Source organism: Oceanobacillus arenosus, from assembly GCF_003369575.1.
GTDB classification, from domain to species: domain Bacteria; phylum Bacillota; class Bacilli; order Bacillales; family Amphibacillaceae; genus Oceanobacillus; species Oceanobacillus arenosus.
The window spans coordinates 125,829-183,499 of the sequence record NZ_PIOC01000014.1; the positions used below are offsets into that span (position 1 = coordinate 125,829).

A 57,671-nucleotide genomic window follows, 5' to 3' on the forward strand; every position below is an offset into this window, starting at 1 on the left:
ATATTCAATAATAAACCATTACTTTTAAATATAAAAACAGATCATCACAATTTGTAATGATCTGTTTAGTCTTTAGTATAGTATTAAGGATCCATATTTATTTTCATATCAAGCAGTATTTTTTTCTCTAGCCGTGATACTTGTACTTGGGAAATTCCTAGTCTTTCTGCGACTTCCGTTTGTGTTTGGTCCTTGTAATAGCGTAAGTAGATGATTAATCGCTCGCGATCATTTAAGCTTTTAATTGCTTCTTCTAAATTAAATTTGTCAAACCATTTCGTATCTTGATCGGCTATTTGATCCAATAATGTTATTGGATCTCCGTCATTTTCAAATACCGTTTCATGTATCGAATGCGGGGTTTTCGCTGCCTCTTGTGCAAGCACAACATCCTCTGGGGTGATTTCCAGAACTTCGGCAATTTCATTAATCGTCGGTGATCTTCCTAACTGCTTCGTCATTTCATCTTTTTTTCTACGGATTTTATTGCCAATTTCCTTTAATGATCGGCTAACTTTCACACTACCATCATCTCTAATAAAACGTTGGATTTCACCAATAATCATAGGCACGGCATACGTGGAAAAGCGAACATCATAAGAAAGATCGAATTTATCAATCGATTTTATCAGACCGATACTGCCAATCTGAAATAAATCATCCGGATCATAACCGCGATTAATAAAGCGCTGCACAACAGACCAAACCAATCGAATATTATTTTCAACTAATATATCTCTAGCCAGCTTGTCCCCATGCTGACTCTTGTAAATATAATCCTTCACCTGTTCGTCCGATAGGGTTGCTTTACGCTTATTGTTTTTTACATTTACATCCATTGGCGCTGTCCCTAATTATAAACCGTTTTACTGTTAATGAGTTGCTTTGTCATGTTTACAGTCGTACCCTTATCGGCTGAGGAAGTAACTACAACCGAGTCCATAAAATTTTCGATAATCGTAAAGCCCATACCAGATCTTTCCAAATCGGGTTTTGAAGTATACAAAGGCTCTCTGGCCCTATCGATATCCAGAATTCCGACGCCATTGTCTTTGACAGTCAGTTCAATTTCATCGTCTTGGATTGCACATGAAATGTAAATTTTATGGTGGTTTTCATTGTTATAGCCATGAATGATTGCGTTTGTAACCACCTCAGACACGACTGTTTTTATTTCCGTTAATTCATCCATTGTTGGATCTAGTTGGGAAATGAAGGCTGCTACCGTAACTCTTGCAAATGCTTCATTTTCACTTATACTAGAAAACTCTATACTCATTTCATTTTTCATGAGGCCACCCCCAATGTCTCTAAAGCAAAAGCTTCATTCTCTTCTAGACGTACAATTTTAAAGAGTCCAGACATTTCAAACAAACGTTTGATTGAAGGTGAGATAGAGCATACAACCATCTCTCCGCCAAGCTGTAATACTTCTTTATATCGACCTAAAATAACGCCCAATCCAGAACTATCCATGAAGGTTACATTTTCTAGATTTAAGATGACATGCTTAATTGAATTCGAATAAATCATATCCTTCCAGCTATTTCTTAAATGCTCTGCTTCATGATGATCTAGCTCCCCGGCGAGCCTAACAATTAATACATCTTCTTTAACATCAAACATTGAATGAAGTCCCATTACTATTCCTCCTCGCATTTAGACTCTATATACTTTTTCTCGACTAGATGGGTTAATTCCTGCTCCATGACAAAAGAAGAAGCATTTCGACGATATTCTCGTTATTTAATTAGATTTCACGATTGCTTGTATCGACCTTTTTAATAACGTAAGATAGGAAGCTCTTCCAATATTTTCATCCACCGTTAATGGGGATTCTAGAATGGTTTTCTCACCATCCTTGACAACTAACTTGCCAACTTGATCACCGATGCTAATTGGTAGGCTGATCTTTTTATTGAGTACAATTTCTGATTTTATATTTTCAACCGATTCCCCTTTTGGATGTAAGGTACTTATTGATTCTGATGTGACAACCTTAATCGTCCTTTTGTCTGCTTTTAATAATTTTAAATCCGTAATTTTTTCATTTTTACTAAATAGTTTATTTGTTTCAAAGCTATTAAACGCATAGTCAAGCATACTTGATACCGTTGCATTTCTTTCCTTTGGTGTTTTTGCCCCCATAACAACAGCGATCACGCGCATGCCGTCTTTTTCTGCTGTCGCTGTCAAACAATACATCGCCTCACGTGTGAATCCCGTTTTTAAACCATCCACACCAGGATAAAAACGCACCAGTTTATTTGTATTTACTAACCAAAATTCATTATCTTTCCCTTTTCGTAAATAATCTTCGTAAATAGAGGTATAATTTGTGATTGTTTCATATTTCAATAACTCTTTTGCCATGATTGCCATATCATAAGCAGTACTATAATGATCAGCAGCAGGCAATCCCGTTGTATTTTGGAACTTCGTATTTTCTAGTTTTAGTTCCTTTGCCTTATCATTCATTTTCTTTACGAATGCTTCTTCACTTCCTGCAATTCTTTCCGCCATAGCTACACTCGCATCATTACCAGATGCAATTGCAATTCCCTTTAGTAGATCATCTACCGACATCTCTTCTCCTGCTTCAAGAAAAATTTGCGAACCGCCCATAGAGGCTGCATGCTCACTAACACGTACCATTTCATCAAGCTTTAAATTTCCTTTTTCAAGAGACTCCATGATTAATAATAATGTCATTACTTTCGTCATACTTGCTGGTGGTAGCTTTTCATGTGCATTCTTGTCATAGAGCATTTTTCCTGTATCTCTTTCAATTAAGATGGCAGACTTTGTATTCGGTGCTAGATTCAATCCATCCATTGTATTATCTGTAGGTTTTTCCTCTGCTAAAGCTGCAATAGATGGAAAAATAGCATTGATTGAAAATAGTATTGTTACAATTAATATGTACTTTTTCATAGTTTTACCTCCAACAATCGATATAACATTAGGATTGCCAGAAGTGTGCAAACTTATACTTTCAATCTGGATAGGAAAGCAAAAAGCACATCCAATATTTAGTTATAAACTAAAATTTGAATGTGCTCACTATTATTCGGTTATCGTATCATAGATAAGTGTAGGCACTGTAACCGATTTTGTAGATATAGTAATACTGTCATATAATTTGGCCTTGATTTGTTCCAGGTCCTCATTATTCGCATGGATCGTAAGCAATGATTCCCCTTCAGAAACTTTATCACCAATTTTCTTATGAAGAACTAAACCAACAGCAAGATCTATCATGGAGTCTTTCGTCGCACGTCCTGCACCTAGTTGCATTGCTGCTGTACCGAGTTCATTGGCGAACATAGCTTCAACAGTTCCTGTCGATTTTGCAGGCAATTCTACTTTATATGCTGCTTCAGGTAATAACGTTGGGTCATCAACAACAGATGAATCCCCACCCTGTGCTTTAAGGAAAACTTTAAATTGTTCAAGTGCTTTTCCATTTTCCAGATTTTCCATTAATTTCGCTCTTGCATCATCTACATCTGTTGCCATACCAGCTAATACGACCATTTGGCTGCCTAATGTGAGACAAAGCTCTGTTAAATCCCTTGGACCTTTTCCACGCAATGTTTCAATTGCTTCTTTAACTTCAAGTGCATTGCCTATTGCAAACCCGAGTGGTTGATTCATATCGGAAATGATTGCAACTGTTTTACGGCCAACCTGATTCCCAATTGATACCATTGCTTTCGCCAATTCCTTGGAATCCTCAAGCACTTTCATAAATGCGCCCTCACCCGTTTTAACATCGAGAACAATTGCATCTGCACCAGCAGCAATCTTCTTACTCATAATTGAACTCGCAATAAGTGGAATAGAGTTCACAGTGGCTGTTACATCCCTTAAACTATACAGTTTTTTATCAGCGGGTGTCAGATTCCCTGATTGTCCGATTACGGCGACTTTATTCTCATTTACTAATCGAACAAATGCATCATTTGTTATTTCAACATGGAATCCAGGTACAGATTCTAATTTATCAATCGTTCCCCCAGTGTGGCCGAGCCCTTTTCCACTCATCTTCGCCACTGGTACACCGAGAGATGCAACTAATGGTGCTAGGACTAATGTTGTCGTATCTCCGACGCCTCCAGTAGAATGTTTATCGACCTTTACTCCATCAATTGCTGATAAATCGATTTGATCTCCAGACTCTACCATTGCTTTCGTTAAATCTGCGCGTTCCTTTGCAGTCATTCCTTGAAAAAATATCGCCATTAACAGGGCACTTACTTGATAATCCGGGATTTCTTCTGCGGTATACCCATTAATAAAAAATTGAATTTCCTCATTCGTTAATTCTTTGCCATCACGCTTTTTTTCAATAATGTCATACATTCTCATATATATCACCAACCTCGAAATTATTGTGGTAGTGTGTCGATCACTTTCTTAATAAATTGCAGGAAGTTTTCTCTTACCTTATTTGTTGTATCCATTACTTCTGCATGTGTTAATGGCTGATCCAATATACCTGCTGCCATATTGGAAATACATGAAATTCCTAAGACACGGATTTTCGCATGGTTTGCCACGATTACTTCTGGAACAGTAGACATACCAACCGCATCTCCACCTAGTGTTCTTAACATCCTTATCTCTGCTGGTGTTTCATATGCTGGTCCAGTATTTCCCACATAGATTCCCTTTTGAATATTGATATTAAGCTCCATCGCACATTGTTCGGCATGCTCAATATATTCTTGATCATAGCATCTAGACATATCAGGGAAGCGATCACCTAGTTGATCATCATTTTTTCCAATTAGTGGATTCGTGCCCATATTGTTTAGATGATCCGTTATTATCATTAAATCCCCAGGACTGAAGTTCGTGTTAATTCCCCCTGCAGCATTGGTAACGATAAGCGATTCAATCCCTAATTGTTTCATTACGCGTACAGGAAAGGTTACTTGTTCCATCGAATATCCTTCATAATAATGAAATCTTCCCTGCATGGCGATCACTTGTTTTCCTTCTAATGAACCGATCACCAATTGCCCTTTGTGTCCGGCTACTGTTGACTCAGGAAAATGGGGAACATCTTTATATTCAATGATAACTGGGTTCTCAATCTGATCGGCTAGCACCCCTAAACCAGAACCCAAAATTAACCCAATCGTTGGTTTAATCGTATATTTATTTTCAATGTAATTACTTGCCTCTTTAATTGTAGCTTGGTTCATATTCCATTCTCCCCTATTTAATATCGGATAAAAAGCTTGTTCCATATGCTGGCATTCTCACTTCGAAATTATCTGCAATTGTTGCACCAATGTCTGCAAATGTTTCTCTGATCGGTAATTCCTTACCTCTCGTAATTTGTTTATGATGAACGATTAATGGTACAAATTCACGTGTATGGTCTGTACCATGATGAACAGGATCATTCCCATGGTCTGCAGTGATAATTAATAAATCCTCTTCTTGCAGTAGTGGAAATACTTCAGCAAGTCGCGCATCAAATTCTTCTAATGCCTTGCCGTACCCTTCTGGATCGCGGCGATGACCATAATTCGCATCAAAGTCAACCAAATTTAAAAAGCTGATTCCTGTAAAATTCTGTTTTAGTGTCTCTACAAGCTTTGTCATACCATCATCATTGTCGATGGTTCTTCTTGCTTCAGTAATTCCTTCACCATCAAAAATATCTGAGATTTTTCCTAGGGCTATGACATCAAATTGATTATCCTTTAATTCATTCATTACGGTACGATTAAATGGCTTAAGTGCATAATCATGACGGTTCGATGTCCGTTCAAATGCACCCGGTTTTCCAATAAATGGCCGGGCAATGACTCGTCCTACTTTATATTTTTCATCCAACGTTAATTCTCTAGCAATTTCACAGATTCGATATTGTTCCTCAATTGGGATAATTTCCTCGTGTGCAGCAATTTGTAGGACAGGGTCTGCCGATGTGTAAACAATCAATGCTCCTGTATTCATATGCTCTTCACCAAGCTCTTCGATAATTGCTGTTCCAGATGCAGGTGTATTACCAATTATTTTCCGTCCTGTTTTCTCTTCCAATTCTAGAATCAACTCAGGTGGAAAGCCATTTGGAAAGGTTTGGAAGGCTTCTTGAATATTTAATCCCATAATTTCCCAATGCCCTGTCATCGTATCTTTCCCATTTGAAGCTTCCTGCATTTTTGTATAATGCGCCTTTGGAGTTTCCGCTGTGTCAATACCTTTAATCTTTTTTATATTGCTTAGGCCGAGTATACCCATATTAGGCATATGTAGTCCATTCATTCTTTCCGCAATATGCCCTAATGTATCTGCACCAAGATCATTGAATTTTGCGGCATCTGGTGCCTCGCCAATTCCTACAGAGTCCATTACAATTACAAATATACGTTTAAATTTTGCCATTTTAAAAACCTCCTACCAATATGTTCCCATAAATGCATAAATCTATGTTTAGAATTCCTAATTCTTACGCACGGGGATGAAATGCTTTATACATATCTTTTAATCTAGCTTTTGATACATGGGTATAGATTTGTGTTGTTGAAATATCAACATGTCCGAGTAATTCTTGGACAACTCTTAAATCCGCGCCGTTTTCTAATAAATGGGTTGCAAAGGAATGGCGTAATGTATGCGGTGTAATTGTCTTCTCAATCCCAGCATCTTTTGTAACCTTTTTAAGTATTTTCCAAAATCCTTGACGGGATAATGGTCGTCCATGTTGATTCACAAATAAAATTGTTTCCTTTTTCTGCTTCAGAATCTGATCCCTGGCATGCTGCAAATAATGTTCTACCGCTTTAATTGCGACATCACCTATTGGCACAATTCTCTCCTTTGAACCTTTTCCAAAACATTGAACAAATCCCATTGATAGGTGTAAATCACTTACTTTTAAGGTAATCATCTCAGATACACGCAATCCAGTTGCATAAAGTAATTCTAACATTGCCTTGTTGCGAATTCCTAATAATGACTGATCATGTACCGCTAATAATGACTCCACTTCCTCCAGTGATAGGACATCTGGAAGACTTCTTTCCTTTTTCGGTGTTTCTATATGTAAACTTGCATCTTGCATTACAAGCTGTTCACGAATTAAAAATTGGTGAAAGGACCGAATAGAGGATACATGTCGAGAAATGGTAGCAGTTGACTTTCCATTATCCTTCAGCATATAGAGATAGCCAATAATATCATTTCTCGCTACAGAATTCCACTCTGATTTCCCGCTTACTTTCTCAACATAATGCATATAATCATCTAAATCTCGTTTGTAAGAGATAAGCGTATTATCAGACAAGCCCCTTTCTATTTGTAAAAAATGAAAATAATCCTCTTTAGCATCGTTTAACATTTCTTCTACTCTCCCAATCGAAAAAATAAGTCCAATCGATCAATTAAAGTCTGTTCCGAATTAAAGACCTTTACAGATGGTCCTTCTGGCGGATCATATCGATGATGGTTATCATATTCCGCAGATAGCATCCGTAGGCCAAAGAAAAACAAACTTGTACAAGCAATAAAGAGTATAAACACTTTGATTGTATCCCATATTAATCGTTTCATCTGGCAAATCTCTCCTTGTAAAATAGTATTCTATTTAAAGATATGCCAAAAAAGATAAACAATATACATCCGGATTCCTGAATATTCTCCTACCACTTAATTTACCGATGTAAATTTTCTAAAATCAAAAAGCCTCTTCCTCACTGGAAAAAGCCATCGTTATTTAACCTATTGCGTTGTTTTTACAGCTGCTAATTGACATTGCTTACAAATTCCGTGAAAGGTAAGGCGATGATCCTGTACCTGAAAACCCCATTCACTTTGGACAATTTTTTCTACATCTTCTAGTAAATCATTTACAATTTCTTCAACAGAACCACATTCAATACATACTAAATGATGATGAAAATGCTTTGCCCCTTCTTTTCGAAGGTCATAGCGAGAAACTCCATCACCAAAGTTTATTTTGTCAACAATTTTTAATTCAGAAAGTAGCTCTAGTGTCCGATATACCGTAGCTAAACCAATTTCTGGAGATTTTTCTTTTACGAGTAAATACACATCCTCAGCGCTTAGATGATCTTCCTCACGCTCTAACAAAACACGTAATGTTGCTTCCCTTTGTGGGGTTAGTTTATAGCTCTCCGAATGGAGCTGTTTTTTTATGCGCTCTATCCGATGTTCCATAGTAGGTCGCCTCCTCATATCCTTCTTTATTATATGCACCTATGAAACACGTGTCAAAAGATAAATATATTCAATTTGTATTTATAATAATTATAATATAAGTTTCATTATTAGTAAAATGATTTGATTAAAGTCTCCATTGCCGCATTAGAAATAAACGCTTCAACTAGCGCTGCAACAAATGAGGCAAGGGTAAGCAATGTAAAGATGACCATATAACGGCTAAATGGCTGAAATATCGTTTGCGAGTTCCTACGTGAGAATAATTTGTTAAGTAGCGTCAATGAGAAAATCATCGACAATGTTCCAGCAATAATGTAAATTGGGATAATCAATATATTTTGTGGTGCAATCGACAATGCTGCGAGCAATAGTCCTTTAAAGCCTAGCTGATTAACAATGAAACCCACCGAAAAGCCAATAACAAGTCCCTTTATATACAATAGAATCCAAACAATTGGCAGACCTACTACAGATAAACCTAAAATAAATAATAACGATAAATATTTAATATGGTAGAAGAAGCTTTGCTTTAAGACCGTTGTGTGATCAACCGACTGTTCATTGATAATTTGTCCAAAAAACCGTTCCAAATAAAAAAACAAATCCTGTTTTTGGACAAAATTCATGCTATTAACAATGATCGCCCCAAATATAATACCAGTTAAAAATAAAATTGTCATAAAAAGATAAATAATGGCATTGTCCCTAACATGATTTAATATTAATGTTCGATTATTATTCATCGGAATCCCCCATTCAAGAAATAACACTCTAATTAAAACTATGAAGAATTCCGGGTAATAATACTAAAAATCTATTTTTATTTGTTAGAAAATGAAACAATTACGAGATAGAGCCGTATTTTCCGCCACCGCCAGCATTTATTATTAACTTTCCTTCTCTCATATCAATAATAGAGCGCGCTAGTTTTTCGGAAACAACATCCACTAATTGCTCATAAGTTGCATGATGAATCACATTCATTTCGGTATCAAATCGCTCTAGTAATTTTCCAAATGTCTTCGGACCTAATTTAGGTAAATATTCAAGTGGAACTTGATATAAGTAGGCTGGTCGCTCCCCTACTTTATTATCGGTATCCTTTAATTCTTGAATTCGATCGAACACACCTTTAATTATTTTTGTTGATCCACAATTTGGACACTCCGTTGCATTTAAATCAACTTTTTCCAAGCAGTTATTGCAAACGGTTTGGTGATATTTTCCGAGCAGAGGGTTCATGCCATAATTTTGTTTCACACCTCGACCATTTACGCCATGAAGGGCTAAATTAAACTCCTTAAATGAGGGTTCCTCCATATCAATTTCTTGGTACTCTCTCGCAATTTTTGCTAAGGAATGCGCGTCAGAATTCGTGACGTAGGTATAGTTATGGAGTTCACTTATCTGATCAGCCATCGAAGTGTCAGAGCTTAATCCAAGTTCTACACCATCAATTAAATCGGCATCAAACACCTCATTGAGTGAACGCGTGACCCCTCTACCATAAAGACTTTTAAATGGTGTAAATATATGTGCTGGGATGAAGATACCATCTAACTCTTTTACCTTATATTGGAGCTCTTTTGCATTTCCATAATAGCGTTGCGAGCTTAGTGTAATATTTTTCATTTTGGTTGTTAGCCACTCTGAAAAATATGAAATATTTGCGAGTGTTGGAAAATAGCAGAGAACATGGATTGGTCCCTTACAATTCTCGTCATATATTTCGATTTCTGACCCGAGTAATAATGTTACTTTCTCAAAGCGAATACCGCCATCATTCAATTCGAATGCTTTCTTTTGGTCAATTAACTGTTTTATTTCTTGCTGCACTGCTGGTGCATGGCAATCAATGACACCGATTAAGTCGATTCCTTTATTCCGACTTGACTCAATTAGGGCATTCGTTAAGGTTAGGTTTTTTGAGGCGGTAATTTTTACTGGATTATTATACATATCACGACCAATATGAATATGCATATCAGCAAAATATGAGTTCAAACAATTACCTTCTTTCTAGTGCATGTAGGTAAAGAATTGCATAATTTGTTTTTGCATCTTGAATGCGCCCATCTTCGACATATTGCTTTGCTTCATCCAATGTTAATTCAATGATTTCCACAAACTCATCTTCATCACCAGCGACTGGTGTTGCTAATTTATCAATCGTATCCGTGATATAAATCGTAATAAGCTCATCTGCGAATCCTGGTGATGTATAGAAAGATGTTACAAGGGATAAATCATTTGTAGTATACCCTGTTTCCTCTTCTAATTCTCTAATTGCTGCTGATTTTGGCTCTTCTCCCGCTTCCAGTTTACCAGCTGGGATCTCAACGAGCGATTTTTCTAATGGCTTGCGATATTGTTCAACAAAGACGATTTTATTGTCTTTCGTAATCGGTATAACTGCAACTGCTCCAGGGTGTTTAATAATTTCACGTGTAGATGTTTCACCATTCGGTAAGCGGACATCATCTACCTGCAATTGAATAATCTTTCCTGTGAAAATTTTTTCAGTTTTAATTGTTTTTTCTTCAAATTTTTTCATATGTATTACCTCCACTTACTTAAAATTAGTATCAAGTATGCTTTGAGCTGGTATAAATGCATTTAACATGCCTTCAGGACTTGATAGTTTAAAGGTTCCATTTTTATAATCCAATTTCATTGATTTAGCGAAGAAAACGGATTGCTGTTCCAAAATAAAAGTTTGAATGCTACTGTTTTCTACAGTTTGATAATATGGCTTTTTTTCATCGATCAATCGAAAAGTTGGCAAGCCGTTTACTCCACAACCGCAATCAATCGTATCATACCAGAGTAATAAAGCACGATGATTATTTATATTCAGTTCCTTAATTGTCGCTTCTGCCTCTTTAGTTATGGTCAATTCCATCGAAGTACCCCCTAATTGAAACTATTTCTCCTTTATTATACACTTTTAGAACCAATAGCTACACTAATTGACATTTAGCAGTTGAATATGTATTTTTATTAATTTACCATAGTAGCTCAATACTTCAATCTGTTTTTAACTGCTTCATATAAAGATGTATGTTTATGACCAAGACGATTAAATGCAACTATTATCGGGCAATATTGTATTAGATTGATAGAAATTCCGCTTCATTTGCTATAATAGATAAAAGCTGTTTACTTCGAGAGGGTTGCTTTTCAAGAAATAGTCTAAATAAATGAAGCAAGTATGTATTGTTGGAGGATGAATAATGGAGTTAACATTTCTTGGCACAGGTGCTGGTCTCCCTTCGAAGGAAAGGAATGTATCGGCAATTGCCCTATCATTATTACAAGAAATTAATCATATATGGTTATTTGATTGCGGGGAAGCAACACAGCATCAAATACTGAGAACAACGATTAAACCGAGAAAAATAAATAAAATTTTTATTACACACTTACATGGTGACCATATCTTTGGACTACCAGGATTACTAAGTAGTCGCTCATTTCAAGGTGGCGATGAGTTACTCACAGTTTATGGTCCAAGTGGGATTAAAGAATATATTGAAACGAGTTTACGTCTCAGCTGTTCACATTTATCCTATCCCCTTTCGATCGTAGAAATAGATGAAGGATTAATAATCGACGAAGAAAAATTTCAAGTGTACGCAAAAAAACTAGATCATGTTATCCCGAGCTATGGATTTCGTATTATCGAAAAAGATAAGATTGGTGAGCTGCTTGTTCAAAGTTTAATCGATATTGGCGTCATGCCGGGACCAATTTATCAGCAAATCAAAGAAAATAATGTCGTTCAAACCGAGGATGGTAAAGTTCTTTATCAGAAAGATTTTATTGGACCTTCTAAAAAAGGTAGAATCATTAGTATCCTAGGTGACACACGTTACCAGGAAGGACATCGGGAATTTATTGAGAATTCAAATCTTCTCGTTCATGAAGCAACATTTGAACAGGATAAGGCAAATTTAGCAACCGATTATTATCATTCTACAACGACTCAGGCAGCAACAATTGCGAAGATAGGCAATGTTGATCAGCTTGTTTTAACCCATATATCATCACGGTATCAAGATGAAGATACAACGCGGTTACTTGATGAAGCATGTGAAGTTTTTCCAAATACTAGCATCGCTACTGACTTTTACCAGCTATCTGTCGAACTCAAAGCATAGAGGAGAGATTTCATTGGATCAGATTAAAGAGACATTTACGAATCAGCAAGCATATTTCTTGAATGGAAATACGGTTGATTATGAATTTCGTAAAAAGCAATTAGAAACATTAAAGCAAATGTTGAAAGATAATGAAACGAAGATATATTTATCATTAAAAATGGATTTAAATAAATCAAAGCATGAAGCATTTACAACAGAATTAGGCTTTCTTTATACAGAAATTGATTTTGCAATTAAGAATCTGCGTTATTGGATGGCACCTGATAAAGTACCATCCCCTTTAACACATAAAGGCTCCAAGAGTTACATTATGAAAGAACCATATGGTGTAACTCTTGTTATCTCTCCATGGAATTATCCATTGCAGCTCGCGCTTGCTCCAGTGATTGGTGCAATTGCTGCTGGTAATTGCGTCATCTTAAAACCTTCAGAGCTAGCAAAATCAACATCTTATTTACTGGCAGAAATGGTAAAGTCTTATTTTGATGGCTCCTTCTTTACCGTAATTGAAGGTGGAAAAGAAACAACAACAGAATTATTAACGTATCCATTTGACTATATTTTCTTCACCGGAAGTAAAAATGTTGGTAAAGTCATTATGCGGGCCGCAAGTGAGCATTTGACACCAGTAACATTAGAATTAGGTGGAAAAAGCCCGGCAATTGTTGATCAGGACGCAAACATTAATTTAGCTGCAAAACGGATTGTATGGGGCAAATTTACAAACGCTGGTCAAACCTGTGTAGCCCCTGATTACGTTATTGTCCACGAAAAAGTGAAGTTCAGATTATTAAAAGCGATGATTAAGCAAATCAAAGCGTTATATGGTAAGGACCCATTAAAAAATAAGGACTATACGCGAATTATTAATGTTCAGCATTTTGAGAGGTTGGAACAGTTTTTAAATGAAGAGAAGATTGTACATGGCGGAAACGTCGACAAAGAAGAATTATTGATTGAACCAACCATTCTAGATAAAGTATCGTGGAATGATGACGTAATGAAGGATGAAATCTTCGGACCAATCTTACCTATACTAATGTTTACGAGTTTAGATGATGCCCTTTTCAAAATTAAAAGCGGCGATAAACCATTAGCACTGTATTACTTTGGTGAAGACGATAAGACGCAGCAACAGGTCGTTGAATATTTATCATTTGGTGGCGGATCGATAAATGATAGCCTATATCATTTAGCAAATCCACATCTGCCATTTGGTGGTGTTGGTGCTAGTGGAATGGGATCCTATCATGGCAAGTTTAGTTTCGACACCTTCTCCCATCATAAAAGCATCTTAAAGCAAACAACGAAATTCGATATGCCTTTCCGATATCCTGGTGGCAAGATAAGCGAATCAATCGCTCAACAATTAATGAAGTAAAGAGAAACTTCATTAATTGGGGGTCTTACAGCCAGTAAAATCGGGATAAATCTTAAAAGCTTACACAAATAATGATTATTGTGTAAGCTTTTATTTTCTAAAATCATCTAAGAAATCTTTTTGAAAGCTCGTTCTTGGTTGCATCGTAGCTTTATCGTCTGCTGATTTCCATTGTTTAAATGGATTTTCTCCATATTTTTCTGTTAAATTCTCAATCGTACGATATAACTTCTCTTTACTTGCAACCTTTTCATAGGTAAATAAATCCAATTGTTGGCCAATATTACGTTTTTCTTCTACATCCTGAACGGTTATACCAAGTAAACGCACAGGCTCCCCATCCCAATGCTTCTGAAATAATTCATCTGCGATTTGATAGATATCTTCTTTCTTATCAATATAGGCTTGTAGTTTTCTGCTGCGGGTAATCGTATTTCGATTATGGTAACGAATCATAATTTGGATACTTTTTCCTGATGCATCCTTTCGACCCATTCTCCGCTCCACATTTTCGGCTAACAATTTCAATAGACGCTGAATAACGTTTACATCTGTTGTATCTTCTGCCATTGTCTGCGAACTACCAATACTTTTGAAATCATAGATCGCTTCTGGGTCAACCGGCCTTGTGTCAATGCCGTTTGCTCGATTCCGTAATCGTTCCCCATTTATTCCTAATAGCTGTTTTAACTGATAGGAATCCTTTTTAGCAAGATCGCCAATCGTATGGATATCGATTGTATGTAACCTCTCTGCAGTCTTTTCTCCGACCCCATACATTTCTTCTACCTTTAATGGCCAAAGGGTTGTTGGTAATTCTCTTTTCCTTAAAACCGTAATCCCTAGTGGCTTCTTCATATCCGAAGCCATTTTTGCTAGAAATTTATTTGGAGCAATGCCAATACTGCAAGGGATGTCAAGTTCATTTAATATCCGTTGTTGCAGGTTAACTGCAAGGTCAATTGGTGTACCATCCATATTGCTTCCCGTTACATCCATATAGCCTTCATCAATCGATACTGGCTGTACATATGGCGTAATTTCAGAAAGTATTTTAAAAATAGCGCTCGATGCCTCTCGATACCGGTCAAAATTAGGGCGCATGACAATTAATTCCGGACAAAGCTTTCTCGCCTGCCAGATTGTCATCGTCGTCTTAACTCCCTTTGCCCTTGCCTCGTAGCTACTCGTCACGATTATCCCTTTGCGTTCCTCGGGATTACCAGCAATTGCTAACGGCTTTCCTTTAAGCTTAGGATTATATGCCATTTCTACCGATGCATAGAAACAATTCATATCAATATGGAAAATAACTCGACCCTTTTTTGAATTGGGCTTTAGCTGGGCCATATTCAATCATCCTTTTGTAATAATAGGCTGTTTACTGGCTATTGCCTTTTCAATTAATAGTAGATATAAAGTGCGGACTAGTGATGATTATGATTTCAGAACTGGACAGTAGTTGCTATTCGTACACTAGTCTCCAATATTTGGATACAATCGACGTCGATAGTTAGTGGTTTTATCATTCTTTTGTTGCTAGATTCTGCACTATCCCCAGCGGAAGAAATACCCGAAGACTCCAGCTCCCCTAAGGTGCGCGAAGGGTATTTCTGGAGCGGTGGTCTAGAAAGCAAAATATCATCCTAAGTTAGTCCGTACTTTATATAAGTTGTAAATAATAATAGTTGATGCAATATGAGTTTAAATACATGAATACTATATTCTTTCGCACCTGCTAATGAATAGCCCCTCTTCGCTAGTTAGCTTGAGGGGCCCAATTTAACATTTGTTTAGTTGCCTGCTACTTCTGAAATAATCGCAACAACTAGTTCCGTTACTTTAACAAGATCAGCAATCGCAATTCTTTCATTTGTTGTATGAATCTCTTCATAGCCTACAGCTAAGTTGACAGTAGGTATTCCGAATCCAGCAATGACGTTTGCATCACTGCCACCACCACTTTTAAGCAGCTTGCTCTCTCTTCCAATAGCCTTCGCAGCGTTTCTAGCTACTTCAACGACTTGATCCCCTGCTTTTTGACTAAAGCCAGGATACATCACTTGAATATCAACGATTGCTTCACCGCCTAGTGATTTAGCAGTTGTTTCGAATGCTTCCTTCATTTTCGCAACCTGTGCTTCCATCTTCTCCGGTACAAGTGATCTTGCTTCTGCTAATATTTCGACATGATCCGCAACGATGTTGGTCTGTTTTCCGCCTTCAAATCGGCCAATATTTGCTGTTGTTTCTTCATCGATCCGACCGAGGGGCATCTTCGAAATTGCTTTTGCAGCAAGCGTAATTGCGGATACACCCTTTTCCGGTGCTAAACCAGCATGTGCTGTTTTTCCTTTAATAATCGTATGGACCTTTGCTTGCGTTGGCGCAGCAACAACAATATCACCGACTTCTCCATCACTGTCAAGTGCATAACCGTATTTTGCATGGATCAATGATCGATCTAAAGCCTTAGCACCGACAAGCCCTGATTCTTCACCTGCAGTGATAATGAATTGAATGTCACCATGTGCCAGATTATTTTCCTTGATTATTCTTAAAGATTCAAAAATGGCTGCTAGCCCTGCTTTATCATCTGCACCAAGAATCGTTGTTCCATCTGAGACGATTACTCCATCTTTAATTGATGGCTTGATATTTTGTCCAGGTACAACTGTATCCATATGTGATGTGAAATAAATAGGCTCAACACCTTCTTTATTTCCTTTAAGGGTGCAAATTAAATTATTGGCACCGTGGCCAGTTACTTTCTTGCTGTCATCCTCAATTACTTCGATACCTAATTCGGAAAATTTCTTTTTCAATACCTCTGCAATTTCTGCTTCGTTTGTGGTTTCCGAATTAATCTTTACCAATTCGAAAAATTCTTCTACTAGTCTTTCTTGATTTACTGTTGTCATTATGTAAAACCTCCTACATATATAGAGTACTACATTTTTCTTAAATATTACAACATGAGATGTGGGGATGATATTATTCTAAGGGAGCTCCCCGAAGTTTGCTAATTTCCATGCATTTTCAAAAGTGCAAATTCATAATGTGAATAATACTTGTCCATTGCCTCCTTTCGCGTTAAAATGAAAGTTAGCAATGCAGAGAAGAGGAGGACTTTTTTTGGCTACAAAACAAAACACGCAACAATTACCTAGAAAGAAATCAAAACGTGAAAAAAGACAAAAATTAGTCGTATACATTATGATTATCGCCATGTTAATATCTACTATAACCGCTGGATTAGCATATTTTATTAACTTTTAATAATGAGGAAAAGACTGGGAATGTTCCAGTCTTTTATTATTCTTGGGATTCTTGTCTTTTTCTTTCGTAGCGCTTGACTAATTTTATATCTGTTTTTTTGTATTTCTGTTTAATTTTCAAATAATCTTCAACCTCATGTAATAATTGAAATAAATTTGATCGCACTTCAAATGCTTCCCTAGTAGTTGGTAATTTTTCTAGGTTAAATGATGCTCTTAATTCCTTTAACTCATTCAAGAATATAATTGCCGTATTTTCTGGATAGACATTCTTTGAGAGTCGTTCAAAATAATCGGCAATTCTCTCTGACAATGCATCTGCCCTTTCTAATTGTGATGCTAAAGGAAGCATCGCCTTTAAATGTTCTAACTGCCTGTAGCGCATTCGAAAATAATCACGGTATGGGTGCTTGTTTCGTATAAAATGATTTTCTATGTCCCTTTCAACTAGATTATTTGCTTTATTCAACATTTCTTCACTTTCAATAATTTCTTTTCCGTCCCACACTTCCTCATTGTTTCGAATGTATCGTGATATTTGGAAGAGAATCTCTTGAAATTTATCCTCAAGCTCTTTTTGTTTGTCTTCGAGGATTTTATCCAAACTTGGCATATACAAATTTAATAATAATGCCGTACCAATCCCAATAATAATGAGAAGAAACTGTTGCATTAAAAAGGAGGTTGGATTACTTGAAGCACTATATAGGTTCAGGATGATAACGGAGCTAGTTGCAATACCCGATGTAATATGTAAGAATACCGTAGTTGGAATAAAAGCAATCAGCATCATTCCTAAAGCAATTGGATTGTGTCCAAATAATTCAAAGAAAATAAACGAATAAATACTAGCAATAGCACATGCTAAAAAACGATCCCATGCGGTAACAAAGGAGCGCTTCCTAGAAGATTGTATACATAAAATCGTCAATATACCTGCGGACACAAAGTTTGTTAAACCTAATAATTGAGCAATCGATACTGCTATTGGTGTCCCTACTGCAGTTTTTATCGTTCGATAGCCAATTTTCACTATAATGTCTCCTCGCAAATATCTTCCTAGTTTATGAAAGAAAGACTGACCCGCAATAGAAGAGCCAGTCTTATGTTTATTGATAGTAGAAAAATCAATATAAAAGCTTCGTTTACTTAAACTTCTTCACAATATTCGTCAAATAAATGCTGTAATTTACCAGTGACATCAACAGCACTATGTCCTTCAATATCATGACGTTCGATCATTTTCACAATTTTACCGTCTTTTAATAAGGCAAAAGAAGGTGATGAAGGTGCATATCCTTCGAAATATTCCCGTGCTCTTTCAGTTGCTTCACGATCTTGACCTGCAAATACAGTTACTAAATGGTCTGGTCGTTTGTCAAAGTGAATAGAATTTGCTGCCGCTGGGCGCGCAATACCACCCGCACAGCCACAAGTTGAATTCACCATTACTAATGTTGTTCCTTCACGTGACAATGCTGCATCAACATCTTCTGGAGCCTTTAATTCCTCATACCCTGCTTCCACTATATCTTTACGTGCTGCATCAACAACATCATTCATAAATAAATTAAAATCCATTTAGATCCGTCCCTCCAAGGTTCGTATTTTAATACTAATATAAGATTAACAAGATAAATCAATATTTTCAAATTATATTACTCAGCTGGCTCATTCTAATTAGTAAATATTTGTTGTCGCTTCATTCATATTTTCAAGAATTTCTTTCACTCGAGCCAAAAATCTTCCGCATATTAAGCCATCGAGGATTCGATGATCTAATGATAACGATAAATTCACCATATCTCTAGCAGCAAACATATCTTTAATAATAACGGGTCGTTTCACAATCGACTCTACCTGTAAAATAGCTGCTTGTGGATAATTAATGACCCCCATTGAATGAATCGATCCGAATGATCCAGTATTATTTACTGTAAATGTTCCATCTTTCATGTCATCGGCTTTAAGCGTTCCCGTTCTTGCCTTATTTGCAAGCACATAAATATCTTTGGCAATCCCTTTAATACTCTTTTCATCCGCATTTTTAATAACAGGAACAAATAGCTCCTGATTATTCGCAACTGCAATCGAGAGATTAATATCTTTCTTTTGAATGATTTTATGTCCTGCCCATTGACTATTTAGTTGCGGGTATTCCTTTAGCCCTTGGGCAACCGCTTTTACAAAGAAGGCAAAGAAAGTTAAATTAAATCCTTCTTGTTGTTTAAACGAAGCTTTAAGCTTGTTTCGATACGTTACCAAGTCAGTTACATCTACTTCAACTGTCATCCACGCATGCGGAATCTCTTGTGTCGATCTTACCATATTTTGCGCGATCACTTTACGAACACCTTGAACTGGAATTTCAATATCTCCTTGATGTAGGTCAGGTGCCACGGTATTGGTTTGCAATTCATGCTTTACTGGTTCTTCCAAAACCGGTTGAGAAGGAATCGTTTCTGCAGAACTTTCGTTAAGTATTTTCTCGATATCTTTCCGAGTAATTCTACCGCCTTTTCCAGTGCCAGTAACTGTCAATAAATCGAGATCATTTTCCTGTGCCAATCGTAAAACAGCAGGTGAATACCTTTTCTTCATCGATTGGTCAACGCTAGCCGTCTCTTTCACTGGCTCTATTTTTTCATTATTTGCTGTAATTGCAGGTGAGTCCGCAACCGTTCCATCTTCTGTTTCAATGTAGCACATCAACTCACCGACTGCGATTGTATCGCCTTCTGCTGCTACTAATTGTTGAATGGTTCCTGTAAAAGAGGAAGGAACCTCTGCATTTACTTTATCTGTCAACACTTCAGCAATCGGATCGTATTTTTTTACCTTATCACCGACTTCGACAAGCCAGGTACTAATCGTACCTTCTGTCACACTTTCACCCAATTGCGGCATTGTAATCTTTTCCTTCGCCATCCTACACCCCTCCTTCATTAGAATTCTGCTAACTCACGCATTGCTTTTTCTACTTTATCTGGATTAACCATGAAGAATTTCTCCATTGGTGGCGAATATGGCATTGCTGGAACATCTGGACCAGCTAATCTCATTATTGGCGCATCCAGATCAAATAGACAATTTTCCGCGATGATTGCTGCAACTTCACCGATAATACTACCTTCTTTATTGTCCTCTGTAATCAATAATACTTTTCCAGTTTTCTTCGCGGCAGCAATAATTGCTTCTTTGTCTAATGGATAGACCGTCCTTAGATCAACAATATGTGCATCGATTCCTTCTTCCGCAAGCTTTTCAGCAGCTTGAAGCGCAAAATGGATACAGAGACCATATGTGATGATGGTAATATCTGTTCCTTCGCGTTTTATATCTGCTTTACCGATTGGCAGCACATAGTCTTCTTCTGGCACATCTGCTTTTAATAATCGGTATGCGCGCTTATGTTCAAAAAATAATACTGGGTCGTTATCACGAATCGCTGCTTTAAGTAAACCCTTCGCATCATACGGTGTTGAAGGCATTACGATTTTCAATCCAGGTTGGTTAGCAAAGATGGATTCTAGTGATTGTGAATGGTATAGGGCACCATGGACGCCACCACCATATGGAGCTCGGATGGTAATCGGCACATTCCAATCATTATTTGAGCGATAGCGAATTTTCGCTGCTTCAGAAATGATTTGATTTACCGCCGGCAAAATAAAGTCCGCGAACTGCATTTCTGCAACTGGACGCATTCCATACATTGCTGCACCAATTCCGACGCCAGCAATCGCTGATTCTGCAAGAGGAGTGTCTAACACACGTTCCGCACCAAACTCCTCATATAGACCATCAGTTGCCCGGAATACACCACCTTTGACCCCTACATCTTCACCTAATATAAATACTTTTTCATCTCGAATCATTTCTTCTCTTAGAGCAGTTGTAATTGCTTGAATGTAGGACATTACTGTCATAAACATATCCCCCTTACATTTCTTCGTATACGTGTTTTAATGCATCTTCCGGTGCTGCATATGGAGCATTCTCAGCGTAATCAGTTGCTTCGTTGACAATGCTATCTATTTCGCGATTAAATTCTTGTTCTATTTCATTGGTCAACACGTCGAGTTCCCGCAAATAGTTTGCAAATGTAATAATCGAGTCCTTCTTCTTTGCTTCCTCAACTTCTTCCTTTTCACGATATGTGCGATCATCATCATCACTAGAATGGGCCGTAAATCGATCGGTTATTGCTTCGATTAAAGATGGACCCTCCCCATTTAATGCACGTTCCCTGGCTTGTTTGATTGCAGCATATACTGCTAATGGGTCAGTGCCATCAATGGTTTCCCCGAACATTCCGTAGCTTTTTGCCCGAATGGATACATTCTCACTTGCAATCTGTTTTTCAAATGGAACGGATATGGCATATTTATTATTCTCAACCATCGTGATTACTGGCAATTTATGCACGCCAGCAAAGTTTAAGCCTTCATGAAAATCACCTTGGTTTGATGATCCTTCCCCTAATGTTACAAATGAAACAAAATCCTGCTTTTCCATTTTCCCAGCTAAGGCAACACCAACCGCATGCGGTATTTGCGTTGTAACTGGAGAAGACCCTGTGATAATTCTGTTTTTCTTTTGACCAAAATGGCCCGGCATCTGTCTGCCAGCTGAATTCGGATCCTCCGCCTTCGCAAAGGCGGAAAGCATTAAATCCTTTGCAGTCATCCCAAACGCTAAAACAACCCCTAAATCACGATAATACGGGGCAACATAGTCTTTCTGTCTATTTAATGCGAAAGAGGCACCAACCTGTGCTGCTTCTTGTCCCTGACAAGAAATAACGAATGGAATTTTTCCTGAACGGTTTAATAACCACATTCTTTCGTCGACTTTCCTGGCAAGTAGCATCGTTCTATATATTTCAAGTACATCAGCATCCGATAATCCGAGTGCATCATGGCGATTAATAGTCATCGACGATTCCTCCTTTATTTATCTAACATTACACATAGTATTCGTATTAATGAAAGGACTTCGTAAAGCTAAAATAAGCAGTAATATCATTGGGGTAAGGAACTAGCCCCCAATGATAATCTGTTCATCTATCCGTGTATTTGCAATCCTCCAACCGCTAATGCGGCCTCACCCATTATTTCTGAAAGAGATGGGTGTGGATGGATTGTATGCGCAATTTCCCATGCAGTTGCATCGAGCACTTTTGCAATTCCTGCTTCGGAGATTAGATCTGTTACATGTGGACCAACCATATGGATTCCTAGTAAATCATTTGAGTTCCTATCTGTAATAATTTTTACAAACCCATCCGATTCACCATAGACGAGCGCTTTACCGATTCCATTAAATGGAAATGCGCCTATCTTTAGATCATGTCCTTTTTCTATTGCTTCTTTTTCGGTATATCCAATGCTTGCTACTTCTGGATTCGAATAGATACATGTTGGCACATTATGATAATCGATTGGATATGGACTTTCATTTGCCATATGCTCCACTGCGATTATTCCTTCACGTGATGCTACATGTGCTAATTGCATCCCACCAATTACATCCCCAATCGCATATATATGGGAATCCTTTGTCTGATAGTATTGATTCGTTTGGATATATCCTTTTTCTAAATCGATATCGGTATTTTCAATACCAATATTAACGGTATTTGCTTCACGACCAACAGAAACAAGCATTTTCCCTGCCGTAAATGACTGTATCTCTCCATTCACTTCTGCATCAATTGTAACCTGTGCTTCCTTACGAATGGTATCTGCTAAAACTTTAGCACCCTTGACAAATGTAATTCCCTTTTTCCGCAAAAGCTTTTCAACCTCTTTTGCAATTGCTACATCTTCTGTAGGCAAAATCTGTTCTAGAAATTCTAGAACGGTAACTTCTACACCAAAGTCCGCAAGCATGGAGGCCCACTCGATTCCAATAACACCACCACCAACAATAAGTATCGAGGTTGGTAATGAATCCATTTCTAATGCTTCATCAGATGTCATGACAAACGTTCCATCGATTTCCAACCCTGGAAGAGATTTTGGTTTCGAACCAGTGGCAATTAATACATTTTTAGGGATTAGCATCGTATTTTCATCACCATTTTCATATTCAACCGAAATGGTTCCTGGAATTGGTGAAAAAATGCTCGGTCCTAAAATGCGACCAAATCCTTTATAAATATCAACCTTGCCTTTTTTCATCAGACTTAATACACCTTGATGTAATTTGTCGACAACATGTTGCTTTCTTTCCTGTACCTTTGAAAAGTTTAATGCCGTATTTTCTGTTTCAATTCCATATGCACTCGCTTCTTTTGTTTGCCTAAAAACTTCAGCACTGCGAAGTAATGCTTTGGAAGGAATACAGCCACGATGTAGACAAGTACCACCAAGTTTTTCCTTTTCAACTATTGCTACCTCTAACCCTAATTGTGCAGCTCGAATTGCAGCGACATATCCCCCTGTACCTCCACCGAGAATAACTAAATCATAATCTTTCGCCATATAATGAGCTCCTTTGCTTAAGTGGATAAATGAGTAAAATAAACATCTCGTAAAATTATCTTTTTCTACTTAATATATGATGCTCGTTTAATAAGAATTGATTTCGAGAGTTTCGTACGGATTGAATTCTTTCTTCAGCCATTCGATCTGCTGCAACATATGTAGGAATATTATCACGTCTAGATATCTCAAATACTTTTGCCAAGCTATCATAAATTGTTTCCACTTTTTTAAGTGCACGGCTTTGATCATAGCCAGTCAGTTCATCTGCAACATTGATTACTCCGCCAGAATTAATAACATAGTCGGGTGCATAGACGATCCCTTTTTCGAAAAGAATATCGCCATGAACGCTTGATTTAAGCTGATTATTTGCAGATCCTGCAATCACCTTAGCTTTTATTCTTGGAATCGTATCATCGTTAATTGTCGCTCCTAATGCACATGGAGCATAAATGTCACATTCAACATCATAAATATCATCTGGGCCAACTGCAGTAGCACCGAAAGCTTCTACTGCACGATTAACCGCAGCTTGATTAATATCGGTTACAATCAATTTCGCGCCTTCCTTGTGCAAATGTTCACAAAGTGCAAAGGCTACATTACCGACACCTTGTACTGCAACTGTCTTACCCTCTATAGAATCATCGCCATATGCTTCTTTAGCAGCTGCTTTAATTCCTTTATATATCCCATAGGCAGTAACTGGGGATGGGTTACCGGATGAACCAGAAAGACCTGCTACATAGTCTGTTTCTAAATGAATTAAATCCATATCATCAACGGTTGTCCCAACATCCTCCGCTGTGATGTAACGACCATTTAATCCTTGGATATAACGTCCGAACGCTCGGAACATTTCTGGATTCTTATCTTTTCTAGGATCGCCAATAATAACTGTCTTGCCGCCGCCTAAATTTAGCCCAGCAGCTGCGTTCTTATATGTCATTCCCTTCGCTAAGCGGAGTGCGTCTTCAATCGCATCTTCCTCAGATTTATATGTCCACATTCTTGTTCCTCCTAATGCAGGTCCAAGAGTCGTATCGTGAATTGCAATAATCGCTTTTAATCCAGAATTTTTATCTTGACAAATAACAAGTTGTTCGTAATCGTATTTTTCCATATAAGTAAAAATTTCCATGGTAGTACCTCCTATTAGTAGTTAATATTATATATTGATTTTGAGAATATGTACAAGATATTGACGTAGATTCGAAATTCCTATTATCAATAACGTATGAAAAACTTGAAGTGTAACCGCTTTACCCTAGGATACATAACAAAGAAAAAGAATGCAATCCAAAAACAAATATACGAAATAATCGGCTAACTTCTTATTGGTTTCTGTATTACATATAGTGCGATCTAACCTAGGATGGTATTTGTTTCCTTGGTCTTCTTCCCTCAGGTGTATCCGTGTATTTCTTCCGCTGGGATAGTACAGAATCTAGCCAAGACAGAATGGTAAACCCACTAACTATCGACTGTGCATTATCATAGCTTCCATTTAACTTTTAAGATTAAGTTTTTATATTTATATCATACTTTAGAAATGCTTGTTTAGCAAAAAAAATTTATACCTGGTCCTAATTTCTCCTGATATTTGAAACTTCACTTTATCCGGAATTTTGATATAATTACTTTAATAGATCGTTATGTGATTAGAGGGAGTATTTAATGATTAGAATTATCGCCTTGTTACTATTATTTATACCTGGTATTGTTACTGTCTTTGGGATTAAGATGATGCGTGATTCTTTATTTGCGGACTTTTATCCTATTTTCATTAATCCAGGGATTCAATTCGTCGTTGGTTTACTATTTACAATTGGCGGAATTGCATTTCTTGGTGGATTTGTTATTTACCGGGACCGAAAAAAAGAACGTACCTCGAAAGAAGTTAAGCCAGATAAAGTGAAGCTTCACTAAGTGGGGTCTTACAGCCAGTTAATTCGGGATAAACTTGAAAAAGATGGGTAATTCCATCTTTTTTTATTCTTTTAACTGAAAATGCCGAGAATTATGGTATGATAGGAAAATATTAATGTTGTTCAGGAGGATTTGGGATGAAGGTAGCAAAGTTTGGTGGCAGTTCATTAGCAAATGCAACACAAATAAAAAAAGTTGGCGAAATCATAAAAAGTGATCCAGAAAGAAAATTTATTGTCGTTTCCGCACCTGGAAAAAGGCATCAAACAGATACAAAGATGACCGATTTACTTATCCAAATGGGAAATTCCTATTTAAATGGATTACAATACGAAACCAATTTAAAATTAATAATGGATAGATTTACAGAAATCATTGAGGAGTTAAATCTTTCAAACGAATTATTAATTGAATTTGAGACGATGATAAAAACGGTATTAAATGCAGAACAATCGAATGCGGATAAATTAGATGCAATAAAAGCAATTGGCGAGGATAGTTCAGCAAAAATTGTGAGTGCATATTTACAAAGTATGGAAATTGACGCACATTACATAAACCCGCTGGATGCTGGTATCATTGTCAGTGACGAGCCGGGAAATGCACAAATTTTACCAGGAAGCTTAGCAAAGATTTATACATTACATGAAAAAGACGGAGTATTGGTTATACCGGGCTTCTTTGGCTATACAGAGCAAGGAAAACTAACAACATTCTCAAGAGGTGGTTCCGATATCACTGGTTCGATAATAGCTGCAGGTGTTAAAGCGGAGTTATATGAGAACTTTACCGATGTAAACTCGGTCTATTCCGTTAACCCCAATATCGTAAACGATCCGAAAGAAATAACAATTTTAACCTATAAAGAAATGCGTGAATTATCGTATGCTGGTTTTTCCGTTTTTCATGATGAGGCATTAATTCCAGTAATTAAAGAAAAGATACCCATCTGTATTAAAAATACTAATAATCCGGATGCGAAAGGAACTTTCATTGTTTCTGAAAGGGAAGTAAAGGAAGATGAGTGTGTATCTGGTATTGCTAGTGACACTGGCTTTTGTAGTTTATATGTTAGTAAATATTTAATGAACCGTGAAATCGGATTTGGGCGGAAATTATTAGGTATTCTAGAAGCTGAAGGAATTTCTTTTGAACATGCTCCCTCAGGGATTGATGATATGTCTGTTATCATTCGCGAAAGAAATATTTCCCCTTCTAAAGAGGCAATCGTTATTAACAGAATAAAAGAAGAATTACATCCCGATATGGTTAGCCTACACCGTGGCATCGCAATTATTATGGTCGTCGGTGAAGGTCTTGTAAATACGATTGGTGTAGCCCACAAAGCAATTGCAGCATTAACGGAAGCTAGGGTAAATATTGAAATGATTAACCAAGGTTCATCAGAAGTCTCAATGATGTTCGGTATTCAATCAACTGATATGGACCGTGCAATTAAATCAATATACAATGCATATTTTGTAAAAAAATAATTAGAAATTAATAAAAGTATTCCTTCACTGGAATACTTTTATTAATTTCTTACTACCCCACCTGTTGTTAAGAAGCTCGATTCTCTAAGCGCAGCCGATCTGCGACCATTGCGATAAATTCTGAGTTTGTAGGTTTTGCTTTTGAAATATTAATGGTATAGCCAAATAAAGCCGAAATTGAATCGACATTTCCTCTGCTCCATGCAACCTCGATTGCATGACGAATCGCTCGCTCTACTCGTGACGCAGTCGTATTGAACTTCTTCCCTATCTCAGGGTAAAGCACCTTTGTAATCGATCCCAAAAGCTCGATATCATTGTACACCATTGTGATCGCTTCTCTTAGATACATATATCCTTTTATATGTGCTGGAACGCCGATTTCATGAATAATATTCGTAATGCTTGCTTCTAAATCTAATTTCTTTTTATCTTTTTTCGTACCTTTGTTCATTCTAGCATTAACAGTGTAATTACCTTTTACCTGGCGAATTTGATCTCCTAAATTATCTAGATCAAATGGTTTTAAAATAAAATAAGATGCCCCAAGATCGACTGCCTTCTTCATAACCTCTTCTTGACCAAATGCAGTAAGCATAATTACATTCGGTGTTGGTTGATTATCTTTGTTCTTAATTGTCTGAAGCACTGCCAAACCATCGATATGTGGCATGATAATGTCTAATATTAATACATCCGGTTCTAATTCATCTAACAGCATTAAACAATCCCTGCCATTATATGCTTTGCCAATAACCTCAATATCTGATTGTTCCTCAAAATACTCTTCCATCATTTGCACAAGTTCCTTATTATCATCAACTAATACAATACTAGTTTTTTCCAAAGTTGTTCCCCCTTTAATATATGTAACGGTTAATGCTATCCTAATTTACTTATTCTACAAAAATTGCGAATATCCTTTTTTTATTTCAAAAAGGATTAAATAATTTTCCTTTTGCTATTATTTCCCTAAATCCGTTAAAATGAAGTGGAATAAACGACTTTTTTAGAAAGCTTGGTTGTCACCAAGCTTTTCGGTGACAGCCTTAGTTGCACTTATGCAACAGAAGAAAGTTTTATACTTTCTTCTCTGCCAAAAAAAAATACTTGTAATGGAAGAACCCACTACAAGTTGGTTGATTGGTTAGCTTGCCTTTTTACTGTTTTGATAAATATTAATACCTGCATCCTGTAACATCCATTCAATATGGACACCGTAACCTGATGTCGGATCATTGACAAAAACATGGGTTACGGCACCAATTACTTTCCCATTCTGAATAATTGGGCTTCCACTCATCCCTTGTACAATTCCACCTGTTCGTTCTAATAATTCTGGATCTGTTACTTTAATAACCATCCCTTTTGTTGCCGGAAACTTCTGCGCAACACTACTAACGATTTCCACATCAAACGCTTCTACTTTCTCATTCTCTATAACGGTGAGAATTTTTGCCGGACCCTCTTTAACTTCATGTGATAATGCAATTGGCATTGGTTCTTTATATTTTTCATTTTCGATTGCATGATGCAGTTCACCAAAAATGCCAAATGGACTATTTTTCGTTATCGTCCCAAGTTGATTATTCTCGATTGAAAAACTTGCTTGTTTCTCACCAGGCGTCCCATTATTCCCTTTTTCAATTGCTGTGACAGAAGAACGTACAATTGTTCCATTGTAGATCTCAATTGGTTTTTTCGTATCCATATCTGAGATGACATGCCCTAAGGCACCGTATTTTTTCGATTTTGGTTCATAAAAGGTCATCGTTCCAATTCCAGCAGCAGTATCCCTAATATATAATCCAATTTTATATTGATTATTTTGTTTATCAAGCTCTGGATGGAGTGTTGTTTGGATTTCTTCCTTTCCACGCTTAATCGTAACATTTAAGTCGCGATTAACCTTACCTGCTTGATCTACATAACTTTTAATTTCATTCATTGATTTAATTGGTTTGCCATTAATTTTTAGGATGACATCACCAACATTAATATTCGCAACTTCACCTGGTGATTTTCCTCCATCCATCCCATTTACAAGATGATGCCCAACTACGAGAACACCAAGCGTGTGTAATTGAACACCAATGGATTGTCCGCCAGGCACTACTCTAATATCATCTAATACAGATAGGTCTACTTTCTTGATTGGTATCCCAGAAACTTCATATACTAACTCACTCTTGCCAGGTTCCTTCGCATAAAATTCGGAGGAATCGATGGCAAGTACACTTTCATCTGATGATGCCACTTCAACATTCTTACCCAACATTGGTACATCAACTGCTTCTTCGTTTTGAAAGGTTACAAGTTCATTGGGTATTGTCAAATATTTCTGCACTGGGGTAGACAGAGGGATTGCAATACATGCAATCAGGAGTATAACGCCAATACAAATTCGAATCGTATTCAAATGTTTACTCAACCGTTTCACACTCCTATATCTAACCCATACCATTCTCTTTCTATAGACATAATTTGACCTAATAACGGTGTTTTTAAACTGGATAAACCTATGAAAACTGTTTAAGATTACCTCTGAATTCTTCAGAAAAAGATGTATAAGCCGTTATATAAACATATAGCATTTATGTATATTTATTATTGGCAACTAATTCCTATTTCAACACAAAATCGGTTATGTTGTATTTTTATTTGTGAGTAACTAAAAAAAGCCAAAAGCTTGATTCTGTATGTCATTCATTCCATTTTTCGGAAATTAAATGTCTACTCTAGCTTCTGACTTTATTCGTAATATTATACTTCACTTTGCTTTAAATGATGATGCGAGTTCGAGTAATTCCTTTGCATGTTCCTTCGCAGTATCGGTTAATTTTGTTCCTGTAATCATCCGACTTAATTCATTGATTTGCTCATTTACCGTTAATTCTTGCATCTTCGTAATCGTACGATTATTTTTCTCTACTTTTTTAATGAATTTATGCGTATCTGCCATTGCAGCAACCTGCGGCAAGTGTGTAATACAGAGAACTTGTGACTCAGTGGAAATTTGATAAATTTTTTCCGCTATTGCTTGGGCGACACGACCACTAACACCTGTATCTACTTCATCAAAAATAACACTTGTAACGCCTTGATGTTTTGCAAAGATTTTTTTTAGTGCAAGCATTATCCTTGACAGCTCTCCACCAGAGGCCACTTTACTTAGCTCTTTTAATGGCTCCCCCGGATTTGTTGAAATCATAAAACGAATTTGATCGAATCCATCCTTTGTTAGGACATATTTTCCTTCTTCAAAATAACTTCCTTCGTTATCAAAGGAAATCGCAAACGAAGCTTTTTCTAAGTATAACCCTTTAAATTCCTTATAAATGGCTTTCGTTAACGATTCTGCAGCTTTCTTTCTGATGTCGTGAAGCTGAACCGCTTCAAGGTATGCATCCTTTTCCGTCTCTTCTATTTGTTTATTTAATGCAGAAAGATGGGAATCTTTATTGGTAATTTGTTCTAGTTCTTCCTCAACCTTGGCCATGTATTCAAGCATTTCCGATACATTTGTTCCATACTTTTTCTTCAACCGATTGATTTCATTTAGACGTGTTTCTATTTCATTCAAGCGCTCCGGATTATACTGTAGCGATTCGACTTGAACACGGATCGTATATGTAATTTCTTCCAATGCATAATAATGATTTGAAATTTCTTCCGCCTTTTTCGTAATAAAAGGGTCGTATGCTTTACTATCTTGTAATGCCAATTGTGCTTGGTTGAGCCATTCCAATCCTTTTTGTTCGCCATAAAGCGCATTATACGAATCCTGAAGGGCTTGATAGATCCGTTCAAAATTGACAAGCGAACTTCTTTCTTCCTCAAGCAAAACATCTTCATTCGGTGAAAGGTTTGCCTGTTCTAGCTCTGTTTTTTGAAATTCTAATAAGTCTAGGCGATGTGCCATTTCTTGCTCATTTTCACTTAGCTTTTTATAACGTGCTTTCAAAGTTGTTAGTTTGTCATATAAATGATGATACTCTTCCTTCACCTTCACCATTGATTTTGGATCATACGTATCAAGTAAATCCAAATGATGATCTGGATTCATTAATGATTGCGTTTCATGTTGACTATGTATATCAATCAATGTCTTGCCGAATTCCCGTAATATCGCCAGTGTAACGAGCTTACTGTTGACACGACAAATACTCTTACCTGAAACAGTAATCACTCTTTCAAGTACAACCTGCTCATCTTGAATTTCAATCCCAAATTGCTTGCCAACCTGATATATCGCATGTTTTTTATTTGGAATAATAAATAGGCCTTCTATCTCCGCTCGTTTCGCACCATGCCGGACAAATTCGACTGATCCTCTTCCACCAGCTAATAATTGTATTGCATCGATGATAATTGATTTTCCAGCCCCTGTTTCCCCTGTTAACACAGTCAAACCATCATTAAAATTAATTGAAATTTCATCGATTATTGCAAAATCACGAATCGATAATTCTGTCAGCATGTTCCCCTTCACCTCAATCCGAAAAAATACATTATAATCACAGCATACCTATAAAACGTTCCTGAAGGGCAATCGCTTGTTCTTCTGTTCTACAAATGATTAAGCAAGTATCATCCCCACAAATCGTTCCCATTATCTCTTCCCAATCCAGATTATCAATTAGCACCCCCATTGCTTGTGCATTACCTGGCAAAGTTTTTAATACAATAAAATGACTAGTATGATCAATTTTCACAAATACATCAGCAATTAGGCGCTTTAGCTTGTCAAACGGATTAAATCGTGAATCTGCAGGTAAACTATACTTATATGTCCCATTATTTGTTGGAACTTTAACCAATTGCAGTTCTTTAATATCTCTAGAAATGGTTGCCTGTGTTACATTTTTACCCAATGAACGTAAATGCTCAACAAGCTCATCTTGTGTCTCAATTTCATTTTCAGAAATTAATTCGCGAATTTTTAAATGACGCTGAATTTTACTCATGTTACACCTCTAATATATATTCTTTCCTATTTAAGTGAGGAATGGGCATCCTCAACAATGCTATCGATCTCATTGATAACAACTTCTCGGTGATTGATCCCAGTCTTCCAGCCAAAATGGGCTAGGAATTCAATATTCCCTTCTCCCCCTGTAATCGGTGAATAGGTTAAATTAATTAATTCATATCCCTCATCATTGGCAAAGCCTATCATTTGACGTAGAACCTCTTGATGCACGTTTTTATCGTTTACAATACCCTTCACACCAACCTGTTCTTTCTTAGCCTCGAATTGCGGCTTTATCAAAACAATGACATCGCTATTCGGTGCTATTAATTGGTTAAGTACAGGCAATATTTTTTTTAAGGAAATAAAGGAAACATCAACAGATGCCAGATTAGGTATGCCTTTATGAAGCATATCCGCTGTCACATATCGAAAATTGGTGCGTTCCATTACAACAACCCGGTCATCATTTCTCAATTTCCAGTGTAATTGATTATAACCAACATCAATCGCGTAGCTGAGCTTTGCCCCATTTTGTAAAGCGCAATCGGTAAAACCCCCTGTTGAAGAACCAACATCAATTAGAATTTTACCCGCTGCCGAGATATTAAATTTGCTCAATGCTTTTTCTAATTTCAATCCACCACGACCGACATATGGAATGGATTTTCCTTTTATCGTTAATGGAATACTTTCATCCACTTTCATACCTGGTTTATCTAAACGCTCCTGCTTGGTAAACACAAGTCCAGCCATAATGACTCGCTTTGCCTTGTCACTATTTTCTATTAAATTTCGTTCCACTAATAATTCATCCAACCGTTTTTTGCTCATTCGCGTTAACCCTTTTCCCATGTCACTGTATTATTTTATCACGCATTAACGGGCTGCAATACTCCCGCCTCTAAGCGTGAATAAAACAAAAACGTGAAGGAGGGGGATAAAACAGAACAGCCCGTAATTTCCTGATTCTGTTCAACTTCATATCCTTACTATATCAAATCCAACATCTTTTAGACAAATTAAACACTAAATACATCCGCCTTTTTTTCGATTAAGCCAACATTAACAGCCGTTTACACGAACGTGAAACGGCTGGAATAGAATACTATAGATTACATTGTCTAGTGGTCCCGTTTACTGAAGTGCTCGGTTAAGTCCATTAAATAAGAATCTTCTACTTTTGCTTTTTTTAGTGCATTCTTTGCTCTTGCTACATATCGCTGTTTCAATTCGATCGCACCATCAATTCCAAGAAGCCTTGGATACGTGCTCTTCATACTTTTTTCGTCACTGCCGATTCTTTTTCCTAGCTTTTGTTCGTCTCCAGTAACATCGAGAATATCATCCTGTACTTGGAAGATCAAGCCTAAATAATAAGCAAATTCCTCGAGATACTGTAATTGGTCCTTTGTCGCATTTCCTAAATATGCCCCAGTATAGATTGCAAATTTAATTAATTCGCCTGTTTTTAACTCATGAATTTTTTCAAGTTCTTGCAAGGTAACTTCGCTATTTTCTGCCTGCATATCTAATATTTGTCCAGCGACCATTCCATTTGGACCACTCGTCTTGGAAAGCAACTTAATAATCTCGATTTTTTGTTTATCAACTAGTAAAGGGTCATTCACAATAACCTCAAAGCTGTACGTTAATAATGCATCCCCAGCTAAAATTGCTGTTGCTTCATCAAATACTTTATGGTTAGTTAGTTTACCACGACGATAATCATCATTGTCCATTGCTGGTAAATCATCATGTATTAGTGAATACGTATGAATCATTTCAAGAGCAACACCAGAGGATAGTACTTTATGATAATCCACTGCGAATGCTTCATAGCTCGCGATTAATAAGATGGGACGAAGCCTTTTACCACCAGCGTTCATCGAATAGAGCATGGAATCCTTTAATGGTTTAGGAATCTCTAATTTCTCAAGTTGCTTCGCTATTTCTTGCTCGATAATCGTTATATAATGGTCCATATATTCCGTAAGATTTACTGGCACGTTTATTGTTCCTCCTGTATTTCAAATGGTGCAAATTCTCCTTGCTCATTCATAATTTGCGTCATTTTTTCTTGAACGTTATTAAGCTTATCCCCACATAATTTAGAAAGCGTCATCCCTTCTTGATAGTAATTAATTGCTTTTTCAAGAGGGACATCCCCTTCCTCTAGTTTCTCAACAATCACTTCTAATTTTTCCATTGCTTCTTCAAACGTAAGTTCATCCGTTTTCATGATTTGCTTTCCTCCTCTACCTCTAATACCTGGCAGTTTAGATTACCATCATTTATTCTAATTTTAATATAATCATTTTCTTTTACTTGTTGAACCGACTTGATCAATTTTTCATCCGTTGTATATGGTAAAGCAAATCCACGTTTCATTATCTCAAGTGGATTAACCAAGGATAGTTTATCGATTGCACTTACGAGTTGTGTCGATTTTTTCTCCACAATTTTATTCATAAAATAATTTTGTGATTTAATTTTCTCGCCAAGCTTTAACTTTGATTGCTCGAGCTGCTTCTGTGGATGCTGGGCAACGAATCGTTTATAAAGATTTATTAATCTCGTTTCTTTTTCCTTTTGATTTGCGATCATCTCTTTTTGTAGACTAGCAACAAAACTATCCAACGCCTGTTCCTTTTGCTTGATTAGCTGTTCCGGGTATCGAAAGGCATAGGCACCTTTTAAGCGGTCTAACTGTCGCTTTTGATTCCTTATTTCATTCCTTATTTCTCTTGTTAAGGAACGCGTTAGTGTACTGATCTTTTCCCTTAATTCAATCTGTGATTGAACAGCAAGCTCTGCAGCACCTGTTGGCGTTGGGGCACGCAAATCTGCGACATAGTCACTAATCGTCACATCTGTTTCATGACCAACTGCTGAGATGATTGGCGTCTTGGAATGATAAATTGCTTCTGCAACGATTGCTTCATTAAACGCCCATAGTTCTTCAATCGAACCACCACCACGACCAACAATTATTGTATCAAATATATCCAAATCGTTTGCATGATCGATCGCATTTGCAATCGATGTTGCCGCATTATCGCCTTGAACGAGGGCAGGTATAACGGTAATCTGGACGATTGGGTACCTTCGTTTAATTGTTGTAATGATATCCCGTACAGCTGCACCTGTTGGCGAGGTTATCACGCCAATGTGCTCGGGAAATAACGGGATTTTCTTCTTATGTTGTACATCAAAATAGCCCTGCTTATGTAATTTTTCTTTTAATTGCTCATAGGCTAAATATAAGGAACCAATCCCATCTGGCTCCATTTGTTGAATGTATAATTGATATTGACCAAAGGCCTCATAGACACTTATCTCGCCTTTGATTAATACATTCATGCCGTTCTCTGGTTTAAATTTTAAAGAACGATTATTTCCCGCAAACATTACTGCCTGGACCTTCGCCTGATCATCCTTAATCGTCAAATACATATGACCACGACTATGATGACTAAAATTCGATATTTCTCCCTTTAACAAAACGTTTTTTAAATGTGGATCTACATCGATTTTACGTTTTATATACTTTGTGAGGGCAGCGACTGTTAGATAATTATTTTCCAATGCTCGCAAGTCCCTTTGCTGCTTTGATTGTATTCTTTAACAGCATTGCAATTGTCATTGGTCCAACACCTTTTGGAACAGGTGTAACATACGATGCCTTCTTCATTGCCCCAGCAAAATCTACATCACCTGTTAATTTTCCATTATCAAGACGGTTAATGCCGACATCAATCACTACTGCACCCTCTTTAATATAATCACTAGTAATTGCATTGGCGCGACCAATTGCGGCAACTAAAATATCAGCTTTTTGTGTGTACGCTTTTAAATCAGCTGTTCTTGAATGGCAATACGTAACGGTAGCATTTTCATTTAATAGTAGCTGTCCAACTGGTTTGCCAACTATATTACTTCTACCAATAATTACAGCATGCTTTCCCTCTATTTCAATGTTCTTTGATTGTAACATCGTCAAAATCCCATAAGGTGTACACGGTAGAAATGTATCCTCCCCAGTCATCATGCGTCCGATATTAATCGGATGGAAACCATCGACATCCTTGGCAGGGCTAATTGCCTCAATGACTTCCTGTTCTCTTATTTGCTTAGGTAATGGAAGCTGTACTAGAATTCCGTGGATCCGCTCATCTGTATTTAATTGTTGAATTAAGGATAGAAGCTCATCTTCTGAAGTTGATTCTGGTAACTCGATCAAGGAAGATTCTATCCCAACCTCACTCGCTGCTTTCTCTTTGCCTCTAACATAAGATCTTGATGCAGGATTGTCCCCAACAAGCACGACAGTAAGATGTGGGGTCAGTCCTTTTTGAATTAATTCTGTTACTTCTTCCTTCATTTCATTTCTTAGTTCCTGCGCTAAATCCTTACCATTTATTATCTCTGCTGTCATCTAATATCCACCCCTAAAATAGTTTAAAGCTACTTTCTAAACATTTGTTGTTTTTTCAAGTAATGAAAATTAACATAACCACGGAATAAGTACAATGTTGATATAAAATGAAAACTAGGTTCAAAGTTGATTTTCGTTGTCCTATCCACAACAAAGATTAACGGCTATAGTTAGTCTATTTGCCACTTCCATATCGATAGATTTCACTCTTTCCCTAGCGGCCAGTTCGAGAGTAAATCATCAATCCAAGAAATATCGCACTTTATATAAATAACAACTAACAATGCAAAATGAACCTAATTAATAAAGCCTGGCTTCTATTTATCGATTCTTGATAAAACACCATTAATAAATTTACCTGATTTATCATCGCCATAAACATTGCCTAATTCAACCGCTTCATTGATTGATACATTTCTTGGAATATCTTCTATAAAGCGTATTTCATAGGTAGCAATACGCAAAATCGTTTTCTCAACGGCAGCGATGCGATCTAATGACCAATTTTCAAGATTTCCAGTAATTATCGTATCGATTTCGTCTTTAACATTCGTCACACCTTCAACCAAACCTTTTAAAAATGCATCACTATCTTCTGTTTCTAAAAATGCTGTAATTGCTTCCTGTGGTTCATTATCATTAATATCTAGTTGGAAAAGAATTTGAAATGCCTTTTCTCTAGCCGTATGTCGATTCATCGTTCATTGCTCCCTTATCGTTCTCTTTCAAATAATAACATGATTAAGAAGGCAATGCTAGATTCCTGTGATTAGCAATTGCCTAAAAATGATAGAGGTCAAAAGATACAATCTTTTGACCTCCTTTTTATTCTTCAACTTCCGTAAACGTTTTATCTTCCATTTGAATCCCAACAACATGAATATTGATCTCTTCAATTTCGATTGCAGTCATATTGATTAGGGTTTGCCTAATGCTTGTCTGGATTTCCTGAGCTACAATTGGAATGGATACACCAAAATGTAAGATAACATAGAGATCAATGGACACGCCGTTTTCCGTTAGTTCCACTCTAACCCCTTTATTATGCGGTTTTTTACCTAAACGTTCTGCGACACCTGAAGCAAAATTACCTCTCATTGCATAGAGTCCTTTTACTTCCGTTGCAGCGATTCCAGCAATTACTTCAATGACTTCAGGAGCAATTTCTACTTTTCCTAACGCGTCATTGTCGCTAACATTTAGTAGTGTTTGTTCCGACATCCAATCACTCCTTATTCATGAGAATTCGCGTACTGATTACTTTTCAACGATTGGGTTCTCTTCCAAGAAGTTTGTGTTGAAATCTCCTTTAAGAAATACTTCGTTTTCCATAATTAAACGATGGAATGGAATCGTAGTATGCACTCCTTCAATTACAAACTCATCAAGTGCACGTTTCATTCGATTCACGACCTCTTCACGAGTGGATCCATAGGCAATTAACTTCGCAATCATGGAATCATAATATGGTGGTATTGTATAACCAGTATATGCAGCAGAATCAACTCTTACCCCATAGCCACCTGGTGCTAAATACATATCAATTGTACCTGCTGATGGCATGAAGTTTTTAAATGGATTCTCTGCATTTATTCTGCATTCCATTGCATAGCCCTTAAAGACGATATCCTCTTGGCTAATTGATAGTTTCTCGTTATTCGCAATATTAATTTGTTCCTTAATTAAATCGACTCCGGTTACCATTTCTGTAATCGGATGTTCTACTTGAATTCTCGTATTCATTTCCATGAAATAAAATTGCTTCGATTTTCGGTCGAAAATATATTCAATCGTACCTGCACCAACATAATTCACAGCTTTAGCAGCTTTAACAGAAGCTTGACCCATTTTTTCCCTTATTTCTGGTGTCAATGCTGGCGAAGGCGTTTCTTCAACAAGCTTTTGTAAGCGTCGTTGGATCGTACAATCTCTCTCACCTAAGTGTACAACATTACCATGAGTATCAGCTATTATTTGAATTTCAACATGACGGAAGTCTTCAATAAATTTTTCGATATATACACCTGGATTACCAAATGCCGTTTCCGCTTCTGTTTGTGTTACTTGAATGCCTTTGATTAATTCATCTTCGCTTCTAGCAACTCGAATTCCTTTACCACCACCACCGGCAGTAGCTTTAATAATAACTGGAAAACCGATACTATTTGCAATTTCAAGACCTTCTTTTTCATTTGCAATAATTCCATTCGATCCTGGAACGATTGGGACATTCGCGGCTTTCATTGTTTCTCGTGCAACATCCTTGATCCCCATCTTTTGAATTGCCTCTGCACTTGGTCCAATAAACGTAATATTACATGCCTTACAAATCTCTGCGAAATCTGCATTTTCAGCCAAAAATCCATAACCAGGATGGATTGCATCGACATTCGTTAACATAGCTACACTTATGATATTCGTGAAATTAAGATAACTATCTTTACTTAATTTCGGCCCGATACAATATGCTTCATCCGCTAGCTGGACATGTAGCGATTCTTTATCTGCCTCTGAATATACGGCTACCGTTTCAATATCTAATTCTTTACATGCACGTATAATTCGAACAGCAATCTCACCTCTGTTAGCAATTAACAGTTTCTTTATCACTTAGTCCATCTCCTTACTTTGACTTTACTCTAAATAGTGGCTGACCGTATTCGACAAGCTCACCGTCTTCAACTAATATCTCCACGATTTCACCTTTTACTTCTGCTTCAATTTCATTAAATAGCTTCATTGCTTCAACGATACAAACGACTGTATCATTATCAACGTTACTACCTTGTGAGACAAATTTATCACCTTCAGGAGTTGCTGCCGCATAAAACGTTCCAACCATTGGCGAAACGATCTCATAGTCATAATTTTCTTTTGCATCCGTATCTACACTTGCTACAACATTTGCTGGATCAACACTCATATCTTGAACTGGTGCTTCCACTCGAACACTTTCTTGTTTCACTGGTACTGGTGTATTGCTTGCAAGCTCACGAACGGCTGCTTGTTTATCTGCTTCCTTCTTGATTGTAATTGTTGTACCTTCTGCTTCATATGTGAATTCACTAATTGATGATTCATCAACTACATTTATTAATTCACGGATTTCTTCTACTTTCAACATTATTGCCACCTCATTTATTCGATTTATGATAAGAATATTAGAAAACTTGATTGCCACCAAGCCATTACGTAACAACCGTAGTTGCACCTTTGCAATGTATATCTGCTTAAAAATTATGATGAGACACTAATAACTTCTTTTAACATTTTAAAGAAAATAAATGATTTCTTCAAGATAAATCTCGTATTCAGCATCAAATATATCCTTTCGTTAATCATTATTAACTTAAAATTTACTAAGTAGTATGTCTAGATTTTAAACAGCATTCTATAAAATTATACCAGTGTTGCTCCCGTAATGCGAATCGTAATATTAAAAGTAAAAATCCAGAAGTATGATCACATCTGGATTTTTGCTCTAATATGCAAGCTATTCTTTCTCAATTGACGGCTGGAAATTAACATCTGTAGTAACTTCATCACCAAACTCATCTCTCACCAATTGCATGATATTATCCGCTTCTGTTGCTGATAATTGGTCAACTAGAACTTGAACATGCACCTTATCATTATCTACACGAACAAGGACATCATCATATTCGGCATTATTTAAGATTGTCTCTTCTAAGATCTTTTCTTTTGTTTCAATTGTCCCGATCTTATCAATTTCTTCTTTTGCCTCATTTTTCTCACTCACACTGGAACTACTTGCTGCTAATACATCATTTAGCCGCTCAAGTTTCATATCTCTATTTTCGGTTACTTTCATTCGGATGGATGTAAAAATTTCATCCTGACTTGAGCTCTCAACTCCTGTTACTTTGGCATTTCCTTCACTATCCGTGGCTTCTGAATCCGTTGGTACTGATTGGTTTTGATCAGATTGTCCATCATTAATGAACGCTAAATTATCATTGTTATTCCCACCTAGAATATAATAGACACTTAGCACAATCATCAAGCTGAGCATTGTCAATAACCATACCGTTTGTTTTTTTAACATGAAAATCCTCCTCCTAGCTCTTTGGCATTACAGAAACTCTATGTGTTGGAACATCAAGTACACGCGATACTGCTTCGACTATCCAGCTTTTTACTGTCGCATGGTCTGCACCCTTTGCTACGACAAACACGCCGCTAACCTTTGGCCTTTCTGTTTTCACTAATAGTGGAACTTCCTTGTCCCCCTGTCTTACAAAGACAATTTGCGATTCTTCTGTTCGATCCTCTACCTTTCTTGTTCCACCATTTCGATCATTTTCATCTGTCGACTGTTCGCCAATGATTAGGTTCTTCTCATAGACATTTACTTTCGTCGATTCTAAATTTACCATGACCTCGGCATCTGTCACGCCTTGAATTTTATTTAACATGGCTTCCAGATCTCGTTCATAGCTTTTTTCTAATTCTGCAACATCTGAGGTTAATGGTGACTCTTCTGCACTTGTTACTTCGACGTCTTCTGGCTGTGGGTTGATGAGTGCTTGATCAATTTCTGCCTCTTCCTTCGTGGGGGAGAAGAAATTGCTAAGAACGATGATGAGTAAACCTATTAAACCAAGGACGATGATATAGCCAGTTTTTTTGGAGATGGGATGATTACCGCTATTTGTACTCTTTGATCGAAAGAAGTTTTCAAATTTTTGTTTCAAGATGACCCTCCCTCCCAATAAAGTGAAATCTCCTTGTCATTAAATTCCCAAATTTCTTTTAGCCTTTTAATTATTTCCTGTTCATTTATTCTCTCTTCACTTTCTACTGGGTTATTGGTGTTTATTACGACATCTTCAACGACATTCATGGCTCCCTCCCCATCCTTTAATTCTAATACGTGTACAATGACTTCATTTAGATTCTCATAGGACATCTCCTGCTCACCTGTAAAAAGGAATTCTATGTTGGATATCTCTACATGATATTCCTCAGTAAGAGAATCATTTGCTAATGCTTTTAATTGGACAGCCATTTGTTCTAAAATATATGCATCTTGTGTGGTTTCTATCTCTTTTTTTTGTATATTAATCAAATTTTTAACGGAATCATTTTTTCTATCACCCTCGACTGCTGTCTGGATTGAAGATTCTATCGCCTTTTCTATGTCAACATTGAATATATAAAAGATAGGCTGCAATAAAATTAATATTAATATTAAGCCAACGACTAATTTGATATATTTCTTCATACTGGTAGCCGGAATCAGTAAATCAATGATCGTCGCTAGAATGATAAACAAGATTATTTGTGTAACCCAATCAATCAGTACCCCCATCATATCCATCCTATCGTAAGAGCAGCGTAATATTACTAGCGATTACAATGATGACAATTGCTAACAGAAACATAAACGATACTGCTAATAAACATGCAAGAATATACAAAATGTAATTACTTATCGTATTTAATGTTTTGATCACGGGACCGTCGCCAACTGGTTGCAAAATAGCGGCAACCAGTTTATATATAAGTGCGATCGCCATTACTTTTATTGCTGGGAACAGGGCAAAACATAGGATAATAATCAGCCCAACAATACCGACTGCATTTTTCAGCAATAATGATGCACTTAGGATTGTATCTGCTGCATCTGTGAAGGTTCGGCCGACAACAGGAATAAAGTTACCTGTAATAAATTTTGCCGTCTTCATTGCTACCCCGTCTTGAATCGCACTCGTTGCACCCTGGACTGACATCACGCCTAAAAAAATCGTTAAGAAAACGCCAAGGGTACCCACGCCAAAATTTCTAAATAAATTTGCTAAATTGGTTACTTTGTAATTTTCACTTAAACTACTTACAATGACCAATAATGCAGAGATAGATAGCAATGGCAAAATAAAATTGGACGTAATGATCCCACTTAAATTAATTAACAAAATGATTATTGGATGAAAAAACGATACTGATACAACATTGCCAAACGATGCCATTAATCCAAGTAAGAGCGGAATGAGCGAAATCATGAATGTACTCATCGTTGAAATGGCTTCCTCTACATAGTTAACCGCAACATAAAAGCTGTTTAATGCAATAAAGATTAGGACGACATAGACAACAAAATATGCAATTTTACTTACCATACTTTGCTCAAATGCTGCATGCATTGTTTGTAAGATGATGGAAAAAAGCGTAAGCATCAATAGCGTTCCTAAAAGCTTGCCATTAAGAATCAACTCATGAAATAAATACTTAATAGAGCCCATAACCATATTTTTAAAGGAAAAGGATTCTTGATTTTTAATGAGTTCATATATCGATGTTTTCTCTAAATCTGGTAAAAAGCTACCATATTCATCGACAATCTGATTCCAATAATCTTGAACTCCTTCTAATGAAATTTCTTCTAGCAATGCCTCTTCGACATCATTTGTTGCGGTTTCAGCAAAAACAGCTGCAGGTCCATAGAAGAGAAAAATGAATGTGAGCAGAAAAATAGCAATTGGTTTATTGGATTTCATTCATCCTAGTATCCCCCTTCAGATGAATCGTTTTTGATGAATTTAAGTAGTTGGTAAGAAGCTGAGTATTGCTTCAATGACTGCAGTAATAATCGGCACAGCTAATAGCAGAATAAAGATTTTTCCCGCAAGCTCGATATTCTTTGCGACAGCTCCAAGCCCCGCCTCTTTCGTTAAACTTGCACCAAGCTCGGCAATATAGGAGATTCCAATGATTTTTAGGATTGTTTCCAAATACAATCCTTGTACGTTTGCCTTCTGTCCAAGCGTTTGTATTAATTGAAAAATAACCCCAATCTGGTTGATGATGGACATAAATATAATAATTCCTGTTATGAGGATTAGAACAAATGCAAAAGAGGCATTGATTTGCTTTAGAATGATATAAAGAATACTCGCGATAATTCCGAGAATGACAATTTGTAAAATATCCATGTTTATTACCCCTAGAATAGAAATACTGATTTTATTTGTTGAAATAAATCAGAAATTCCATTAATTACAATGATGAGCACAATAATAAATCCAATTAATGTAGCAAATTGCGCAATCTCTTCTTTCCCCATTTGTTTTAAGATTGTATGGATTAATGCGACAATGATGCCGATTCCGGCAATTTGAAATAAGATAGAGGCATCGATAAACATGGATACTCCCCTTTCACGGCGCAAATGCAATAATATAAAACCAGGCACTTCCAGATCTAGACCCGTAGAGAAGTTCCCTTTATCCTGTTGACGCTTTCACTGTTGTTACTATATAAAAAGTAATACAATAAATATTCCACATAATACACCAATACTCTTCGCTAACTTACTATATTTGTATTGTTCATCCCTTGCGTCTTCTAGTTCTCTATCAAGATGGGTTAAGGTTAGTTGGATATATTTCTGTTGTTGATAGAAATCATGCTGGCCCAGTGTTCTGCCAAATTGTTTGAGAATTTCTCGCTCATTTCCACCTAAGCTCGACATTTTCATTAATTCAAATACATGCTTTTCCCATAGTATAAATAAATCAATATCCTCTTCTTTCATACTGTTTCCAAGTGATTCAAAGAATGTCTTTAACGGGTCCGGTAATTGTTTAGCAATAGAGGTAAAGGCATCCCTTAGTGGTGATTGACTATAGATAATCTCTGCCTCCAAAATTTGCAATGCGTTTTTGAGCTGGCGAATATGCTTTGGACGTTGGGTTAATTTATTGCTCCATTCAAAACCCATCCATGTAGTTGTGCCGATGAAAAGAAGTGCTCCTATCCACTTCATTTGTTAGATACCTCGATTTCTGTAAAATATTTACTCCATTTTGATCATATATTTGTTTAATCTGTGCAGGTTTAAGCTGTTTTTCTAATAGAATCATGCGCTGAAACACCTTTTGATCAAAGAGAATTTGTAAGGACGGTCGTTTTCTTAACTCGTCCAAGTCTCGGCCATGTATCGAGCAAATAATCGTTACCCCTGCATTAAGCGCCTCCATTAGCGCATCAATATCCTGTTTACTACCAATTTCATCGACAATTAACACATCTGGTGACATCGAGCGGATCATCATCATTAATCCTTCCGCCTTTGGACAAGCATCAAGTACATCGGTTCGCATACCAATATCATGCTGGGGAACTCCCTTAATTGAAGCAGCAATTTCCGATCTTTCATCAATCACACCAACTTTTTTTGCCTCCACTTTCTTCCATCCGGTAGCAATGATTCTTGTAATATCACGAATTAATGTTGTCTTTCCTGTCTGTGGGGCACCAATAATTAACGTGTTTAAATAGTTACTATCATAAATATATGGAAGGACTGGAATTGCTGCCCCAATTTTTTCCTTAGCAATTCGGATGTTAAAGAAGGTAATGTATTGTATTGCTTTTACAGCGCCATTTAATGTATTTACTTTGCCAGCAATCCCAACACGATGCCCACCCTCAATCGTAATGTAGCCTTCCCTAAGCTCATCCTCCATTCGATATAAGGAAAATTCACTTAATTGATTCACAATAAATTGGCTATCCTGCTTTTTCGGTCGGTAATTTCCAATCCATTCCGTTTTCATATCGAAAATAAGCTCCATCGGTTTATCTAACCGGATCCGAATTTCCTGCAGGATGTTCCAGCGGTTATCAATTCTTGCCTCCACAGCCTGTCTTATCTCAAGTGGAAATAATCGCAAAATTTCTTCCATCACATTTCCTCATTTCGTTCCTTAGCTATATCATAATGTATGTCCTACCCGTATAGATTATGACGTGCAACAGATGAATTTACACGAAACAAATGCGTAAGTCATGTTAAGCAATGGTCGGGGTTGTAAGGATGTAACACTGGATCCTCCTTTCGCCAATTTTCTAAAGATATATTTCACACTGCTTCACGTTATTGATATAAGCTAAGCTGCAAACCTACTTGCGTTGATGGTATATTTTCTATAGAACAAAAGCTTAAAGCTAGTTTGAGCTGTGTACAAACTTCTTCTTGCCTTTTGAGATTAAGGAAACTCTTTTGGAGCGTAAGCGGTTGACTTAGATTACGGAAGTGAGGGAAGTGTCGATACAGCTTTAGCGCTGGGGCTGGACGTGGCAATTCTCGGTAATTAAGTTATCCACAACTTCCAATTTTTATAATTTCCTAAGCAACAAAAAAACAGCCCTAACTAATAAATTAGGACTGTTTTAATATTAATCTTTTTACTTATGCTCTTGAAACATATTTACCATCCGAAGTATTAATCACAAGTACATCACCTTTATTGATGAAAAATGGTACTTGTACAACATGCCCAGTTTCTACTGTAGCAGGTTTTGAGCCCCCACTAGCTGTATCCCCTTTAATTCCTGGTTCTGTTTCAATAACTTCCAATTCGACTGAATTTGGAAGGTCAACACCTAGAATTTCACCTTCGTAGGATATGATATGAACTTCCATGTTCTCTTTCATGAATTTAAGCTGGTCCTCGATTTGTTGTTCAGGGATTTCGATTTGTTCATATGTTGTTGTATCCATGAATGCATGCGCATCACCTGAAGCATATAGGTATTGCATTTTTTTATTTTCGATATGTGCCTTTCCTACTTTTTCACCACCTCGGAAAGTTTTTTCTTGAATATTGCCATTTCTAAGGTTACGAAGTTTAGAACGCACAAATGCAGCACCTTTTCCTGGTTTTACATGTTGGAATTCAAGTACTTGCCAAATATCATTATCTACTTCAATTGTTAATCCTGTCTTAAAATCATTTACTGAAATCATTGCTAATTTCCTCCCTAAACATAAACTATAATTGTATTAATTCTTTCGGTGCAAATGTCAATCTTTCATTACCAGTTTCTGTAATAACAAGATCATCCTCTATTCTACATCCGCCAACACCAGCAATATAAATGCCTGGTTCAACTGTTACGATCATCCCAGGCTTTAATATTGCATCAGAGCGACTGGATAAAGCTGGTCCTTCATGTACTTCAAGACCGACACCATGACCTGTAGAATGACCGAAGTATTGTCCGAAGCCTTTTTCTGTAATATAGTCTCTTGTTAATGCATCTGCTTCTTTTCCTGTTATACCCGGTTTAATTCCTTTTATTCCCCGGATATTCGCTTCTAAAACGGTATCATAAATGGTTCTTAATTCATCGCTAATTTCACCAACTGCAACCGTTCTAGTAATATCAGAGCAATAGCCTTGATAAATTGCTCCATAATCCAATGTCACTAATTCACCTGATTGAATTTCCTTATCTGATGCTACTCCATGCGGGAATGCAGACCTTAGTCCTGATGCAACGATTGTATCAAAGCTTGATGCGGTTGCTCCTTGTTTACGCATGAAGAATTCAAGTTCATTGGAAATTTCTATTTCTTTTACACCAGGTTTAATGAATGATTGGATATGCGCAAATGCATCATCGGCAATTTTAGCAGCTTTCTTAAGAATTGCTAATTCGTCATTATCCTTAATTAGACGGATTTCTTCTAGTATGCCGCTAACAGGAACAAGCTCGACATCCAATTCTTTTTGATAAGATTCAAATTGACTGTATGTAACATAATCTTTCTCAAACCCGAGTCGCTTCACATTCATTTCCTGTAACTGAGCCCTAATCTCTACAAAAATTCCTTGCTTATGTTCGATTACTTTATACCCTTTTGCTTGTGTTGTTGCTTGTTCTGTATACCTGAAATCGGTGATAAAACGAGTATCCGTATTCGCAATAATTGCAACACCAGAAGTTCCAGTGAATCCAGTAATGTACCTGCGATTAAATGGACTTTCGATTAAAATTGCATCAAGATTATTTGCTTCTAGGGCTTTTCTTACTTTCTCTAGTTTTCCCACTTTTACTATCCCCTTCCAAAACAGTTATACATTCCATTAAACCCAGCTCGTATAATTTTATCATAAATCATGGTATATGAATATTGTTTTTTAATTGCTCACTGCTGTTCATAGTCAATTCACGCCAGTTTGATAACGCTTATTCGGCAGGTTGTCTCTTTAATTCTTGATAATTGTAAGAAATCGTAAATCCAATAAATATACCATATAACATATAGAGACATAAAGTAGAAAGAATTGAATTCCAATTTAATTCAGGAAGTGAAGGAACAGTAGGGAAGATTGGTTGCAGCAAATAAAAGACAATTCCCCAAAGAATAGCTCCAAACGCAAGCCCCATCCACATCGAATAAACTTTCTTAAATAAAACGAGGTAAATCAGTGCGGTTACAATAGAGAATATGCCAATTATTAGAATGGAGATGACATCCCCTATCCATCCATCTGTCCACGCTAATCGAAGCCATGGTCGTAGTATATAAGTTCTCGGCGATACCTCAGTGAAATTAAAATAGGACATGATAACTCCTACTAAACTCCAAAATAACCCACCAATAAATCCCGTTAATAATGTGTTAGGTAAAAGTGTTTCCTTTCTTCCACTTCTCTCTGTCCGTTTCTTTTCATCCATATTATCCACCTCAAAGATATTATTGACCATTTATACAAATATCAACCAAACAGCAACCGTTACGAGTAATTCTAATATTAATCAAATTCAAGCGCGGATACCTAGTAAAGTACCGACAAAAGCATTATAATTAAGAGTAAAAGATTGAATAATTTATGTAAATAAGGAAATAATTTGTAATACGAGCATTTTGATAAAATGTTTATGAAATATGGCTATAAAAATTGTATTTAGTGGTATACATTATTAACAGTATGTAAATACATCTGTTATTTAGAAAGGGGGACAAAAGATGGTTCGTAAAACAATCTCAATTGTAACTTATCTCATTATTGGTTTAGCAGTGGTGGGGCTAGTTTCACAGCTTTTTACTAATACAGCGAACTTTCTATTCACGATTCTTATTGTGATTGGAAGTAGTGCTGCGATATTTGCAGTATTTTATTTTGTCTTTCTCAGAAATAGAACACCTTCTAATGATATGAAAAAATATAAAAAGGCTGTCAGACTATCAAAAGCAAAATATAAAGCAGATAATAATATTCGAAGAACAAAAGTAGTGAATAAAAAACAACCAGACTTGCTAAAGAAGAAGAAAATCAAACGTACCGCAACCCATTTAAGGGTTATTGAAGGAAATAAATCAAAAAGAAAAGATCGCGCTTCTCTCTAGGAGTAGCAGATCTTTTCTTTTTGGTTCCATTCTATTGTTTGATGCTGTGAAAATCAGTGTTATATAGGCTAGCAATCACCTCCTGAATTTCCGGTGACAACTAGGATTGTTCCTTATTTTGGCCAGTGTTTTAAAAATTCATCTGCATTAGCCTTACCAGATTGGTATAATTTTTCTTTTGTATCCTTCATTATATGAAAATTAACTGCCCCGACTTCTTCTACAGGAATAAAAAGAATATTATTTAACTGTGATTTAGAAATATAGCGTGCATCATGTGCTTGCTTCATCGTAGTAAAGAGCGCATGGAACATATCATATGCATTCTTGATTTCGACTGGCTGGTTTAACTGTTCAATCTTACCAGTAAATTTCACGCCAAGAACTGGTCGATTAATTTGCCCATCCTTATTATCAAAAATCCATAAAGGAAAATTACTAAGCAATCCACCATCAACAATAATGCTCTTCTTATTGGTTTTTCCAGGTAGTTTCTTTGGCATGAAAAAATAAGGAAAGCCTGCACTCATTCGAACAGCCTTTGAAATTGGGAAGTGGTTCGGATTAATTCCATATACACGCTCTAAATCATCAGGAATTATAATCAGTTTCCCTAAGGAAAGATCGCTTACTACGACCTTTAAATAACCGTCTTTAATATCGTGAAATGTATGGATGTTCTTCTTAGCCAAAAGCTGATCAAGCCAGTACTCTAAGCGATCACCTTTATTAATTCCTAATTGGAAAAATAGGAGAATCCATTTACTCATCGGCAAATATTTTGTGAATTTTGGTGGATCGAGAAATTGCTTGAGATTAAGCCCATTAATAATGTCGGTTAACTCCTCGATTGAATAGTTAGCAGCTACAAGTGAAGCAACGATGGCTCCTGCAGAAGTACCAGCAACGCGTTCAATGTTGAGTTCATTCTCCTCAATACTTTTAAGCACGCCAATATATGCGAAAGCCTTGACTCCACCACCAGAAAAGACGGCATCAATTTTCATGCGCACTCCCCTTTTGCTTTTATACTAATTTTAAGCAAAAGAAAAGAAATTAGAACTGGGAATATTCACGAAAATTATGCTTTATCCGTATCTTGAATTTGTTTTAAATCCTCCACACGAGTATCATTCGTTTGGAAATATTTCACAAGATCGCCAATACGATCAATTGAATTCCAGCTTAAATGATGTTCAATTCCTTCTACATCTTCATAGATATTCTCGTCATCAACACCAATTATTTTAAGGAATTCCTCTAATAATTCATGTCTAAATACTAATTTTTCGCCGACCTTTTTCCCCTTTTCGGTCAAAACAAATCCCCGATATTTTTCATAAACAACATATTCATCTTTATCTAGTTTTTGAACCATTTTCGTTACTGATGAAGGATGTACTGCCAATGCCTCAGCAATATCGGAAACACGGGCATATCCTTTTTTATCAATTAAATTATAAATCTGTTCTATATAATCTTCCATACTTGGTGTTGGCATGTAAATACCTCTATTCAAAAATAATTTTTAGTTCATACAAAACTGTTTCTATCCTTTTAGGATACCTTAATATTTTGTGTTTAACAAGTAATGATTAAAAAGAGCTAACCAATTGGATTAGCTCTTTCCAGTGTAGCTTTAAAATAAAGTTTGATCAAAAATACCCCACAAACCCACATTTCACGTTTAATTAAAAGACCCCGTTTTGAAAAAGAGATTGATCAAAACGAGGTTTTTATTTGTGATACATTACACATCTTTTATAAAAAAGTTTGATTATTTTCTGAGATCCGATTTTCATCTAACGCGCACTTTTCTTGAATAACTAACCTATCTCTACTAGAGGGTTACTACACAAATCCAAATCTAAGACTCTTTATATAACGGAACTTTCCATTCTTTTTCCACTTCTTCATATCGCTTCACAGATATTAAATGTAAGGTGAATTCATTAGGAATCTCTCTTAATCCATCAAAAGTCAACGTCGCATTTGTCTTAAAACGACCATTCTCATCTTTCTCATCAAGAATGGACCCGCTATGGAAAGCAGCTCCATATACCTCTCCCTTATCATCAACTATTGCCCATGATACGAGATCTGATGACGGAACTTCCTTCTGCCCCTCCATCTCAATGACTAAAACCTGTTCTGTTTCTGGAGATATCTCTTGCATCGAAATGTCCGTCTGCATATCCACCTTTTTAATGGTGTTAAAATTACCTTCATATTCAAATGAAAGAGGATACTCTTTTAATTCTTTCGGGTTTACCTTTATTGAGAAATCTGATGGGACCGTTTTTATCACCCTATCAAGCACGAATGTAAGCAGATCTTCCTCTTTTTGAGGAATAAATGATTCATTAAATTTTATATATCCAAGCTCCCCGGTAACTTTCCCAGTTCTTTGAATAAGCCCCGGATCACTTGGATAGGCTTGATCTTGGAAGTTATTAACAGTATACAAGGTCTTTCCACTCTTATTTTCAATATGATACTGAATGTCTGTACTGTAGTTTGCAAATCTAAAAATATTTTTGTTCCCAAAGGCATTTTCTAGCTCCTGAATTTGTGCTTCCACTTTTGCTTTTTCTTCAGCTGTGAAATACGTATCATACATAAATTCATTTGAAGTTGGAGCAAATTGAACTTCTTTTATGTGAATCCCTACACCATTTTCACTTATCTTCTGATCATCTAAAACTACCCTTGTTGTCCTTTCCTTAATTTCATTTAGATCAACCGGAATCTCTAGTTGCCAGTTTCCTCTTGTTCCATTTAATTCTGTTAATTCAAACTTAATCGTAAGTGAATCGATTGATTCATACCCACGTAAATAAAATTCAATCAATCCATAATCTGAACCATTTATATACCCAAAATCTTTAATTGGATTTCCATCTTGATCATAAGCTGAAATGACATTTTTCCCATCACTTCTATTGTCAAATTGAGGATTAAATTTTTCACCATTTTTCTTTACAGCTTGAAATGATAACGCAACCCTTGAAGTGTCTGCTAACAAATCTTCCACTCTAAACGTGATTCCATTGTCCGCCACTTCTTGATTAATGCGGTTTGTATGCCCATTTTCAGAAGCTATATGTAAACCTTGATCAACTATTTCAGTTGTAAAAAGTCCACCAATCCATTCCGCAAAACTTGGATTTAAATTAGTTGTTAATCCCACGGCAAGCACACAAGCAGCTGCTGACGGCAACGTCCATTTCCACTTATTCCTCTTTTTCTTCTGTTCATATGGCTCAAGCTTCTTCAAAACTTCGATTGTAAAATCATCAGGTAATGTTGGTGTAGAGAGCGTCTCCTTAATCAATTCTTGTTCTTCTCTGTACATCTTGATGACTTGCTGACATTCTTTACAAGTTTCTACATGTGATTGAATAATTTCATCGACTTGATCAAACATATCAAACCATTGATCCAATTTATCTTTCGATGGACAAATCATGAAAATAGCCTCCCTTTTCCACTTCGATTGTTTCTCTTAATTTTTTCTTGGCACGATGAAGTTTATTTCTTACAGTTGCTAAAGAAAGCCCCATACATTCGCTGATTTCGCTGTAACTTTGCTCATTTTCATATCGCAAAAGAAGAATCATACGTTCATCTTCTGGAAGGCCGCCAATTAGTTTTTCTAGTTGTCTATTTTTCTCTTTCTTTAAGAAAATCAATTCGGGATGATGAAAATCCACGATATCATCTTCTCTTACTTCAACCTGTTCCATTTTAAAACGCTTTTTTCTGAATTCATCCATACAATGATTGATTGCGACACGGTACATCCAACTGGAAAAAGAGCCTTTTCCATCAAACTTTCCAAGCTGGTGATAAATTTTGATAAAAGATTCCTGAACTAAGTCAACTGCATCCTGCTGGTTTCTTGTCATTCTTAAAATGGTTGCATATAATGGATTTTTATATTTGTTAATAATTTGTGCATAGGCTTGTTTATTGCCCGACAGCACATCCTCTATCCACTGCCATTCTTCTTCCATTTCATCCAACCCTCCTGTCTACTTACTGATTAACTCTTTCAACAAGTATAACGAGTTTAATTTACAAATCATTTCACTTTTTCAAAAAAAAGTACGAAAATATATAATAGGGTAATTCTATGACAAATCAAAAAAAGCATTTTGAAAATATCTTTATCAAGAGTTCTATTTTAAAAGTCATAAAAATAAGGGATGGTACATATTACACATAATATGTATCATCCCTTTAACTTTTTGTTTCATATTCGCACCCTTTTCTTAAAGATTAGCTTATTATAAGATTCTAATGATTAAAGTATTATCACTAATGCAAAAAATACAACTACAGAAAACGGAATAATATATAAACATTGCTTTTTTCTTTTAGGAACAAGCAGTAAAATGATAATTATCATTAAAGCATAAAATATTTCAGTGCCAAGCATAAAATAATAGTTTCCCTCATTTATAAGAATGTTTTCGTACTGCATGAATTTTTCATAATAGTTTACCGTATCAAGATAGATTTTATATCCTTCAAATGCAATTACGGAAATTGGCAAGGCTATAATAATGCTAGAAATTAAGTGATTAGCATGAGAAAACCACATTATATAAGCTGGAATCGTTGATAGTAATGCAAGGATACACCAAAAAATAATATATTTTAATGGAAAAAGTCCAAGAACTAATATTGTATATGTGTAGTACGAAACTAGCATTGAAATAAGGAATATAAAAACTCGTATTGCGGCTAATCTAGGTGTGTAAGAATATACAGCTATCAAAGTAGGGATAAATATCCATATCCCCCAGTTACTTCCGATGAAGCTTAAAATTGAAATTTCATAAGGAATCATAGGTGAATCGAGTATTTTTGCAACGAAACCCAATGTAAATCCTAATATGGCTGAAAATAAAACTGAATATGCTATTTGCTTTTTGCCTACTATAGTTTTAGTACGTATTCTATTAGATTTTAAAAATACAGTCATAATTAACCTTCCTTCTGAATTTGGAAACACATTTTTACATCTGTCAAAGTTGATATTTTCCCTTGCTTTTCTTCAACAATCGTTGCCCGGTTGCGGAACAAAGATTAATACAAATAGGGCAAACGCTAAAACATCCTTTTTTCTTTATTTTAAGTCTTTTTTTGCTTCTTACTTATATATTCCTCTAAGTATGGTTTTATTTTTTTGAAATACTTGGTTTCTACTGCGCAAGATTCTCTCAATCTTTCAAATCTCACGGCATTATCTTCTTCTAACATTCGATCTATCACTTTACAACAACGACGAATTTGAAACTCTTGTACTGTTTCTGAAATTTCATTAAGTAACTTGTTAGTCTGTGGCAACTTTTCCACATAACTTTTCACTGAGAGATTGAAGATATTTAATCGTTTACTAAATAATGTACCTGTAATCCTAACTGGCTTTTCTAATGCCATTAATTCGGGATAAACTTCCTTTATCTTTTGGTAATACTCTTGATCGCGCAGTTCCCAGTCAGTTGCATTTGTAATCGTTGTTGCCTGACGTTTCCGAGGTAAATTAGCATCGAACCATTCTTTATCAGTTTCAGATAGGTACTTATATGCTCTTTGGAATTTGCGACTTAGCTGTGTTCTTGTAACATCAGGGCATTCCTTTATTGCATCTAATAACAAGGAACGATAGTATTCAATACGATTTTCAGTATTATTTTTTAAAGTAATATCGGGATTCTTCGGTGTATGTAAGGTATCACGTTTTGAAGGAAATTTGGCATCAAGCCATCCTCTATCATGATTATATAAATATGTAAAAGTTTTCTTTAACTCCGTTTGAAATTGCTTTCGATTAGCATTCGGGAATTTCTCTCGCCACTCTAATAATTCTGCACGATATTTTTCTGTTAGTTCTGGGGATGTTTCTTTACTAGCAATTCGATTATAAATTGTCTTTAGACTTACATCTAGCTCTAATGCCATTTTTTCACGACTTACATCCAAAGATACTAACTTTTCAAACTTCTCTTCCCATACCTTACCGTAAGCTGTTATACGACTTTTACTCCACTTATCATCTTCACTCTTATCTGGGCCTACCCTTGTATATTCAAAACCACACGAACATGAAAATTTTCCAATTAGAACTTTATCTCTAGCTTTTATTTCTACATCTGATATTACCAAATCTTTATAATGCTTGGCTGCTTTATTCAAACAAGGCCACGGACCTCGACCGAATGGACCATCATCTTCTTTTATTTCTAAAAACGAATCTATATCTTCGTCAAAGAAATACAGTAAAAGCAAATGACGAAATGGATGTACACTATTTCTCAAATAGTTAGTAACCATTATTTGCAACCATTGGTTTTGTCCATTAACAGTTACTAATGACTCATATTTTTCTAAAAAACCTTGTGGAAACTTTGATATAAAAGCTTTGAAAAGTTCTTCCCTTTTTAGTCTAGTATTTGTCATTAACCAATTATTTTCCCTCAAGAGCGTTCTATACTTTTTAAAAACTTTTTCGATGCTAAATTGGTTGATTGGTATTTGCAGTAATCGATAAGCCATTTTGGCTAACTTAACTTGTACCTCTTTGAATTCATAGGATTCAATCTCCTGTAATTCAGATAAATCCATTTGTCTTCTATCAAATCTTATGTACCCATTTCTACTAAATTCTCTGTAATCAATAGGATACATTTTCAGTGTCAATTCATGGTGTGGACAATAATCAATACCTTGAAGCTGATGCTCACGGTGAACATATGGTTCACCAAATATATTAATATCGTTGTTAGCGCACTTTGAACAATAAAATAATCCTTGTTTTCTACTAATTTTACCACCTGAAATTCCCAATCTCCCATGTATACCTTGCCCATTTGTACTGACATCTTCGAGCAATTTCTTTTGACGCTCAATCGTAATAAATGGAGCGAAATACGGATATACGGTATTTTGAGCTAATAAGCTTTCAACTGAATAGTTACTTCCCAAATTTTGCACCAATGTAGAGAAATGACTCCCAAACTCTATACTCGGTACAAGACTTCGACTTTGGAATAATTCCTCTAATGTTTCTACAAAACTTGTATTACCACTATAAAAATGAAATCGGCTGATAGCAGAATAGATCAATTCATCAGGGTAAGGATCTGTAAAAAATGTGAGCAAATTGACCACCTAACTTTTGATTTTTATTTTAGAATAGTTCACTAATTGGATCTTTAATAAAGTTGTTTTGTTTTAAAGATTCATACGGATGTTTTTTCTTTGCCAAAGCTTTTTCTCTAATGGCTAGTAAAGGCAAATTGTCCACTTGTTTTTCTTTTGAAGGAACCTTCTGAAGCTGTTTTTGATTCATTTCCATAGCCTGTTGGATAACAAGCAGCTTCAATTGATTATACTCTATATCAATAGGTTGTTTTTCAACAACCTTTGTCACTAATTTCCGTAGATCATTTACATCCAAAGCATTAAAAATCCCCAATGCAGATACTTCAATACTTAAATTTTCAATCGTATCACGACGCTTATAATTTAATGTGTTTAAGCGTTCTTTCATCGCATCTTTTACTCTACCTTCATATTCAGTACCTTTCTTATGATTAATCATAAGATCGTCAAGATTAATCATAATATCCTCATATTTGTACATCGCTTTTATATTATTTTTACGAATAGCATTAAGCATTGGCTGGATAATTTTCATATCTACCTTTGCTGTTTGTCTTAGTACCTGTGGAGTTATTTTTTCATCTATATTCGTTTCATCAAATAACACTCGTTCTTGTGCAAGAATAAATAAATTCACAGCCACTGCAGTAATGCCCTGACACTCATCATAAAAAGCATTTTTAAGCTCGTCAGTCAGATCCGAGTGTTCTTTTAAACATTGCATATTCCAAAGTGTCTCTAAGAAAAACTCCCATTCCTCGCTGTTTTCTGCCATTCGGTCCCAAATAATCGATCCATCACTTGCTGCTCGACGTGCTTGGCGGAAGTTTCCTTTAAACAATAATTGTGCCTTCGAGGTTCCAATTAATACCGTTGGGATTCCTACTGTATTGGACAATGTAACAAAGAAGTTCAACATTTCCTCCTGTTCATGTTTGGAATTTAAGAGATGCTGAAGTTCATCGATGACCAAAACACCAATACCATATAAACTTGCAAGTGAAGTCATATACAATAGCATTGTTGATGTCACTCGTTGGAAATACCCAAACTTCTCCAAATAGTGAGTACCTAGCAAATCATCAATTGCTTTAAAAAAACTTTTGCATAATGTTGATAAACTTCCATCATAAGGACAATCTATTTTTAACCAAACAATTTGAGTTCGATTAAAAAACTGTTCTTTGTATAATTCATGCTTTATGACTTGAGGATACATTGATAACAAGCGCTCAATCGCAGTTGTTTTGCCAATACCAGAAATGCCGATAATCGCCAAGCTATCGGCTGTAGAACGTATATAGTTGATCCGTTCTTCAATGTATTTATGAGCCTCTTTCTCATCTTCACGTAACTCATGCAACACCCGAATACGTTCAAAAAAGGATTTATCTAAAGGATTACGCGCTAAGTATCCTCTGCGAATTAAAGTTGATAAACGACGTTCTACTTCAAAATGAATGGGCAATGGTTGAATGAAATTCTTTATACGTTTTAGTACATGGTATCGGATATTTGTTTCACTCAGTTTATCTTGCTCAGTAATGCGGGGGGTGACCATGAATCTATCTAATACATCATCCTCACTAAAAATCGGTGGTAGGGCTTCTATAAATGGATTATTACTATACTCAGACAAAGCTTGTTCCTTATAATCAGCTTCTTCAAAGTCACCTTTTAGAACTAGATTATTTATCTTTTTCAAATTCCTCATCTCGCTTCTTTCGTAATTTATCCATTAAACGTGAGGTTGATTTTTTGAGTTTATCTTCTTCAATTTTTCCTTTTGTTGCAAAATCAATCACTGATCCTTCTTGATCGACTAGTTCAGACTCTAAATCAAATTGTTCTAGTTGACGGTGAAGTTCCTTTTCAATAGCTTTATTATCTCTAATAGATGCTAGCTTTTCTCTCTTACTTGTAGGTTGATGCTGTGATTGCTTTTTCTTCTTTTTAGCTTTATTAATGATATCTTCTAGCATTGTGTC

The 57,671-nt window shown here is 36.3% G+C and carries 61 protein-coding genes (1 of these 61 only partly in view); 6 read left to right on the forward strand and 55 right to left on the reverse strand.

The annotated features are described in order from the left end of the window. Nucleotides 1-83: 83 nt before the first annotated feature. From sigF to CWR48_RS08810, 14 genes are all read right to left on the reverse strand, one after another. The gene (sigF, locus tag CWR48_RS08745) at nt 84-839 is read right to left on the reverse strand and encodes an RNA polymerase sporulation sigma factor SigF (RefSeq protein WP_115772855.1); all 756 of its coding nucleotides are present in this window, start codon (nt 837-839) and stop codon (nt 84-86) included. An 11-nt stretch (nt 840-850) separates the two neighbouring features. Then, nucleotides 851-1,291: an anti-sigma F factor gene (gene spoIIAB, locus CWR48_RS08750; RefSeq protein WP_115772856.1), complete on the reverse strand. Its 441-nt coding sequence runs from the start codon at nt 1,289-1,291 to the stop codon at nt 851-853. Next, nucleotides 1,288-1,641: an anti-sigma F factor antagonist gene (gene spoIIAA, locus CWR48_RS08755; protein ID WP_115772857.1), complete on the reverse strand. Its 354-nt coding sequence runs from the start codon at nt 1,639-1,641 to the stop codon at nt 1,288-1,290. Before spoIIAA ends, spoIIAB begins: the two co-directional genes overlap by 4 nt. 105 nt (nt 1,642-1,746) lie before the next feature. Beyond that, on the reverse strand, nt 1,747-2,934 hold the full coding sequence (locus tag CWR48_RS08760) for a D-alanyl-D-alanine carboxypeptidase family protein (RefSeq protein ID WP_115772858.1): 1,188 nt from the start codon (nt 2,932-2,934) through the stop codon (nt 1,747-1,749). 132 nt (nt 2,935-3,066) lie between these two features. Continuing rightward, nucleotides 3,067-4,371, reverse strand: coding sequence for a pyrimidine-nucleoside phosphorylase (locus CWR48_RS08765; protein ID WP_115772859.1), 1,305 nt, complete (start codon nt 4,369-4,371; stop codon nt 3,067-3,069). Nucleotides 4,372-4,391: 20 nt separating this feature from the next. Continuing rightward, nucleotides 4,392-5,213, reverse strand: coding sequence for a purine-nucleoside phosphorylase (locus tag CWR48_RS08770; RefSeq protein ID WP_115773070.1), 822 nt, complete (start codon nt 5,211-5,213; stop codon nt 4,392-4,394). A 13-nt stretch (nt 5,214-5,226) separates the two neighbouring features. Further along, on the reverse strand, nt 5,227-6,405 hold the full coding sequence (gene deoB / locus CWR48_RS08775) for a phosphopentomutase (protein WP_115772860.1): 1,179 nt from the start codon (nt 6,403-6,405) through the stop codon (nt 5,227-5,229). Nucleotides 6,406-6,469: 64 nt separating this feature from the next. Beyond that, the gene (gene xerD / locus CWR48_RS08780; protein WP_115772861.1) at nt 6,470-7,360 is read right to left on the reverse strand and encodes a site-specific tyrosine recombinase XerD; all 891 of its coding nucleotides are present in this window, start codon (nt 7,358-7,360) and stop codon (nt 6,470-6,472) included. Between the two features lie 5 nt (nt 7,361-7,365). After that, entirely contained in the window at nt 7,366-7,572 is a 207-nt protein-coding gene (locus CWR48_RS08785) for a YqzK family protein (protein ID WP_115772862.1), read from the reverse strand. 168 nt (nt 7,573-7,740) lie between these two features. Next, nucleotides 7,741-8,199, reverse strand: coding sequence for a ferric iron uptake transcriptional regulator (fur, locus tag CWR48_RS08790; protein ID WP_115772863.1), 459 nt, complete (start codon nt 8,197-8,199; stop codon nt 7,741-7,743). Between the two features lie 110 nt (nt 8,200-8,309). Further along, nucleotides 8,310-8,945 (reverse strand): stage II sporulation protein M, encoded by a 636-nt coding sequence (spoIIM, locus tag CWR48_RS08795; protein ID WP_115772864.1) that lies wholly within the window; start codon nt 8,943-8,945, stop codon nt 8,310-8,312. A 100-nt stretch (nt 8,946-9,045) separates the two neighbouring features. Then, nucleotides 9,046-10,206: an endonuclease Q family protein gene (locus CWR48_RS08800; protein WP_245976769.1), complete on the reverse strand. Its 1,161-nt coding sequence runs from the start codon at nt 10,204-10,206 to the stop codon at nt 9,046-9,048. A gap of 4 nt (nt 10,207-10,210) precedes the next feature. After that, nucleotides 10,211-10,756 carry an NUDIX hydrolase gene (locus CWR48_RS08805; RefSeq protein ID WP_115772865.1) on the reverse strand — a complete coding sequence of 182 codons (546 nt, stop codon included), beginning with the start codon at nt 10,754-10,756 and terminating at the stop codon, nt 10,211-10,213. Nucleotides 10,757-10,771: 15 nt separating this feature from the next. After that, a complete protein-coding gene (locus tag CWR48_RS08810) occupies nt 10,772-11,104 on the reverse strand; it encodes an iron-sulfur cluster biosynthesis family protein (RefSeq protein ID WP_115772866.1) in 333 nt (110 codons plus the stop codon). Nucleotides 11,105-11,435: 331 nt separating this feature from the next. On the opposite strand from CWR48_RS08810, the gene rnz reads away from it, so the two are divergent. Continuing rightward, the gene (gene rnz / locus CWR48_RS08815; protein ID WP_115772867.1) at nt 11,436-12,362 is read left to right on the forward strand and encodes a ribonuclease Z; all 927 of its coding nucleotides are present in this window, start codon (nt 11,436-11,438) and stop codon (nt 12,360-12,362) included. A 13-nt stretch (nt 12,363-12,375) separates the two neighbouring features. Further along, on the forward strand, nt 12,376-13,746 hold the full coding sequence (locus CWR48_RS08820; RefSeq protein ID WP_245976770.1) for an aldehyde dehydrogenase: 1,371 nt from the start codon (nt 12,376-12,378) through the stop codon (nt 13,744-13,746). Between the two features lie 90 nt (nt 13,747-13,836). Here CWR48_RS08820 and CWR48_RS08825 read toward each other — a convergent pair whose 3' ends face one another. Continuing rightward, the gene (locus CWR48_RS08825) at nt 13,837-15,096 is read right to left on the reverse strand and encodes a DNA polymerase IV (protein ID WP_115772869.1); all 1,260 of its coding nucleotides are present in this window, start codon (nt 15,094-15,096) and stop codon (nt 13,837-13,839) included. A 443-nt stretch (nt 15,097-15,539) separates the two neighbouring features. After that, nucleotides 15,540-16,667, reverse strand: a complete 1,128-nt coding sequence (locus CWR48_RS08830) for a M20/M25/M40 family metallo-hydrolase (protein ID WP_115772870.1) — start codon at nt 16,665-16,667, stop codon at nt 15,540-15,542. A 214-nt stretch (nt 16,668-16,881) separates the two neighbouring features. Here CWR48_RS08830 and prli42 point away from each other — a divergent pair, with 214 nt between their 5' ends. Continuing rightward, nucleotides 16,882-17,025 (forward strand): stressosome-associated protein Prli42, encoded by a 144-nt coding sequence (gene prli42, locus CWR48_RS20405; protein ID WP_245976771.1) that lies wholly within the window; start codon nt 16,882-16,884, stop codon nt 17,023-17,025. Between the two features lie 36 nt (nt 17,026-17,061). Here prli42 and CWR48_RS08835 read toward each other — a convergent pair whose 3' ends face one another. From CWR48_RS08835 to CWR48_RS08865, 7 genes are all read right to left on the reverse strand, one after another. Beyond that, nucleotides 17,062-18,057 (reverse strand): aromatic acid exporter family protein, encoded by a 996-nt coding sequence (locus CWR48_RS08835; RefSeq protein WP_115772871.1) that lies wholly within the window; start codon nt 18,055-18,057, stop codon nt 17,062-17,064. A gap of 116 nt (nt 18,058-18,173) precedes the next feature. Further along, nucleotides 18,174-18,605 carry a BrxA/BrxB family bacilliredoxin gene (locus CWR48_RS08840; RefSeq protein ID WP_115772872.1) on the reverse strand — a complete coding sequence of 144 codons (432 nt, stop codon included), beginning with the start codon at nt 18,603-18,605 and terminating at the stop codon, nt 18,174-18,176. 99 nt (nt 18,606-18,704) lie between these two features. Then, nucleotides 18,705-19,952, reverse strand: a complete 1,248-nt coding sequence (locus CWR48_RS08845) for a dihydrolipoamide acetyltransferase family protein (RefSeq protein WP_115772873.1) — start codon at nt 19,950-19,952, stop codon at nt 18,705-18,707. 17 nt (nt 19,953-19,969) lie between these two features. Next, nucleotides 19,970-20,953 (reverse strand): alpha-ketoacid dehydrogenase subunit beta, encoded by a 984-nt coding sequence (locus CWR48_RS08850; RefSeq protein WP_115772874.1) that lies wholly within the window; start codon nt 20,951-20,953, stop codon nt 19,970-19,972. A 13-nt stretch (nt 20,954-20,966) separates the two neighbouring features. After that, on the reverse strand, nt 20,967-21,962 hold the full coding sequence (locus tag CWR48_RS08855) for a thiamine pyrophosphate-dependent dehydrogenase E1 component subunit alpha (RefSeq protein ID WP_115772875.1): 996 nt from the start codon (nt 21,960-21,962) through the stop codon (nt 20,967-20,969). Nucleotides 21,963-22,090: 128 nt separating this feature from the next. Next, complete coding sequence (gene lpdA / locus CWR48_RS08860; RefSeq protein ID WP_115772876.1) at nt 22,091-23,512, reverse strand: dihydrolipoyl dehydrogenase; 1,422 nt, start codon at nt 23,510-23,512, stop codon at nt 22,091-22,093. A 55-nt stretch (nt 23,513-23,567) separates the two neighbouring features. Beyond that, the gene (locus CWR48_RS08865) at nt 23,568-24,656 is read right to left on the reverse strand and encodes a Leu/Phe/Val dehydrogenase (RefSeq protein WP_115772877.1); all 1,089 of its coding nucleotides are present in this window, start codon (nt 24,654-24,656) and stop codon (nt 23,568-23,570) included. Nucleotides 24,657-25,192: 536 nt separating this feature from the next. Here CWR48_RS08865 and CWR48_RS08870 point away from each other — a divergent pair. Continuing rightward, entirely contained in the window at nt 25,193-25,444 is a 252-nt protein-coding gene (locus CWR48_RS08870; RefSeq protein WP_115772878.1) for a DUF2627 family protein, read from the forward strand. Nucleotides 25,445-25,581: 137 nt separating this feature from the next. Continuing rightward, the gene (locus CWR48_RS08875; protein ID WP_115772879.1) at nt 25,582-26,937 is read left to right on the forward strand and encodes an aspartate kinase; all 1,356 of its coding nucleotides are present in this window, start codon (nt 25,582-25,584) and stop codon (nt 26,935-26,937) included. A gap of 67 nt (nt 26,938-27,004) precedes the next feature. On the opposite strand, the gene spo0A is transcribed toward CWR48_RS08875, so the two are convergent. The 24 genes from spo0A to CWR48_RS08995 all read right to left on the reverse strand — a co-directional run bounded on the left by spo0A (nt 27,005) and on the right by CWR48_RS08995 (nt 47,837). Continuing rightward, complete coding sequence (spo0A, locus tag CWR48_RS08880; protein ID WP_115772880.1) at nt 27,005-27,784, reverse strand: sporulation transcription factor Spo0A; 780 nt, start codon at nt 27,782-27,784, stop codon at nt 27,005-27,007. Between the two features lie 300 nt (nt 27,785-28,084). Further along, complete coding sequence (gene spoIVB / locus CWR48_RS08885; protein WP_115772881.1) at nt 28,085-29,401, reverse strand: SpoIVB peptidase; 1,317 nt, start codon at nt 29,399-29,401, stop codon at nt 28,085-28,087. Nucleotides 29,402-29,707: 306 nt separating this feature from the next. Continuing rightward, nucleotides 29,708-31,417, reverse strand: a complete 1,710-nt coding sequence (gene recN / locus CWR48_RS08890; protein ID WP_115772882.1) for a DNA repair protein RecN — start codon at nt 31,415-31,417, stop codon at nt 29,708-29,710. Between the two features lie 37 nt (nt 31,418-31,454). After that, a complete protein-coding gene (gene ahrC / locus CWR48_RS08895) occupies nt 31,455-31,904 on the reverse strand; it encodes a transcriptional regulator AhrC/ArgR (protein WP_115772883.1) in 450 nt (149 codons plus the stop codon). Between the two features lie 26 nt (nt 31,905-31,930). After that, a complete protein-coding gene (locus tag CWR48_RS08900; protein ID WP_115772884.1) occupies nt 31,931-32,743 on the reverse strand; it encodes a TlyA family RNA methyltransferase in 813 nt (270 codons plus the stop codon). A 290-nt stretch (nt 32,744-33,033) separates the two neighbouring features. Beyond that, nucleotides 33,034-33,918, reverse strand: coding sequence for a polyprenyl synthetase family protein (locus CWR48_RS08905; protein WP_115772885.1), 885 nt, complete (start codon nt 33,916-33,918; stop codon nt 33,034-33,036). 2 nt (nt 33,919-33,920) lie between these two features. After that, nucleotides 33,921-34,151, reverse strand: a complete 231-nt coding sequence (locus CWR48_RS08910) for an exodeoxyribonuclease VII small subunit (RefSeq protein WP_115772886.1) — start codon at nt 34,149-34,151, stop codon at nt 33,921-33,923. Beyond that, nucleotides 34,148-35,497 (reverse strand): exodeoxyribonuclease VII large subunit, encoded by a 1,350-nt coding sequence (gene xseA, locus CWR48_RS08915; RefSeq protein ID WP_115772887.1) that lies wholly within the window; start codon nt 35,495-35,497, stop codon nt 34,148-34,150. The genes CWR48_RS08910 and xseA overlap by 4 nt, the downstream gene beginning before the upstream one ends. Further along, the gene (gene folD, locus CWR48_RS08920; protein WP_115772888.1) at nt 35,487-36,347 is read right to left on the reverse strand and encodes a bifunctional methylenetetrahydrofolate dehydrogenase/methenyltetrahydrofolate cyclohydrolase FolD; all 861 of its coding nucleotides are present in this window, start codon (nt 36,345-36,347) and stop codon (nt 35,487-35,489) included. The genes xseA and folD overlap by 11 nt, the downstream gene beginning before the upstream one ends. Nucleotides 36,348-36,664: 317 nt before the next feature. Further along, nucleotides 36,665-37,045 carry a transcription antitermination factor NusB gene (gene nusB / locus CWR48_RS08925; protein ID WP_115772889.1) on the reverse strand — a complete coding sequence of 127 codons (381 nt, stop codon included), beginning with the start codon at nt 37,043-37,045 and terminating at the stop codon, nt 36,665-36,667. A gap of 127 nt (nt 37,046-37,172) precedes the next feature. Continuing rightward, nucleotides 37,173-37,568 carry an Asp23/Gls24 family envelope stress response protein gene (locus CWR48_RS08930; protein WP_115772890.1) on the reverse strand — a complete coding sequence of 132 codons (396 nt, stop codon included), beginning with the start codon at nt 37,566-37,568 and terminating at the stop codon, nt 37,173-37,175. Between the two features lie 36 nt (nt 37,569-37,604). Beyond that, complete coding sequence (gene accC, locus CWR48_RS08935; RefSeq protein ID WP_115772891.1) at nt 37,605-38,957, reverse strand: acetyl-CoA carboxylase biotin carboxylase subunit; 1,353 nt, start codon at nt 38,955-38,957, stop codon at nt 37,605-37,607. Between the two features lie 13 nt (nt 38,958-38,970). Then, nucleotides 38,971-39,471 carry an acetyl-CoA carboxylase biotin carboxyl carrier protein gene (accB, locus tag CWR48_RS08940; protein ID WP_115772892.1) on the reverse strand — a complete coding sequence of 167 codons (501 nt, stop codon included), beginning with the start codon at nt 39,469-39,471 and terminating at the stop codon, nt 38,971-38,973. A 369-nt stretch (nt 39,472-39,840) separates the two neighbouring features. Then, the gene (locus CWR48_RS08945; RefSeq protein WP_115772893.1) at nt 39,841-40,413 is read right to left on the reverse strand and encodes a SpoIIIAH-like family protein; all 573 of its coding nucleotides are present in this window, start codon (nt 40,411-40,413) and stop codon (nt 39,841-39,843) included. Between the two features lie 13 nt (nt 40,414-40,426). Continuing rightward, nucleotides 40,427-41,062 carry a stage III sporulation protein AG gene (spoIIIAG, locus tag CWR48_RS08950; protein ID WP_115772894.1) on the reverse strand — a complete coding sequence of 212 codons (636 nt, stop codon included), beginning with the start codon at nt 41,060-41,062 and terminating at the stop codon, nt 40,427-40,429. Then, nucleotides 41,059-41,682 carry a stage III sporulation protein AF gene (spoIIIAF, locus tag CWR48_RS08955; RefSeq protein ID WP_245976772.1) on the reverse strand — a complete coding sequence of 208 codons (624 nt, stop codon included), beginning with the start codon at nt 41,680-41,682 and terminating at the stop codon, nt 41,059-41,061. Before spoIIIAF ends, spoIIIAG begins: the two co-directional genes overlap by 4 nt. A gap of 7 nt (nt 41,683-41,689) precedes the next feature. After that, nucleotides 41,690-42,865, reverse strand: coding sequence for a stage III sporulation protein AE (gene spoIIIAE, locus CWR48_RS08960; RefSeq protein ID WP_115772896.1), 1,176 nt, complete (start codon nt 42,863-42,865; stop codon nt 41,690-41,692). A gap of 42 nt (nt 42,866-42,907) precedes the next feature. Continuing rightward, nucleotides 42,908-43,300 carry a stage III sporulation protein AD gene (gene spoIIIAD, locus CWR48_RS08965; RefSeq protein WP_115772897.1) on the reverse strand — a complete coding sequence of 131 codons (393 nt, stop codon included), beginning with the start codon at nt 43,298-43,300 and terminating at the stop codon, nt 42,908-42,910. An 11-nt stretch (nt 43,301-43,311) separates the two neighbouring features. After that, on the reverse strand, nt 43,312-43,512 hold the full coding sequence (gene spoIIIAC / locus CWR48_RS08970; protein WP_115772898.1) for a stage III sporulation protein AC: 201 nt from the start codon (nt 43,510-43,512) through the stop codon (nt 43,312-43,314). Between the two features lie 108 nt (nt 43,513-43,620). Beyond that, on the reverse strand, nt 43,621-44,133 hold the full coding sequence (spoIIIAB, locus tag CWR48_RS08975) for a stage III sporulation protein SpoIIIAB (protein ID WP_115772899.1): 513 nt from the start codon (nt 44,131-44,133) through the stop codon (nt 43,621-43,623). Further along, nucleotides 44,078-45,055, reverse strand: coding sequence for a stage III sporulation protein AA (gene spoIIIAA / locus CWR48_RS08980; protein ID WP_115772900.1), 978 nt, complete (start codon nt 45,053-45,055; stop codon nt 44,078-44,080). Before spoIIIAA ends, spoIIIAB begins: the two co-directional genes overlap by 56 nt. Nucleotides 45,056-45,561: 506 nt before the next feature. Continuing rightward, nucleotides 45,562-46,119, reverse strand: coding sequence for an elongation factor P (gene efp, locus CWR48_RS08985; protein ID WP_115772901.1), 558 nt, complete (start codon nt 46,117-46,119; stop codon nt 45,562-45,564). A gap of 25 nt (nt 46,120-46,144) precedes the next feature. Beyond that, the gene (locus tag CWR48_RS08990) at nt 46,145-47,206 is read right to left on the reverse strand and encodes a M24 family metallopeptidase (protein WP_115772902.1); all 1,062 of its coding nucleotides are present in this window, start codon (nt 47,204-47,206) and stop codon (nt 46,145-46,147) included. Between the two features lie 139 nt (nt 47,207-47,345). After that, the gene (locus CWR48_RS08995) at nt 47,346-47,837 is read right to left on the reverse strand and encodes a YqhR family membrane protein (protein ID WP_115772903.1); all 492 of its coding nucleotides are present in this window, start codon (nt 47,835-47,837) and stop codon (nt 47,346-47,348) included. Between the two features lie 292 nt (nt 47,838-48,129). Between CWR48_RS08995 and CWR48_RS09000 the strand changes: the two genes are divergently transcribed. Continuing rightward, a complete protein-coding gene (locus CWR48_RS09000; RefSeq protein ID WP_115772904.1) occupies nt 48,130-48,510 on the forward strand; it encodes an SA1362 family protein in 381 nt (126 codons plus the stop codon). Nucleotides 48,511-48,623: 113 nt separating this feature from the next. Here CWR48_RS09000 and CWR48_RS09005 read toward each other — a convergent pair whose 3' ends face one another. From CWR48_RS09005 to CWR48_RS09040, 8 genes are all read right to left on the reverse strand, one after another. Further along, nucleotides 48,624-49,517 (reverse strand): patatin-like phospholipase family protein, encoded by an 894-nt coding sequence (locus CWR48_RS09005; protein ID WP_115772905.1) that lies wholly within the window; start codon nt 49,515-49,517, stop codon nt 48,624-48,626. A 74-nt stretch (nt 49,518-49,591) separates the two neighbouring features. Then, a complete protein-coding gene (gene mntR, locus CWR48_RS09010; protein ID WP_115772906.1) occupies nt 49,592-50,011 on the reverse strand; it encodes a transcriptional regulator MntR in 420 nt (139 codons plus the stop codon). A 366-nt stretch (nt 50,012-50,377) separates the two neighbouring features. Then, nucleotides 50,378-51,979 (reverse strand): DUF4179 domain-containing protein, encoded by a 1,602-nt coding sequence (locus CWR48_RS09015; protein ID WP_115772907.1) that lies wholly within the window; start codon nt 51,977-51,979, stop codon nt 50,378-50,380. Continuing rightward, on the reverse strand, nt 51,957-52,526 hold the full coding sequence (locus CWR48_RS09020) for an RNA polymerase sigma factor (RefSeq protein ID WP_115772908.1): 570 nt from the start codon (nt 52,524-52,526) through the stop codon (nt 51,957-51,959). The genes CWR48_RS09015 and CWR48_RS09020 overlap by 23 nt, the downstream gene beginning before the upstream one ends. Nucleotides 52,527-52,816: 290 nt before the next feature. Beyond that, nucleotides 52,817-53,500, reverse strand: coding sequence for a hypothetical protein (locus CWR48_RS09025; protein ID WP_115772909.1), 684 nt, complete (start codon nt 53,498-53,500; stop codon nt 52,817-52,819). 149 nt (nt 53,501-53,649) lie between these two features. After that, nucleotides 53,650-55,680 (reverse strand): TnsD family Tn7-like transposition protein, encoded by a 2,031-nt coding sequence (locus CWR48_RS09030; protein WP_170140729.1) that lies wholly within the window; start codon nt 55,678-55,680, stop codon nt 53,650-53,652. 28 nt (nt 55,681-55,708) lie between these two features. Beyond that, nucleotides 55,709-57,397: an ATP-binding protein gene (locus tag CWR48_RS09035; RefSeq protein WP_115772911.1), complete on the reverse strand. Its 1,689-nt coding sequence runs from the start codon at nt 57,395-57,397 to the stop codon at nt 55,709-55,711. Then, nucleotides 57,372-57,671: the 3' portion of a Mu transposase C-terminal domain-containing protein gene (locus CWR48_RS09040; RefSeq protein ID WP_115772912.1), read on the reverse strand. 1,857 nt of this gene lie beyond the right edge of the window; 300 of the gene's 2,157 nt are visible here — the last part of the coding sequence; the start codon falls outside the window, past its right edge; the stop codon is at nt 57,372-57,374. Before CWR48_RS09040 ends, CWR48_RS09035 begins: the two co-directional genes overlap by 26 nt.

Coding starts and splice junctions, on each gene's coding strand:
- CWR48_RS08825 (WP_115772869.1), bottom strand. CDS start 15,096: ATGGCCCAGCTAAAGCCCAATTCAAAAAAGGGTCGAGTTATTTTCCAT.
- CWR48_RS09015 (WP_115772907.1), bottom strand. CDS start 51,979: ATGATTTGTCCATCGAAAGATAAATTGGATCAATGGTTTGATATGTTT.
- CWR48_RS08870 (WP_115772878.1), top strand. CDS start 25,193: ATGATTAGAATTATCGCCTTGTTACTATTATTTATACCTGGTATTGTT.
- CWR48_RS08875 (WP_115772879.1), top strand. CDS start 25,582: ATGAAGGTAGCAAAGTTTGGTGGCAGTTCATTAGCAAATGCAACACAA.
- CWR48_RS08900 (WP_115772884.1), bottom strand. CDS start 32,743: ATGAGCAAAAAACGGTTGGATGAATTATTAGTGGAACGAAATTTAATA.
- CWR48_RS09000 (WP_115772904.1), top strand. CDS start 48,130: ATGGTTCGTAAAACAATCTCAATTGTAACTTATCTCATTATTGGTTTA.
- xerD (WP_115772861.1), bottom strand. CDS start 7,360: ATGTTAAACGATGCTAAAGAGGATTATTTTCATTTTTTACAAATAGAA.
- CWR48_RS08930 (WP_115772890.1), bottom strand. CDS start 37,568: ATGTCGGAACAAACACTACTAAATGTTAGCGACAATGACGCGTTAGGA.
- CWR48_RS08770 (WP_115773070.1), bottom strand. CDS start 5,213: ATGAACCAAGCTACAATTAAAGAGGCAAGTAATTACATTGAAAATAAA.
- CWR48_RS08850 (WP_115772874.1), bottom strand. CDS start 20,953: ATGACAGTAATGTCCTACATTCAAGCAATTACAACTGCTCTAAGAGAA.
- spoIIIAE (WP_115772896.1), bottom strand. CDS start 42,865: ATGAAATCCAATAAACCAATTGCTATTTTTCTGCTCACATTCATTTTT.
- CWR48_RS08765 (WP_115772859.1), bottom strand. CDS start 4,371: ATGAGAATGTATGACATTATTGAAAAAAAGCGTGATGGCAAAGAATTA.
- recN (WP_115772882.1), bottom strand. CDS start 31,417: ATGCTGACAGAATTATCGATTCGTGATTTTGCAATAATCGATGAAATT.
- CWR48_RS08995 (WP_115772903.1), bottom strand. CDS start 47,837: ATGGATGAAAAGAAACGGACAGAGAGAAGTGGAAGAAAGGAAACACTT.
- CWR48_RS08845 (WP_115772873.1), bottom strand. CDS start 19,952: ATGGCGAAGGAAAAGATTACAATGCCGCAATTGGGTGAAAGTGTGACA.
- spoIIM (WP_115772864.1), bottom strand. CDS start 8,945: ATGAATAATAATCGAACATTAATATTAAATCATGTTAGGGACAATGCC.
- CWR48_RS09005 (WP_115772905.1), bottom strand. CDS start 49,517: ATGAAAATTGATGCCGTCTTTTCTGGTGGTGGAGTCAAGGCTTTCGCA.
- CWR48_RS08855 (WP_115772875.1), bottom strand. CDS start 21,962: ATGACTATTAATCGCCATGATGCACTCGGATTATCGGATGCTGATGTA.
- spoIVB (WP_115772881.1), bottom strand. CDS start 29,401: ATGGTATGGGTTAGATATAGGAGTGTGAAACGGTTGAGTAAACATTTG.
- CWR48_RS08840 (WP_115772872.1), bottom strand. CDS start 18,605: ATGGATTTTAATTTATTTATGAATGATGTTGTTGATGCAGCACGTAAA.
- rnz (WP_115772867.1), top strand. CDS start 11,436: ATGGAGTTAACATTTCTTGGCACAGGTGCTGGTCTCCCTTCGAAGGAA.
- mntR (WP_115772906.1), bottom strand. CDS start 50,011: ATGCCAACACCAAGTATGGAAGATTATATAGAACAGATTTATAATTTA.
- sigF (WP_115772855.1), bottom strand. CDS start 839: ATGGATGTAAATGTAAAAAACAATAAGCGTAAAGCAACCCTATCGGAC.
- CWR48_RS08910 (WP_115772886.1), bottom strand. CDS start 34,151: ATGAAAACGGATGAACTTACGTTTGAAGAAGCAATGGAAAAATTAGAA.
- CWR48_RS09020 (WP_115772908.1), bottom strand. CDS start 52,526: ATGGAAGAAGAATGGCAGTGGATAGAGGATGTGCTGTCGGGCAATAAA.
- spoIIIAB (WP_115772899.1), bottom strand. CDS start 44,133: ATGAAGTGGATAGGAGCACTTCTTTTCATCGGCACAACTACATGGATG.
- spoIIIAF (WP_245976772.1), bottom strand. CDS start 41,682: ATGATGGGGGTACTGATTGATTGGGTTACACAAATAATCTTGTTTATC.
- CWR48_RS09035 (WP_115772911.1), bottom strand. CDS start 57,397: ATGAGGAATTTGAAAAAGATAAATAATCTAGTTCTAAAAGGTGACTTT.
- CWR48_RS08785 (WP_115772862.1), bottom strand. CDS start 7,572: ATGAAACGATTAATATGGGATACAATCAAAGTGTTTATACTCTTTATT.
- CWR48_RS09025 (WP_115772909.1), bottom strand. CDS start 53,500: ATGACTGTATTTTTAAAATCTAATAGAATACGTACTAAAACTATAGTA.
- efp (WP_115772901.1), bottom strand. CDS start 46,119: ATGATTTCAGTAAATGATTTTAAGACAGGATTAACAATTGAAGTAGAT.
- spoIIAB (WP_115772856.1), bottom strand. CDS start 1,291: ATGAAAAATGAAATGAGTATAGAGTTTTCTAGTATAAGTGAAAATGAA.
- CWR48_RS08805 (WP_115772865.1), bottom strand. CDS start 10,756: ATGAAAAAATTTGAAGAAAAAACAATTAAAACTGAAAAAATTTTCACA.
- folD (WP_115772888.1), bottom strand. CDS start 36,347: ATGACAGCAGAGATAATAAATGGTAAGGATTTAGCGCAGGAACTAAGA.
- CWR48_RS08760 (WP_115772858.1), bottom strand. CDS start 2,934: ATGAAAAAGTACATATTAATTGTAACAATACTATTTTCAATCAATGCT.
- deoB (WP_115772860.1), bottom strand. CDS start 6,405: ATGGCAAAATTTAAACGTATATTTGTAATTGTAATGGACTCTGTAGGA.
- fur (WP_115772863.1), bottom strand. CDS start 8,199: ATGGAACATCGGATAGAGCGCATAAAAAAACAGCTCCATTCGGAGAGC.
- spoIIIAC (WP_115772898.1), bottom strand. CDS start 43,512: ATGTTTATCGATGCCTCTATCTTATTTCAAATTGCCGGAATCGGCATC.
- lpdA (WP_115772876.1), bottom strand. CDS start 23,512: ATGGCGAAAGATTATGATTTAGTTATTCTCGGTGGAGGTACAGGGGGA.
- CWR48_RS08865 (WP_115772877.1), bottom strand. CDS start 24,656: ATGGAAATTTTTACTTATATGGAAAAATACGATTACGAACAACTTGTT.
- spoIIIAD (WP_115772897.1), bottom strand. CDS start 43,300: ATGGATATTTTACAAATTGTCATTCTCGGAATTATCGCGAGTATTCTT.
- ahrC (WP_115772883.1), bottom strand. CDS start 31,904: ATGAGTAAAATTCAGCGTCATTTAAAAATTCGCGAATTAATTTCTGAA.
- CWR48_RS08810 (WP_115772866.1), bottom strand. CDS start 11,104: ATGGAATTGACCATAACTAAAGAGGCAGAAGCGACAATTAAGGAACTG.
- spoIIAA (WP_115772857.1), bottom strand. CDS start 1,641: ATGGGACTTCATTCAATGTTTGATGTTAAAGAAGATGTATTAATTGTT.
- CWR48_RS08945 (WP_115772893.1), bottom strand. CDS start 40,413: ATGTTAAAAAAACAAACGGTATGGTTATTGACAATGCTCAGCTTGATG.
- nusB (WP_115772889.1), bottom strand. CDS start 37,045: ATGAATCGACATACGGCTAGAGAAAAGGCATTTCAAATTCTTTTCCAA.
- accB (WP_115772892.1), bottom strand. CDS start 39,471: ATGTTGAAAGTAGAAGAAATCCGTGAATTAATAAATGTAGTTGATGAA.
- spoIIIAA (WP_115772900.1), bottom strand. CDS start 45,055: ATGGAAGAAATTTTGCGATTATTTCCACTTGAGATAAGACAGGCTGTG.
- CWR48_RS08830 (WP_115772870.1), bottom strand. CDS start 16,667: ATGACAACAGTAAATCAAGAAAGACTAGTAGAAGAATTTTTCGAATTG.